This window comes from Devosia sp. MC1541 (genome assembly GCF_012847305.1).
Lineage (GTDB): Bacteria > Pseudomonadota > Alphaproteobacteria > Rhizobiales > Devosiaceae > Devosia.
The window spans coordinates 112,242-169,704 of the sequence record NZ_JABBDZ010000002.1 but is presented as its reverse complement, the minus strand read 5'-3'; the positions used below and the strand labels follow the sequence as shown (position 1 = coordinate 169,704).

The 57,463-nt window shown below is 58.0% G+C and carries 49 protein-coding genes, 2 tRNA genes and 1 pseudogene (2 of these 52 only partly in view); 28 read left to right on the top strand and 24 right to left on the bottom strand.

Going from position 1 to position 57,463, the window contains the following annotated elements; genetic code table 11:
• From pheT to HKD40_RS03530, 6 genes are all read right to left on the bottom strand, one after another.
• Positions 1–2,304, bottom strand: the 5' portion of a protein-coding gene (pheT, locus tag HKD40_RS03555) for a phenylalanine--tRNA ligase subunit beta (RefSeq protein ID WP_169194348.1). 120 nt of this gene lie to the left of the window's left edge; the window shows 2,304 of its 2,424 coding nt (coding positions 1–2,304); its start codon is at positions 2,302–2,304; its stop codon lies beyond the left edge, outside the window.
• Positions 2,305–2,339: 35 nt separating this feature from the next.
• On the bottom strand, positions 2,340–3,470 hold the full coding sequence (pheS, locus tag HKD40_RS03550; RefSeq protein WP_169194347.1) for a phenylalanine--tRNA ligase subunit alpha: 1,131 nt from the start codon (positions 3,468–3,470) through the stop codon (positions 2,340–2,342).
• Positions 3,471–3,578: 108 nt separating this feature from the next.
• Positions 3,579–3,980, bottom strand: a complete 402-nt coding sequence (rplT, locus tag HKD40_RS03545) for a 50S ribosomal protein L20 (protein ID WP_169194346.1) — start codon at positions 3,978–3,980, stop codon at positions 3,579–3,581.
• A gap of 19 nt (positions 3,981–3,999) precedes the next feature.
• The gene (gene rpmI, locus HKD40_RS03540) at positions 4,000–4,200 is read right to left on the bottom strand and encodes a 50S ribosomal protein L35 (RefSeq protein ID WP_046105910.1); all 201 of its coding nucleotides are present in this window, start codon (positions 4,198–4,200) and stop codon (positions 4,000–4,002) included.
• A 131-nt stretch (positions 4,201–4,331) separates the two neighbouring features.
• On the bottom strand, positions 4,332–6,506 hold the full coding sequence (locus tag HKD40_RS03535) for a methyl-accepting chemotaxis protein (RefSeq protein WP_169194345.1): 2,175 nt from the start codon (positions 6,504–6,506) through the stop codon (positions 4,332–4,334).
• 147 nt (positions 6,507–6,653) lie between these two features.
• Positions 6,654–8,162, bottom strand: coding sequence for an MFS transporter (locus HKD40_RS03530; protein WP_248305891.1), 1,509 nt, complete (start codon positions 8,160–8,162; stop codon positions 6,654–6,656).
• A 90-nt stretch (positions 8,163–8,252) separates the two neighbouring features.
• Between HKD40_RS03530 and HKD40_RS03525 the strand changes: the two genes are divergently transcribed.
• Positions 8,253–8,804, top strand: coding sequence for a TetR/AcrR family transcriptional regulator (locus HKD40_RS03525; RefSeq protein ID WP_169194343.1), 552 nt, complete (start codon positions 8,253–8,255; stop codon positions 8,802–8,804).
• Here HKD40_RS03525 and HKD40_RS03520 read toward each other — a convergent pair.
• Positions 8,779–9,630 carry a glycosyltransferase family 2 protein gene (locus HKD40_RS03520; protein ID WP_169194342.1) on the bottom strand — a complete coding sequence of 284 codons (852 nt, stop codon included), beginning with the start codon at positions 9,628–9,630 and terminating at the stop codon, positions 8,779–8,781. The genes HKD40_RS03525 and HKD40_RS03520 overlap by 26 nt on opposite strands.
• A gap of 116 nt (positions 9,631–9,746) precedes the next feature.
• Between HKD40_RS03520 and HKD40_RS03515 the strand changes: the two genes are divergently transcribed.
• Positions 9,747–10,166, top strand: a complete 420-nt coding sequence (locus tag HKD40_RS03515) for an Hsp20 family protein (protein WP_169194341.1) — start codon at positions 9,747–9,749, stop codon at positions 10,164–10,166.
• Positions 10,167–10,241: 75 nt separating this feature from the next.
• Positions 10,242–10,526 carry a DUF1150 family protein gene (locus HKD40_RS03510; protein WP_169194340.1) on the top strand — a complete coding sequence of 95 codons (285 nt, stop codon included), beginning with the start codon at positions 10,242–10,244 and terminating at the stop codon, positions 10,524–10,526.
• 73 nt (positions 10,527–10,599) lie between these two features.
• Here HKD40_RS03510 and HKD40_RS03505 read toward each other — a convergent pair whose 3' ends face one another.
• The 7 genes from HKD40_RS03505 to HKD40_RS03475 form a co-directional block, all read right to left on the bottom strand.
• Positions 10,600–11,064 carry a PTS sugar transporter subunit IIA gene (locus tag HKD40_RS03505; RefSeq protein ID WP_169194339.1) on the bottom strand — a complete coding sequence of 155 codons (465 nt, stop codon included), beginning with the start codon at positions 11,062–11,064 and terminating at the stop codon, positions 10,600–10,602.
• 47 nt (positions 11,065–11,111) lie between these two features.
• The gene (locus HKD40_RS03500) at positions 11,112–11,687 is read right to left on the bottom strand and encodes an HPF/RaiA family ribosome-associated protein (protein WP_169194338.1); all 576 of its coding nucleotides are present in this window, start codon (positions 11,685–11,687) and stop codon (positions 11,112–11,114) included.
• 436 nt (positions 11,688–12,123) lie between these two features.
• Positions 12,124–13,623: an RNA polymerase factor sigma-54 gene (gene rpoN, locus HKD40_RS03495; RefSeq protein WP_169194337.1), complete on the bottom strand. Its 1,500-nt coding sequence runs from the start codon at positions 13,621–13,623 to the stop codon at positions 12,124–12,126.
• A 133-nt stretch (positions 13,624–13,756) separates the two neighbouring features.
• Positions 13,757–14,512 carry an LPS export ABC transporter ATP-binding protein gene (gene lptB, locus HKD40_RS03490; protein WP_169194336.1) on the bottom strand — a complete coding sequence of 252 codons (756 nt, stop codon included), beginning with the start codon at positions 14,510–14,512 and terminating at the stop codon, positions 13,757–13,759.
• Entirely contained in the window at positions 14,509–14,970 is a 462-nt protein-coding gene (locus HKD40_RS03485; RefSeq protein ID WP_169194335.1) for an LptA/OstA family protein, read from the bottom strand. Before HKD40_RS03485 ends, lptB begins: the two co-directional genes overlap by 4 nt.
• Complete coding sequence (locus HKD40_RS03480) at positions 14,967–15,620, bottom strand: hypothetical protein (protein WP_169194334.1); 654 nt, start codon at positions 15,618–15,620, stop codon at positions 14,967–14,969. The genes HKD40_RS03485 and HKD40_RS03480 overlap by 4 nt, the downstream gene beginning before the upstream one ends.
• A 14-nt stretch (positions 15,621–15,634) precedes the next feature.
• On the bottom strand, positions 15,635–16,249 hold the full coding sequence (locus tag HKD40_RS03475; protein ID WP_169194333.1) for a ribonuclease H-like domain-containing protein: 615 nt from the start codon (positions 16,247–16,249) through the stop codon (positions 15,635–15,637).
• Between the two features lie 213 nt (positions 16,250–16,462).
• Between HKD40_RS03475 and metK the strand changes: the two genes are divergently transcribed.
• From metK to HKD40_RS03440, 7 genes are all read left to right on the top strand, one after another.
• Positions 16,463–17,719, top strand: a complete 1,257-nt coding sequence (gene metK / locus HKD40_RS03470; RefSeq protein WP_169194332.1) for a methionine adenosyltransferase — start codon at positions 16,463–16,465, stop codon at positions 17,717–17,719.
• Positions 17,720–17,794: 75 nt separating this feature from the next.
• Complete coding sequence (trmB, locus tag HKD40_RS03465; protein WP_169194331.1) at positions 17,795–18,499, top strand: tRNA (guanosine(46)-N7)-methyltransferase TrmB; 705 nt, start codon at positions 17,795–17,797, stop codon at positions 18,497–18,499.
• Positions 18,500–18,622: 123 nt separating this feature from the next.
• Positions 18,623–19,249 carry a ribosome maturation factor RimP gene (gene rimP, locus HKD40_RS03460; RefSeq protein WP_169194330.1) on the top strand — a complete coding sequence of 209 codons (627 nt, stop codon included), beginning with the start codon at positions 18,623–18,625 and terminating at the stop codon, positions 19,247–19,249.
• A complete protein-coding gene (gene nusA / locus HKD40_RS03455; RefSeq protein ID WP_169194329.1) occupies positions 19,249–20,844 on the top strand; it encodes a transcription termination factor NusA in 1,596 nt (531 codons plus the stop codon). The genes rimP and nusA overlap by 1 nt, the downstream gene beginning before the upstream one ends.
• A gap of 30 nt (positions 20,845–20,874) precedes the next feature.
• Positions 20,875–21,564 (top strand): RNA-binding protein, encoded by a 690-nt coding sequence (locus HKD40_RS03450; RefSeq protein ID WP_282567605.1) that lies wholly within the window; start codon positions 20,875–20,877, stop codon positions 21,562–21,564.
• Positions 21,565–21,569: 5 nt separating this feature from the next.
• Positions 21,570–24,410, top strand: coding sequence for a translation initiation factor IF-2 (infB, locus tag HKD40_RS03445; protein ID WP_169194327.1), 2,841 nt, complete (start codon positions 21,570–21,572; stop codon positions 24,408–24,410).
• 135 nt (positions 24,411–24,545) lie between these two features.
• Complete coding sequence (locus HKD40_RS03440) at positions 24,546–25,109, top strand: DJ-1/PfpI family protein (protein WP_169194326.1); 564 nt, start codon at positions 24,546–24,548, stop codon at positions 25,107–25,109.
• Between the two features lie 100 nt (positions 25,110–25,209).
• Here HKD40_RS03440 and HKD40_RS03435 read toward each other — a convergent pair whose 3' ends face one another.
• The 4 genes and pseudogenes from HKD40_RS03435 to HKD40_RS18160 all read right to left on the bottom strand — a co-directional run bounded on the left by HKD40_RS03435 (position 25,210) and on the right by HKD40_RS18160 (position 30,637).
• On the bottom strand, positions 25,210–25,857 hold the full coding sequence (locus tag HKD40_RS03435; protein ID WP_169194325.1) for a L,D-transpeptidase: 648 nt from the start codon (positions 25,855–25,857) through the stop codon (positions 25,210–25,212).
• A gap of 229 nt (positions 25,858–26,086) precedes the next feature.
• Positions 26,087–28,231 carry a polyribonucleotide nucleotidyltransferase gene (gene pnp, locus HKD40_RS03430; protein ID WP_169194324.1) on the bottom strand — a complete coding sequence of 715 codons (2,145 nt, stop codon included), beginning with the start codon at positions 28,229–28,231 and terminating at the stop codon, positions 26,087–26,089.
• A gap of 308 nt (positions 28,232–28,539) precedes the next feature.
• Positions 28,540–28,847: pseudogene (gene rpsO, locus HKD40_RS03425) on the bottom strand (30S ribosomal protein S15).
• A 104-nt stretch (positions 28,848–28,951) separates the two neighbouring features.
• A complete protein-coding gene (locus HKD40_RS18160; protein ID WP_169194322.1) occupies positions 28,952–30,637 on the bottom strand; it encodes a sensor histidine kinase in 1,686 nt (561 codons plus the stop codon).
• A gap of 277 nt (positions 30,638–30,914) precedes the next feature.
• On the opposite strand from HKD40_RS18160, the gene miaB reads away from it, so the two are divergent.
• The 4 genes from miaB to HKD40_RS03400 all read left to right on the top strand — a co-directional run bounded on the left by miaB (position 30,915) and on the right by HKD40_RS03400 (position 35,178).
• Positions 30,915–32,309 (top strand): tRNA (N6-isopentenyl adenosine(37)-C2)-methylthiotransferase MiaB, encoded by a 1,395-nt coding sequence (gene miaB, locus HKD40_RS03415; protein WP_169194321.1) that lies wholly within the window; start codon positions 30,915–30,917, stop codon positions 32,307–32,309.
• A gap of 251 nt (positions 32,310–32,560) precedes the next feature.
• A complete protein-coding gene (locus tag HKD40_RS03410; RefSeq protein ID WP_248305890.1) occupies positions 32,561–33,595 on the top strand; it encodes a PhoH family protein in 1,035 nt (344 codons plus the stop codon).
• A complete protein-coding gene (gene ybeY, locus HKD40_RS03405; RefSeq protein WP_282567637.1) occupies positions 33,586–34,065 on the top strand; it encodes an rRNA maturation RNase YbeY in 480 nt (159 codons plus the stop codon). Before HKD40_RS03410 ends, ybeY begins: the two co-directional genes overlap by 10 nt.
• Positions 34,066–34,251: 186 nt before the next feature.
• Positions 34,252–35,178, top strand: coding sequence for a hemolysin family protein (locus tag HKD40_RS03400; protein ID WP_169194319.1), 927 nt, complete (start codon positions 34,252–34,254; stop codon positions 35,176–35,178).
• A 254-nt stretch (positions 35,179–35,432) separates the two neighbouring features.
• On the opposite strand, the gene HKD40_RS03395 is transcribed toward HKD40_RS03400, so the two are convergent.
• Together HKD40_RS03395 and HKD40_RS03390 are read right to left on the bottom strand one after the other, a co-directional pair.
• Positions 35,433–38,348, bottom strand: a complete 2,916-nt coding sequence (locus HKD40_RS03395; protein ID WP_169194318.1) for an FAD-binding and (Fe-S)-binding domain-containing protein — start codon at positions 38,346–38,348, stop codon at positions 35,433–35,435.
• Between the two features lie 59 nt (positions 38,349–38,407).
• Positions 38,408–39,340, bottom strand: coding sequence for a LysR family transcriptional regulator (locus HKD40_RS03390; protein WP_169194317.1), 933 nt, complete (start codon positions 39,338–39,340; stop codon positions 38,408–38,410).
• 405 nt (positions 39,341–39,745) lie between these two features.
• On the opposite strand from HKD40_RS03390, the gene HKD40_RS03385 reads away from it, so the two are divergent.
• From HKD40_RS03385 to ugpC, 6 genes are all read left to right on the top strand, one after another.
• A complete protein-coding gene (locus HKD40_RS03385; RefSeq protein WP_169194316.1) occupies positions 39,746–41,041 on the top strand; it encodes an extracellular solute-binding protein in 1,296 nt (431 codons plus the stop codon).
• Between the two features lie 44 nt (positions 41,042–41,085).
• On the top strand, positions 41,086–42,006 hold the full coding sequence (locus HKD40_RS03380) for a sugar ABC transporter permease (RefSeq protein ID WP_169194513.1): 921 nt from the start codon (positions 41,086–41,088) through the stop codon (positions 42,004–42,006).
• Positions 41,996–42,883, top strand: coding sequence for a carbohydrate ABC transporter permease (locus HKD40_RS03375; RefSeq protein ID WP_349236469.1), 888 nt, complete (start codon positions 41,996–41,998; stop codon positions 42,881–42,883). Before HKD40_RS03380 ends, HKD40_RS03375 begins: the two co-directional genes overlap by 11 nt.
• A 77-nt stretch (positions 42,884–42,960) precedes the next feature.
• Positions 42,961–43,977, top strand: coding sequence for a Gfo/Idh/MocA family oxidoreductase (locus HKD40_RS03370; protein ID WP_169194315.1), 1,017 nt, complete (start codon positions 42,961–42,963; stop codon positions 43,975–43,977).
• A complete protein-coding gene (locus tag HKD40_RS03365; RefSeq protein ID WP_169194314.1) occupies positions 43,974–45,053 on the top strand; it encodes a Gfo/Idh/MocA family oxidoreductase in 1,080 nt (359 codons plus the stop codon). Before HKD40_RS03370 ends, HKD40_RS03365 begins: the two co-directional genes overlap by 4 nt.
• A 14-nt stretch (positions 45,054–45,067) precedes the next feature.
• The gene (ugpC, locus tag HKD40_RS03360) at positions 45,068–46,129 is read left to right on the top strand and encodes a sn-glycerol-3-phosphate ABC transporter ATP-binding protein UgpC (RefSeq protein WP_169194313.1); all 1,062 of its coding nucleotides are present in this window, start codon (positions 45,068–45,070) and stop codon (positions 46,127–46,129) included.
• A 72-nt stretch (positions 46,130–46,201) separates the two neighbouring features.
• Here ugpC and HKD40_RS03355 read toward each other — a convergent pair whose 3' ends face one another.
• The 3 genes from HKD40_RS03355 to HKD40_RS03345 form a co-directional block, all read right to left on the bottom strand.
• Positions 46,202–48,343, bottom strand: a complete 2,142-nt coding sequence (locus tag HKD40_RS03355; protein ID WP_169194312.1) for a catalase — start codon at positions 48,341–48,343, stop codon at positions 46,202–46,204.
• A 190-nt stretch (positions 48,344–48,533) separates the two neighbouring features.
• Positions 48,534–48,608 (bottom strand) — tRNA-Gly (locus HKD40_RS03350).
• Positions 48,609–48,681: 73 nt separating this feature from the next.
• Positions 48,682–48,756: transfer RNA gene (locus HKD40_RS03345), tRNA-Gly, on the bottom strand.
• 196 nt (positions 48,757–48,952) lie between these two features.
• Between HKD40_RS03345 and HKD40_RS03340 the strand changes: the two genes are divergently transcribed.
• From HKD40_RS03340 to HKD40_RS03330, 3 genes are read left to right on the top strand one after another with little or no spacing between them, the layout of a single operon-like run.
• Positions 48,953–49,894, top strand: a complete 942-nt coding sequence (locus HKD40_RS03340; RefSeq protein ID WP_169194311.1) for a co-chaperone YbbN — start codon at positions 48,953–48,955, stop codon at positions 49,892–49,894.
• Between the two features lie 7 nt (positions 49,895–49,901).
• The gene (locus HKD40_RS03335; RefSeq protein ID WP_169194310.1) at positions 49,902–50,570 is read left to right on the top strand and encodes an LON peptidase substrate-binding domain-containing protein; all 669 of its coding nucleotides are present in this window, start codon (positions 49,902–49,904) and stop codon (positions 50,568–50,570) included.
• Positions 50,570–50,797: a Trm112 family protein gene (locus tag HKD40_RS03330; protein ID WP_169194309.1), complete on the top strand. Its 228-nt coding sequence runs from the start codon at positions 50,570–50,572 to the stop codon at positions 50,795–50,797. The genes HKD40_RS03335 and HKD40_RS03330 overlap by 1 nt, the downstream gene beginning before the upstream one ends.
• On the opposite strand, the gene HKD40_RS03325 is transcribed toward HKD40_RS03330, so the two are convergent.
• A complete protein-coding gene (locus HKD40_RS03325) occupies positions 50,794–52,014 on the bottom strand; it encodes an FAD-dependent monooxygenase (RefSeq protein WP_169194308.1) in 1,221 nt (406 codons plus the stop codon). The two genes, HKD40_RS03330 and HKD40_RS03325, sit on opposite strands and share 4 nt — an antisense overlap.
• 288 nt (positions 52,015–52,302) lie before the next feature.
• On the opposite strand from HKD40_RS03325, the gene HKD40_RS03320 reads away from it, so the two are divergent.
• The 5 genes from HKD40_RS03320 to HKD40_RS03300 all read left to right on the top strand — a co-directional run.
• On the top strand, positions 52,303–52,641 hold the full coding sequence (locus HKD40_RS03320) for a P-II family nitrogen regulator (protein ID WP_169194307.1): 339 nt from the start codon (positions 52,303–52,305) through the stop codon (positions 52,639–52,641).
• Between the two features lie 25 nt (positions 52,642–52,666).
• Entirely contained in the window at positions 52,667–54,025 is a 1,359-nt protein-coding gene (locus HKD40_RS03315) for an ammonium transporter (protein WP_169194306.1), read from the top strand.
• A gap of 327 nt (positions 54,026–54,352) precedes the next feature.
• Positions 54,353–54,691, top strand: coding sequence for a P-II family nitrogen regulator (locus tag HKD40_RS03310; protein ID WP_169194305.1), 339 nt, complete (start codon positions 54,353–54,355; stop codon positions 54,689–54,691).
• A gap of 18 nt (positions 54,692–54,709) precedes the next feature.
• Complete coding sequence (locus HKD40_RS03305; protein WP_169194304.1) at positions 54,710–56,041, top strand: ammonium transporter; 1,332 nt, start codon at positions 54,710–54,712, stop codon at positions 56,039–56,041.
• 315 nt (positions 56,042–56,356) lie between these two features.
• A protein-coding gene (locus HKD40_RS03300) for a DNA translocase FtsK (protein ID WP_169194303.1) crosses the window boundary here: on the top strand, positions 56,357–57,463 show its beginning. Its footprint extends 1,614 nt past the window's final position; the window shows 1,107 of its 2,721 coding nt (coding positions 1–1,107); the start codon lies at positions 56,357–56,359; the stop codon falls past the right edge of the window.

Here is a 57,463-nt window from a genome sequence, read left to right as displayed (position 1 = left end):
GACCGACTTCTTGCCTTCGCCAACATGGGTGCCTTCAAAGACGTCGAAAATGGTCACGTCTGAGATCAGCACCTTTTCCGCGCCCTTGGCAGCCTTGAGAATGGTCGCAGCCGATACGGCCTTATCCATCACGAAAGCAAAGTCGCGTGACACAGGCTGGAACTGGCTGAGTGCCAGCGCAGGCTTGGTTTTCGTGGCCTTCTTGCGGGCTTCTGGAATGGCATCGAGGTCAATCTCGAACGCCACAACCGGACCTTCAAGGTCAAGCTCAGCAATCAGAGCAGGGTGCAGTTCACCGAACCAACCAAGCGTGACCTTCGGACCAAGGGCGAAGCGACCGCCGCGACCCGGATGGCTCCAGCTTGCAGCTTCTGGCAATACTTGAACCTTGTCGACATCCACGCCAAGAGCATCGAGCACTGCGGCCAAGTCTGCCTTGGCGTCCCAAACGGAAACTGCCGTAGCCTTGCCAGACCAATGACGGCCAGCGCCATTGAGTGTCGCCGTGCCAGTGCGGACGCCCGTTGCATAGGTATGCTGACCGTCTGGATTGCCCGACAGGAACACCTGACCCACTTCAAACAGCGCCACATCGCCAAAGCCACGGTTGGCATTGCGACGCGCACCCGAGAGCAGGCCTGGCAGCAGGGACGGACGCATATCGGTCATGTCCGAGGCAATGGCATTGGCCAGCTGGCGGTCTTCGGTGCCACCACCAAAGCGTGTCGCCAATTCATTGGAAATGAATGACCAAGTGACGGCTTCATCCAGACCACGCGATGCCAGAGCGCGACGCGTAATGCGGCGACGGTTCTGAATGGTGGTTAGAATGCGCGGGGCGACATGGTTGAGGCGCGGCAGTGGTTCGACGGGAACATTGTCCACGCCCACCATGCGCATTACCTCTTCCACGAGGTCGGCATTCATCGTCACGTCTGGGCGCCAGCTTGGCACCTGCACGGTGCGAACATTGCCTTCGCCTTCAACGCCAAAGCCAAGGCGGGTGAGAATGTCTTCGATCTCGCTAGCGGAAACATTGAGGCCGGTGAGGCGCTTGACCTCGGCCAGTGGGAACTCAACGACCGTGTTCGGGAACACGTCTTCACCCGAAATCGCTGGCTCCATGGCGTCGCCGCCGCAGAGTTCGAGAACGAGGCGGGTTGCCAGCTGCAGGCCTGGTTCTGTCAGGGCCGGATCAACATTGCGTTCGAGGCGATAGCGCGCGTCCGAAACAATGCCGGTTTTGCGACCACCCTGAGCAATCAGGTCCGGGTCCCAGCTGGCGCATTCCATGATGATATTGGTGGTGTCTTCGGTCACACCCGAACGGATGCCACCCATAATGCCACCAAGGCACAGCGGGCCCTTGTCGTCGGCGATAACCGTCATGGTTTCGTCGAGCGTGTAAATCTTGTTGTCGAGCGCGTCGAACTCTTCACCACGAGCATTGCGCAGCACCATGGTGCCCTCAACCTTGTCGGCGTCATAGGCGTGCAGCGGACGACCCCAGCCCAGCGAAACAAGGTTGGTGATATCAACAATGGTGTTGATCGGGCGCAGACCAACAGCGCGCAAACGCGCCTGTAGCCACTCTGGCGAGGGGACGTTTTTGACGTTTGCGATGTAGCGGCCAGCAAACTTGCGGATCGCCTTTGGCGCGCCGTCAGCGAAATCATGCGCGAGCGGGGCAATCGGGCTTGGACCCTTGGAAGGGACTGGCGAAAAGTCGGTGGACTTCAATGTCCCCAGACCAAAGGCCGCCAGATCGCGCGCCACGCCATAAACGCCGGTCGCGTCGCCGCGATTTGGCGTGATGGAGATGTCAAAGACAACGCCGTTGATGCCTGCGAAGTCGACGTACTTCTGGCCGATTGGCGCGTCTTCGGGCAGCTCGATTATGCCGTCGTTCTCGTCCGACAGTTCGAGTTCTGCAGCCGAGCACAGCATGCCGTTAGATGGCGCGCCACGGATGACAACGCCGCCCTTGAGCTCAAAATCCTTGCCCGGAATATAGGTGCCCGGTGCTGCAAACACGGTCTTCAAACCGGTGCGGCAGTTTGGAGCGCCACAGACAACGTCGATCAACTCGCCCGTGCCCGCGTCAACTTTACAGATATTGAGGTGGTCCGAGTTCGGGTGCGCTTTGGCTTCCACCACATGCGCGACCACAAACTTTTCGAGCGCCTTACCCTGGCTTTCAATGCCTTCGACCTCGAGACCAATCATGGTCAATGCCTTGCCGATATCTTCCGGCGAAGCATTGGTGTCGAGGTGTTCCTTGAGCCAGTCGAGAGTGAACTTCATTTTGCTATTCTGCTTTCAGGAATCTGGGGTCAGGCTCAGTTGCTCAGGCCGCCGAACAATGTCGGCAGGTCGAGCGGACGGAAGCCATAGTGTTCAATCCAACGCTGGTCAGCGTCGAAGAACGCACGCAGGTCCGGCATGCCGTATTTCAGCATAGCGAGACGGTCGATGCCGACGCCAAAGGCAAAGCCCTGATAGACGCTTGGATCAAGGCCAGCGTGTTCGAGCACGTTCGGGTGAACCATGCCGCAACCCAGAATTTCGAGCCAATCATTGCCTTCGCCGATCTTCACTTCGGCGCCCGAGCGGTCGCACTGCACGTCAACTTCCATCGACGGCTCAGTGAACGGGAAGAAGCTTGGACGGAAGCGCAAGGTGACGTTCGGCACTTCAAAGAAGGCTTTGAGGAATTCTTCGAGCACCCAGCGCAGCTGGCCAATATGGCTCGACTTGTCGATGACGAGACCTTCCACCTGATGGAACATCGGGGTGTGGGTCTGGTCGCTGTCGTTACGATAAGTGCGGCCCGGAATGACCACGCGGATCGGCGGGTCCTGTGGTGGGGTCAGATAGGACGCCGATGGCTTATCATTGGTCTTCTGCATGACGCGAACCTGCACTGGCGAGGTGTGGGTGCGCAGAACCTTTTTTTCCCCGTTCGGGCCGGGCTTCATGAAGAAGGTGTCGTGCATTTCGCGCGCCGGGTGGCCTTCAGGGAAGTTCAGCGCGGTGAAGTTGTAATAATCGGTCTCGATATCGGGACCTTCGGCAACGGAAAAACCCATGTCCGAGAAAATTGCGGTGATTTCGTCAATGGTCTGCGAAATCGGGTGGATGCGGCCCTTGGCGGTTGGGGCAGGCTGCAAGGGCAGGGTGACATCGAGCGTCTCCGCCTTGAGGCGCGCTTCTAGCGCTGCGCTCTTGAGGGAAATGCTGCGCGCGTCGATAAGGCCCGCCACATCATTCTTGAGCCCGTTGATAGCCGGGCCAGCGGCTTTGCGGTCTTCGGGGTCCATCGAGCCGAGAGTGGCGAGTAGGGCCGAAACAGACCCTTTCTTGCCCAGGGCTGCGACGCGCACGGCATCAAGTGCAGTTTCTGTATCCGCGCCGGCAATGGCTGCGGAAATCTCACTGCGCAGGGTTTCGATCTGGGACTGCAGGGACATGAATAATCTCGTTCAACGTACTGGTGGCGGTTAGACCAAAACAAAACGCCCCGCGCCAGCCCTCTCGGGTGGCGCAAGGCGCAATTTTGACCTCAGCTAAGCTGAAGATTAGGCGGTAACGCGAGCGTGGGTGGTTGCATCCACGGTTTCGAGATACGCCAGAGCTGCCTTGGCCTTAGCGACGATAGCCGCAAAAGCTTCTGGCTGAGTGATCGCGAGATCGCTCAGAACCTTACGGTCGACAGCGACTTCAGCTTTGCTGAGGCCGTCGATAAAGCGGTTGTAGGTCAGGCCGTAGTCACGCACTGCTGCGTTGATACGCTGGATCCACAGAGCGCGGAAGTTACGCTTCTTGACGCGACGGTCGCGGTAAGCGTACTGGCCGGCCTTTTCGACCGCCTGCTTGGCGATACGGATCGTAGACTTGCGGCGGCCGTAGTAACCTTCGGCGGCCTTCAAGACCTTCTTGTGACGGGCGTGGGCTGTGACGCCTCTTTTTACGCGTGCCATTCTTTAGTGTCCTTCCAGCTTAGCGGTTGTACGGCATGTACCACTTCACCAGACCCTCGTCGCCCTTGGACAGGATCTTGGTGCCGCGGTTGGTGCGGATGTACTTTGCGTTGTGGCTGATAAGGCGGTGGCGCTTGCCGGCAACGCCGGCCTTCACCTTACCGGTTGCGGTGAAGCTGAAACGCTTCTTTGCACCGGACTTGGTCTTCATCTTTGGCATTTTGCGGGTCCTTTTGAAGGTACTTGGATGGATTTTGGCCCATCGCATTCAAGAACCGCCACGGCATGCCTTTTGGCCGGGCGATCCGGAGATGGGGCTTAATAGGCGTCCTGCGCACGAAACGCAAGGCCTTAAGCCGCCTCCTCCTGGCTATCGTGTTCGCCTTGTGTAAAGCGAGTAACGATTTCGTCGAGCGCTTCGGCCTGCGCACGCGTTTGGTCGATCGAGGCGTGCGATTCTTCAACCAGCGCAGCATTCTGGTGCATGTCGCTATCCATTTCGCGCATGGATTGTGCGATCGAAACAATAGACTGCGATTGGGACTGGGCCGAGGCCGCAATCTGTTCCATTTCAGAGCTTGAGCGACCGACCACGGTGTGGATGGCCGATAGCACTTCTGCTGCTTCCTGCGCGATCTTGGTGCCGCCCGCAACAACGGTTGAGGATTTTGAGGTCAGCGCCTTAATGTCCTGCGAGGCATTGGCTGCCGATTGAGCCAGACGGCGCACTTCTACGGCGACCACAGCAAAACCCTTGCCCGCATCGCCAGCGCGCGCAGCTTCCACCGAAGCGTTGAGCGCCAAGAGATTGGTCTGGAAGGCAATGTCTTCGATCATGCCCGTAATCGAGGAAATCTGATCAGAGGAGCTGCGGATGTCGGTCATTGCCTGCAGCAGGCGCGACATTGCCGAATTGCCATTATAGGCCAATTCGGCCGATTCCTTGGCGCTATTGGCGGCCTTATGGGCCAGTTCGGCGGTTTCATCCAGCTGGCTTGCCAGGTGTTCAACGGCGCGCACGGTGGTTTCCAAAACGCCAGCCTGACGATGAGTGCGTTCAGCCAGATTGTCGGTCCCGCTCAAAATCTCGCGGGTGGCGCGACGGAGGGCCTGGGAAGCGTCAGAGAGCTGTTCCATCGTGCCAGACAGAGACTCTGCCAAAGCATTGGTGTCGTTCTGCAGCTTCTGGAAGACGCCACGGAACTCGCCTTCAACGCGGTGATCCAAACGCGCAGCAGCAAGATTGGCCAGCACATTGGCGTTCGTCTGCACGCCTTGCGCCACCGTTTCCATCAGCGCGTTAACGCTGCGTGCCAAGGCGTCGAGATCATCGCTGCCATAACCATTGCTGAGACGCGCCGAGAAATCCCCATCAAGCGCCGCATCGACAACATAGCCGAGGTCCGCCTTGAGCGTGCTCCAGCGCTGCGCAGCAAGCTGCGCCTCACGTTGCTCTTCCTGCTCGCGCTGGCGCGATGCCTGCAGGGTCTGGCCGTTCTTCCCGAACACTTCGAGCGCGCGGGCGATGCTGCCAAGCGCGTCGGTGCGCTCCGTATTGTCAATCGTGAGGTCAAACTCGCCGCTCGAGAGGCGGTCCATCCGCTCGGCGATGGCCCCGATTTCCTTCGCCAGCCAACGCGCCGTCAGTAGGCTAAAGATCACGCCGATGATCAACGCGAGGCCACCTGCAAGCGAGGCCAAAAGGGTGATCTGACCGCTCTGCTCACCAACCTGCTGTTCGATCCGCGCCTCTTCGGCGGCGCTTTGTTCAAGCGTGGAATTATACGACTGCAACAGCGCTGCGTCGGCAGCAGCGACAGAGCGCTCAAACTCGGCACTGGCTTGTTGGATCTCCGCCATAGTGGTGAGTTCTGAAAGGACTAGGTTGAGTTCACCCAGAATGGTTTTGGCGAGGTCATCCAAAGGCGAGCCATAAATGCTGTAGCGCAGCATGTTGAGCGCTTTGGTGGTTTCGGAGTGCGCGGTCATGGCGTGGTCCAGCGCGCCCGGTTCCCCGCTCAACAGATCTTCTGTTTCAATGCGCAGCATTAGAACACCACGCTGCACCGCTGCGCCGTTTGCCGTTACGGCAACGGACAGCCCATCGAGCTGCGACAAGCCTTTGACCAGCTCTTCGGCCTGATCCATCAGGGTCAGGTTTTGCGCGCGCACCATCTCACTTTGGGAGATGAGGTTCGTATCGAGAGCGATGATGGATTCAACGTTCTCAATGAACACGGCCACGTCTTCTTCGGGCAAGCGCGCCAGCGCTTCGCGCAAAGGCGCCTCAGTCGCGCTCGATGGTCGGACGCGGTATTGGCTAAAGGCAAGGCGCGCATCCGCCAGATGTTCAGATCGCGTGCGAACTTCATCGGTCTGCTGCGCCACCAGGCTACGGTCTGCAAATGCCGCGGTTAATGTCTGGCTGCCAACCAAGCACAGTGCAAGAAGGCCACCCATCAGCACGATCAGGATGCTAAAAGCGAGATAGATACGCGCTGACAGAGATAAGCGGTGCAGATTCATAGACCTAGCCTAGGGAAGTCCCAACGTTAGCGGACTAGGTAGAGCTCATATCTTAATGAATCTTGCATGGTACTGCCATAAATGTGGTTATGGCAGTAGCTTAGCGGCACGCGCGTGCCGCTAAGAGATATGTCAAAGCTGGACTGCCTAGTGCCCGCTCTGCTCAGGCGCGCTGTAGTTCCGCAGGGCGAAGCCCACGCCAATGGCCAAGAGTGCCACGATTGTTGCAGCGCTGAGGAGAACCGTTTGGTGAGCACTGGAAAAAGCCAGACGCGCCGCCTGTTCCAAAAGCCCTGCCTGATCGCCTAGGCCTTGGGCAGCCAACATGGTCTCCCCAATCGAATCCTTGGCATTGGCAGGCACGAGTGCCGCAAGACCCTCAGGCACACGTAGGTTTGTGGCGTAGATATTGGTGAGCAAGACGCCAAAGAGCGAAATGCCCAAGCCTGCGCCCAGCTCATAGCCCGTGCCTTCTAGTGAGCCCGCCGCTCCGGCTTTGTCGGCCGGCGCATTCGACATAATGGCGATCGAGGATGCTGTAAGGCCGATGCTGAGGGCCAGACCGAGCATTGCCATCATCAGGTAAACCGTTACGCCGGGGAGGTGGAAATCGCTGACACCCAAGACGCTCAGCGCCAAGGCTGCAATCAACAACGACGCCGGTGCCAGCCACTTTAGCCCGACGTATTTGACCAGATAACCGGCCACAGGTCCGCCAATCGCCGAGGCGATGACGAGCGGCATCATGAAGAGACCGGCTTGAAGCGGGCTACGGCCAACCACAAACTGCAATTCCTGCGCGATAGTGAGTTCCACTCCAGCCAGCGCGCCGGTCACGACCAGTGCCATGACCACGCCCGCGACAATAGCGGGTGTTTGCAGCAGGCTCATATCGAGCATGGGCGTTGCCGACCGCAATTGCTGGCGCACAAACCACGCGATCAGTGCCAGCCCGATGGCCGCAATGGAGAGGCTGGTGATGACTGAACTGTCGGGCTTAAAGCCAGATTTGAGAGCGTAAACGGTGGCAATCAGGCCAAGAATAAGGGCCAGTGCCTGTCCGAATTTCCACTCAGCCGTGCCTTCCGGCTTGCGCTTCGGGACGACGAAATAAGCGAGCGGCCAGACAATGGCCATTACCGGCACATTGATCAAAAACACCGAGCCCCACCAGAAGTGCTCAAGCAGGAAGCCGCCCACCAGCGGACCGAAAGCCGCGCCTGCCGCGCCGATCGTGCCCCAGAGGCCCAAGGCCATCGCGCGTTCATTCTCATCGTCAAACGTCTGGCGAATAATGGCCAGAATATTGGGCATCACCATTGAGGCCCCGATCGCGAGCACCAGTCGTGCACCGATCAAAACGCTGGCGGTGGGAGCGAAAGCGGCAATCACCGAGGCGACCAAAAATATGGCGAGGCCGGTGAGCAACATCCGCTTATGCCCCACCCTGTCGGCCAGAGTGCCCATAGGCACCAAAAGACCGGCCATGATTAAGGGGTAAATGTCGATGATCCAGAGGATCTCGGTGCCACTCGCGCCCAGTGCCAAGGTCAAAGACGGCACAGCAATGTGCAAGATGGTCATGTCGATGACGATCGGCACAAAGGCAACCAGCACTGCGATCAGCACCAGCCATCTGTTATGAGTCTTCGGCATCGTACACCTCATTTTGAGTCATTGCGGCCTAGCTTCGCCGCCAAAGATTGGCTATTTATATCCGTCCGGACGGATTGAAAAGAGAAAAAAGTGGGTAGAAAACAAACAATTGATCGTGGTGCATTGCTCGATGCCGCCGAGCGCGTGGTGTTTCGCGATGGCGCTGGGCAGCTGACAATCGAAGCGGTTGCCGCTGAAGCAGGCGTCAGCAAAGGCGGGGTGCTTTATGCGTTCACCAATAAGGATGGTCTGATCGACGCCATGTTTACGCGCGTCTTTGCGGCAATGGACGAGATCGCCAACGCGCGCATGGCTGAGATGGAAGATACAAGCGAAAACCGCGTTCGCGCCCATACCATCGCCAGCCGCGACGCCGGCCAGAGCCTGAACGAGCGCTCGGTTGCGCTCGTGACCAATTTCATGCGGTCGCCGCAATATCGGAAAGGGGCACTGGAGTATTACGAGCAACTCCTGCACAAGCTGGACCTCTCAACCCCGTCAGGTCGAAAAGCGCGCCTCGCGCTCTTTGCCAGCGAAGGCGCGCTCCTGCTGCGCGGCATGGATTTTTACCCCATCAGCGAAAGCGACTGGGTCGAGATCCATAATGATATTCTCTCTATTCTGCTTGCTGAGAAGCCTTGAGGCGCGGCTCAAGGTGATCTTCAAAGAGCAGGCCCGGCTGTGCCGCGAGGGCATCGCCGAATTCGGCCTCGGCCGCTATCGAGATGGTTAGGAAAGCAGCGACGCCGTCCACATCGCTTTGCGATAGCCCATAATAGCCACTTTCCAATCTCCTCAGGATTTCGCGCTTGGAGCGGATCATTCCTTCGGTCACATTGGTGGAATTGCTCATCGAGCCTTCGCGCTTGATATAATCATGCAGTGGCTCGCCCAAATGGTAGCTTTGTGGCGCCGTCCGGTAGAGCTGCAGCAAAAACTCCAAATCGGTCATATTGCTCATGCCGGTCTCAAACCGCCCATCAGCTTTGGCTCGGTCCCACACCACCATTGAGTCCATCGAAAGGCCCACCCATTTGTGTTCGCCCGGCGTCAGCGCGCGGTTCTCGCCAACGCCGACAAAGCGCAGGTGGGCAAAGCTCATGTCCATGACATCAAGCGCGGTGGTGACAATGGCAAAATCCTTGAGCGTTGACACAGCTTTCTCAAGTTTTGTGGGCTTTAGCCGATCGTCCGCATCCAAAATTGCGGCATAGGGCGCGGTAATCGTTTCGAGTGCCACATTGCGCGTCACCGAAGCGCCAAGGCCAATGCCGCCGCTGGTGAGAAAACGCTGGCGCGGATCGTTTAGGCCCTGTTCATACATGTAGGAGCGATAATCGAAGCCGTCGTCGGCGATGATCCAGTGTTCCCAGTCGCCGTGTGTTTGGTTCAGTACGCTTGTCGCGGTCGTCGCCAGCGTGCTTTGGGCGTGAAAGGCAGGCGTAATGATGGCGACCGTATGGGGCATGGATGCTCCTTAGCTCTTGAACCCGGCTAGGCCATACCCATATCTTGAGCGCGTTGCAGACGCCATATGTGTTCGGGTCTGCGACAGGACGTTGCTTGATGTTCAAGGACGCTTAAATGTCGCGTATTTCGGTGTTTTCCGCACCTTTCCTCCTCGGGTTTGATAACTTCGAGGAGCGCATTGATCGCCTTCAGCGTGCTGCTGACGGCTATCCGCCCTATAATATCGAGCGCGTTCAGACCGAAGATGGCGCTGAACGATTTTTGATCTCGGTTGCCGTCGCTGGGTTCTCGCAAAATGAACTCGAGGTGCAGGTTGAAGACAATCAGCTGCAGCTACGAGGAAAACAGAAAGACGACCCCGGTCGTGACTATCTGCATCGCGGCATTGCGGCCCGCCAATTCCAACGGAGCTTTCTGCTTGCCGACGGAATGCAAGTCCTCGATGCAACTTTAGGGCATGGTATGCTCGTTATCACTGCTGAGCGTCCTCGCGCTCAGAAGATCGCCCGAATTATCAACATTCGCTCTCTCTAAATGAGCACTCCTCCCCAAGGGCCGAGCCTCCGGCCCGTGCCAGGAGAGAGCCAAGGAAAGGAAAGGGCCGACCCGATGATGGACAAAAGCAATTCCGACCTTCATGCGGATGAACTGAACCCGCTTAAGCATCTCACGCGCGCCCAGTTTGCCGCGCTCGGGGGTGATGCGGTCGCCTATATTAAAGCCGTGCCTGGTTCGCTGCTGACGACGCTCATCGAGGAAGGTCATTTCGACGCCGCTGGTGAATATCACCTGGTGATGTCTGCTGATGGCACCCCGCTCATGGTGGCTGATACCACCGAGGCCGTCGCAGAATGGCTGTCGGACCAGCGGATAGGCGTCGCAACTCTGCATTAGGCGGAGTTGAAAAGCCCAAAGAAAAACCCCCGGAGCGCGTGCTGCGGGGGTTTTTTAATCTTTGCCTAGCGGTTTACGCCGCGTCTTCTTCCAACTGCTCGGTCAGCAGCACGTGCAGACGATCTGCATCGTTTTCGGCTCGGAGTTGGTCGACCACGCTTTCGGTGCGCAGAATGCGCGCTACGCGTGAGAGGGCCTTGAGGTGATCAGCGCCAGCGCCAACAGGGGCGAGCAGCATCACAACAATGTCCACTGGCTGGTCGTCGACAGCGTCGAACTCGATCGCCTCATCAAGGCGAGCGAACACAGCGGTTACGCCTTGGAGTCCGGATACCTTGCCATGCGGGATAGCAATTCCGTTGCCCAAACCTGTCGAACCCAACTCTTCTCGTGCCATCAGCACTTCGAGAATGGTCTCTGCAGGAAATCCGGTAAGCTCGGCGCCCTTTTGGGAAAGGAGCTCAAACAGATGGCGTTTGTCGCGCACACCCGTGCAAGTCAGCACGGCATGTTCTGCCAGAATATCGGCCAATTCCATAAGTCTGCCTTAGGGTCTCATCAGCGAAAACAGTCGGCGGGCGCCCATTAACTGGCGCTCAGGGCTGGGTCAATCCAGCCGATATTGCCGTCCGCGCGGCGGTAGACCACATTCAGACCGCCATGTCCAGCGTGGCGGAACATAACGACTTGTTGACCGGTAAAGTCGAGCTCCATAACGGCCTCGTCTACGCTCATCTGTCTGAGGTTTTTCGTGGTCTCGGCAATCACCGGCGGAGCATAGTCCTCTTCGAGCTCGTCAACACCCTCTGTCCCTCCAAAAACTGTGTATTGCGCGACGAAGTCGTCCTCGGCATTTGCTTCCGCACGACGGTGCGAGCGCAGCTTGCGGTTATAACGGCGGAGTCTTTTTTCGATATTGTTTGCGACGATTTCATAGGTCGCGGTCGGGTCTTGCGCCTTCCCGCTCACCTGCAGCGTAGCCCCTGTATCAAGGTGAACCACGCAGTCGGCATGGAAACCAATGCCATCGGGCGTCAGGGTAAGATGGCCGTCATAGCCGCCGTCGAAGTACTTTCGCACCACGTGAGCGACGTGATCTTGGGCTTTGCCACGCAGGGCATCACCAACGTCCATATTCTTTCCCGAAACACGTAGGGTCATGGCTTTCTTCCTTTCGGTCGTATGGCCAGACGAGATGTTCCGTAAGCCGCTTCCCGGCTTTACGGGATCTGCGTCTGTCAGCACGCGAAACCGCACTGACAAGAGGATGCTAGCCCCGCTCTTAACCCAAGTCCATGACGAACTAGGCTTCCTTAGGAGTTTAGCGAGGTGACAGCACTCCTTTGTCAGACTACGCTTCGCGCTGAAATAACGGGGCGTTTTGCCCTTAGTTCCGAAAAACTTTGCTTAGCGCTCAAGGTTTTTTCTGTGTCAGCGCGACGCGCAGAAATTGCGCCCTGTCAGTCACTTCACCCGGTCTAGTCGGCGGCGGCATCAGCCCCTAACCACCACGGGTCGAGCCAAGCCGAAAGCCGCCAAATCAGACTGAAATCTCGACAGATTTTGGCCGTCAGACGCGCAGGCGCGCGGGACCAGTTTAGTCGGCGAGGTTCTTCTTTTGACGACGGCGAATGACCGAGGAAGGGATATTCATGCCTTCGCGGTATTTGGCCACAGTGCGTCTGGCCAATTCGATACCCTGCTCTTTGCGCAAAATCTCGGCGATGGTGTCGTCAGAGAGAATGGCCTTGGCGTCTTCGGTGTCGATCAAATTTTTGATCCGATGGCGCACGGCTTCCGCCGAATGGTCGGCCCCGCCCTCCGATGAGGCAATGGCGGTGGTGAAGAAATACTTCATCTCATAAAGGCCGCGGGGGGTGGCCATATATTTTTGGGCCGTCACGCGCGACACGGTCGACTCGTGCATTTCAATGGCTTCGGCCACCATTTTCAGCGTCATCGGCTTGAGGTGCGAGACCCCGTGGGTCAGAAATCCATCTTGCTGACGAACGATTTCTGTCGCCACCTTGGTAATGGTTTGCGCCCGCTGATCTAGGCTCTTGGTCAGCCAGTTTGCGGTTTGCAGGCAGTCGATCAGAAAAGTCTTCTCGGCCGTATCGCGGGTCTTCTTGGTCACCGTTGCGTAATAAACGCGGTTGACGAGTACGCGCGGCAAGATTTCGGAATTGAGCTCAATCTGCCACCCGCCATCAGGCCCTGGCCGAACGAACACGTCCGGAACGATAGACTCCACTGGCGCGATATCAAACGCTAGGCCGGGCTTGGGGTCGAGCTGCTTGAGCTCGGCCAACATATCGATCAGATCTTCCTTGTCGCAGCCGATGGTTTTGAGCAGCGCCGACATATTATGGTCGGCCAGCAAATCCAGGTTCTCGATCAGCTTTTGCATCACCGGGTCAAATCTATCCCGCTCGATGAGCTGGAGTGTCAGACACTCGGCCACCGAACGCGCGAACAGTCCCATGGGCTCGCAGGTCTGCAGCACCTGCAATACTGCCTCAACATCTTCGATGTCGGCTCCGAGCAGCTCGGCGATGCTGTCGAGTTCGACGCTGAGATAGCCAGCCTCGTTCAGCCCATCGATGAGATGTTGGGCGATCAGCCGATCGGCTGTCGTGCGCAGCACCATATTGGCTTGCGCTTCCAAATGATCGGACAGGCGCGGCTTAGCGGCGACATATTGGTCGAGGTCCGATGTTTCGCCGCCATCAAACGAGCCGCCACGGTCCGGCCCAGAGGTCTGGCCAATGTCTTGCGGAATGGCATCGGGGAAGACGTTTTCGATCGCAGTGTCATAGCCCTCGGCGATTTGGTCAGCGTCTTGAATACGTTCGCCCTGCGCGACAGTGTCTTCATAGGCGCTCATCTCAACCGGCGTTTCCACCGGCTCGCTATCGGCACTGTCTTCGCTCGGCCCCTCTTCACGCTCCAGCAGCGGATTGCGCAGCAGCTCGGTCTCAACGAAAGCGTTGAGCTCAAGATGGCTAAGCTGCAGCAGTCTGATGGACTGCATCAGCTGCGGCGTCAGCGTTAGCGATTGGGACTGGCGAAATTCCAGCCGTGGCGAAAGCGCCATGCGTGTGAGGTCTCGTGTTGCAATGTCCGGCCGATAAGGCCGCTTCCCGCCGGGACCATGCAACAAAATAAGGCGTCCGGCAAGTTTCGTGCCAGATATTTCAGGCGACGAAATTCAGTTTAACCAGAACGCGCTAGATGGAGAAACCTTCGCCCAGATAGACCCGTCGTGCTTCTGGATCGGCCGAAATCATCTCTGGCTTGCCTTGGATCATCACCTTGCCGCCATGGATAAGATAGGCGCGATCGACGAGGCCAAGGGTCTCACGCACAGCGTGGTCGGTGATCAGCACGCCAATGCCACGTTGGGTGAGCTGGCGCACGAGGCCCTTCACTTCAGCCACGGCAATGGGGTCAACGCCCGCAAACGGCTCGTCGAGCAGCATAAAGGCAGGGTCAGCCGCAAGGGCACGCGCGATCTCGACGCGCCGACGCTCGCCGCCCGAAAGGGCGAGGGCATTAGATTTCGCGAGATGTTCAATAGAAAATTCGCTCAGCAGCGCTTCCAGGCGACGCTTGCGCTCAGCCTTGCCACTGACCGTGTTTTCAAGCACGGCCATGATATTGCCGGTGACGGTCAGCCCGCGAAAAATGCTTGGCTCCTGAGGGAGGTAGCCGATCCCCAGCTGCCCGCGCTGAAAAAGCGGCAGGCGGGTGATGTTTTGACCATCAATAACAATGGTGCCTGCGTCCGGCTTCACCAGGCCCATGATCATAGTGAAAACGGTGGTTTTGCCAGCGCCATTCGGGCCAAGTAGGCCAACGGCTTCGCCGCGCCTCACAGCGAGCGACACATCGCGCACGACGACGCGCTTGCCAAAGCTCTTGGCCAAATTATTGGCGACCAGCCAACCGGTCTGGTCGACACGTGCTGAGGTTTCTGCACTCATTGAGAGGTGAAAACCCCCGTCACGCGGCCGCCGCCAGAACTGGTGAAGGTCGAGACATTGGTTTCAAGGTTCACCACCAATTCGGTCGCATCGACAGTGCCGGATGCGTTCTTCACCTTCACATTGCCGGTGAGGCGCATCAGCTGGTCGGCCGGGGTGAACACGGCGCGGTCGCCGGTTGAATCCTGGTCCTTGGTCAGCAGGCGCACATTGCCCCCGGTGGCCTCAAAGGTTTTGATGTCGCTGGTGCCGCCATCGCCATAGGTCGCCACAACCTTGGGCGCCCAGACGGTTACAACGGGATGCTTGACCACAACATTGCCGGTGAACACTGCTTCCCGGTCGGTTTCGTTCATCACGAACTCATCCGAGGAGATCTCGACAGGGTTTTGGGCCTGCGCGGGGCTAGCTGCTAAAAGCGGTATCAGCACAGCGGGGATCGCTAACCAGCGTTTCATGGTGTTTCGCCTTCTTCAGTCTCAGACTGCCCCTCGCCCGGGGTGGAGGGGATGGTTACGACAGAGCGCGAGAACGTCCACTGTGCCGCTTCCGCATCATAAACAAGACCTTCGGCTCGTACAGAGGAACCGTCGGCGTAATCAATTTCCACACGGCCTTCACTGGTCAGGATTTGGCTGCGCCAGTCAAAGGTCGAATTCACAATCGTCCCGACTGTACCGGTGGAGTCCGAAACCTCGGTTAATCCGCGCGCGATGGTGAGTTCGCGCAGGGTATCGAGTTCGGCGTCATTGGTTTGGGCAATAAACTGCACGCCGTCGGCGCGGTCCATCACGAGGCGAGCATTTTCGAGGTCGACAAAGTCGCGCCGGTCATTGCTCGACCGCGCGCCTTCCGAGGAGACCCGATAGCGCGAGCCGTCCGGCAGGACGCCCACATATTCCGGCGCTTCGACAACCACGGCCTCTGGGGTGACAGTAATATTGCCGACCTCAAACCGCCCGCTGATGCTGGAAATGTAGAGTTGCAGACAGAGGGCTGCAAAGACCACCACGCCCAAAATCGGCACGAAAACACGCAAGAGGCCGACGAAGCGATTGCGCCGCGCCAGCCTTCTAAATGCTCTCGAACTCGCCGTCGTGTCGCTCATCGAGCGGGGTACTCTTAGCTATGAGCAAAAATGTCGGTTTCTTCCCAACCCAAGAGATCGAGCTCGCAGCGGGTCTTGAGGAAGTCAAAGCATTGCTGCGCCAACTCGGTGCGGCCTTCGCGGGCCAGCATTCGGTCTAGGTGGCGCTTGAGGTCGTGCAGGTGCAAAACGTCAGAAGCTGCATATTCAAGCTGCGCGTCGGTCAGCTTGGTATTGCCCCAGTCCGAGCTTTGCTGCTGCTTGCTCATGTCGACACCGAGCAATTCACGCGAAAGATCCTTCAGACCGTGGCGGTCAGTATAGGTGCGCACGAGCTTAGAGGCGATCTTGGTGCAGTAAATCGGACCTGTGACCACGCCAAACCGGTTTTTCAGCACTGCGACGTCAAAGCGCGCATAGTGGAAAATCTTGGTCACATTGGCGTCGCCAAGCAGCTTGACGAGGTTCGGTGCCTCAGTTGCGTCTTGCGGGATTTGCACCACGTCAGCGCTGCCATCCCCCGGCGAAAGCTGCACCACGCAAAGGCGGTCGCGACTGGGGTTGAGCCCCATTGTTTCAGTGTCGATCGCAACTTCGCGGCCGTAGTTGTTCAGATTTGGCAGGTCGCCGCGGTGTACTCGGATGGCCATGAATGATGTCCAGCAATTCAATTTCACCTGTCTTGGCACAGAGCTGTGTCGATGGAAAGGCGAAGCGGACAATTGCGAGATGAAATGCGCTGCATTGGGATATAACCATATCAAGATTTCTTTATATCCTCCTTGACCAGCCCCCTCGCCAGTGTCACAAAACGCTCAATATGTGTGCGCCCTCGGGCGCCTGGAACTTTAGGGGACTTTAGCGTGGCACGCTCGTCTTACCTCTTCACCTCCGAATCCGTTTCTGAAGGTCACCCCGATAAGGTCTGTGACCGCATCTCGGACGAGATTGTGGATCTGGTGTTCAAGGAAGCTAAAAAGACCGGCATGGATCCGGCGCAGGTGCGCATCGCGTGTGAAACGCTCGCGACCACCAATCGCGTCGTCATTGCTGGCGAAGTGCGCGTTCCCGATTCGCTTTTGAAGAAGGACAAGCAGGGCAATATCGTTCACGATGCTGCCGGTGCGCCGATGGTGAACCCGTCCAAGTTCAAATCTGCTGCTCGCAAGGCGATCCGCGCCATTGGCTATGAGCAGGACGGCTTCCATTGGAAGACCTGCCGTATCGATGTGCTGCTGCATGGTCAGTCCGCTGACATTGCGCAGGGCGTGGACGAAAGCGGCAATAAGGATGTTGGCGCTGGCGATCAGGGCATCATGTTCGGCTATGCCGCGCGCGAAACCCCTGAATTGCTACCGGCGCCGATCTATTACGCCCACAAGATTCTTGAGACCCTAACCGAAGCGCGCAAGTCCGGCACCGGTCCTGCTGCGGTTCTGGGGCCAGATGCTAAGAGCCAGGTGACTGTCCGTTACGAAAACGGCCTGCCAGTTGGCGTGACGCAGATCGTCCTTTCGACCCAGCATCTGGATGAAACGCTCTCCTCCGCCGACGTCCGTAAGATCGTCGAGCCATACATTCGCGAAGCCCTGCCGGAAGGCTGGATTTCGGCGGACACGGTTTGGCACGTCAACCCAACGGGCAAGTTCGTCGTTGGCGGTCCAGATGGCGACGCGGGCCTGACCGGTCGCAAGATCATTGTCGACACTTATGGTGGTGCAGCGCCTCACGGCGGTGGCGCGTTTTCTGGCAAAGATCCGACCAAGGTCGATCGCTCTGCCGCTTATGCTGCGCGCTATCTCGCCAAGAACGTGGTTGCAGCCGGTCTTGCCGACCGCGCTACCATTCAGCTCTCCTATGCCATTGGCGTTGCCAAGCCGCTCTCGATCTATGTCGATCTGCATGGCACCGGTAAGGTCGATGAATCAAAGCTCGAAGCCGCTTTGGCTGAGGTGATGGATCTGACTCCGCGGGGCATTCGCACCCATCTCGATCTCAATAAGCCCATTTATGCGCGCACTGCTGCTTACGGCCATTTTGGTCGCAAGGCGGGCCGCGATGGGTCTTTCTCTTGGGAAAAAACCGATCTGGTGAAGGCGCTCAAAGCCGCAGTCGCCTGATCTTTACGCGCATAACCTTGACCAAGGGCCTCTTTTGCACCAAGCGAAGGGGCCCTTCATTTATTCTAGATGACCATGACCGAACACGAGCTACCCAAAACCCGCACCGGCGAGCCGCGCGCCTTCTTTGGTCGCCGTTCTGGCAAGAAATTGCATGGTGGGCAGCTTGAGCTGGTCGATGATCTGCTGCCGCAGGTTGAGATCAAACTCCAAGAGCAATTTGATCCGCGCTCGATCTATCCCGATGCCAAGCGCATTGTGGTCGAGATCGGCTATGGTGGTGGCGAACATCTGGCGCGCAAGGCCGCCGAAGAGCCAGAAACCGGCTTTATTGGCTGCGAAGTTTTTACCGGCGGTATCGGTAAGATGGTTCAGGCCATTGCTGCTGCTGAGCTGCAAAACATACGCCTCTTCACCGATGACGCGCTCAAGTTTTTGATGAGCCTGCCCGACGCCTCCGTCGATGCGATTTATCTGCTCTATCCCGATCCGTGGCCGAAGAGCCGTCACCACAAGCGCCGCTTTGTGTCGCCGACCACCTTGGCGCAGCTCTCCCGCGTCATTCGTCCGGGGGGCAATTTCTTCTTTGCCTCAGACATTGAAGATTATGCCGATTGGACGCAGGCGCATCTAGTGCGCTGCCCTGAGTTCCGCTTTGAAACCAGCGCGCCCGGTGATTGGCACATTCCTTATGCGGGTTGGAAGCCGACTCGCTATGAACAGAAAGCGCGTCGCGAAGGTCGGATGATTTCCTGGTATTTCACCTATACCCGCGTGTGATGAGAAGCCTCTCGCTTGGCTTGCCATTGGCGGGTTGAGGGTCTATATAGAGACCAACATCGTTGCTCTCTTCTGAGAGTGGGTGCCGGAAGGCCCCCGCTCTTTTTGTTATCTTGGGATCCAATGGCTTTCGATCTGACCGAAAAGCGCTACATTAAAGAGACCGGGCTTGAAGCTCGCATCTCGCGCATCGTTGAGCCGGTGGCTAATGGCCTCGGCTACTCGCTGGTTCGTGTGAAAATCACGCAGGAAAACGGCTGCACCCTTCAGATTATGGCTGAAGATGCCAATGGCCGCTTCAACATTACCGATTGTGAAAATCTGTCCAAGGACCTGTCTCCGGTTCTCGACGTAGAAGATCCAATCGAACGCGAATATCATCTGGAAGTGTCCTCGCCGGGCATCGACCGGGCCCTCGTTCGTAAGCGCGATTATGAGCGCTTCCTTGGCCATGAAGCCAAGATCGAGCTGATGGACATGGTCAATGGCCGCAAGCGCTTCCGTGGCGACATCACTGCGGTGGATGCGGATGGCGTGACCATCACTCTTCCTGATGCGCCGGGCGGTACTGATCCAAATCACAAGCTCGCCTTCTCAACCATTGGGGAAGCCAAGCTGGTCATGACCGACAAGCTCATGGATATGGCTCGCGCTGAGCAAGAGCTGCATCCAATCGACGACGACGAAACCGAAACGGTTGAATACGCCGACGCCGATAATGACGACGATATGTCTGAGGAGTCCAAATAATGGCTGTTAGTGCGAATCGCCTTGAGCTGTTGCAGATCGCCGACGCTGTAGCGCGTGAAAAGTCGATCGACCGTATGGTCGTCATCGAAGCCATGCAGGACGCCATGGAAAAGGCGGCCAAGGGCCGTTATGGCGCTGAAACCGAAATCAAGGTTGAGATCAACCCACGCTCGGGCGAAACCCGTATGTGGCGTCTGCTGGAGATCGTTGAGTTCGTTGAAGAACCAGCGCGCCAGGTTGATCTCAAGTTTGCCAAGACCAAGTCGCCTGAGGCGCGCATCGGTGACTTCCTCACCGAGCCGCTGCCGCCAATGGAATTTGGCCGTATCGCCGCTCAGTCGGCTAAGCAGGTTATCGTTCAGAAGGTCCGCGACGCTGAGCGCGACCGTATGTTCGAAGAATTCCAGGGCCGTATTGGCGAAATCGTCAACGGTTCGGTTAAGCGCGTTGAATATGGCAATGTGATCGTCGACCTCGGTCGTGGCGAAGCCATCATTCGTCGTGACGAACTGATCCCGCGCGAAATGTTCCGCTACGGCGATCGCGTCCGCGCTTATGTTTATGACGTGCGTCGTGAACAGCGTGGTCCGCAGATTTTCCTCTCGCGCACCCATCCGCAGTTCATGGCCAAGCTCTTCATGCAAGAAGTGCCGGAAATCTATGATGGCGTGATCACCATTCGCTCCATCGCTCGTGACCCAGGGTCGCGCGCTAAGATCGCCGTTACCTCGAACGACAGCTCGATCGATCCGGTCGGCGCTTGCGTTGGTATGCGTGGCTCGCGTGTTCAGGCTGTCGTGGCCGAACTGCAGGGCGAAAAGATCGACATTATTCCGTGGACCGACGGCATTGCCGATCTCGTCGTTTCCGCGCTTCAGCCTGCTGACGTTGCCAAAGTTGTTCTCGATGAACAGGCCGAGCGCATCGAAGTTGTGGTTCCTGATGAGCAGCTTTCGCTCGCCATCGGTCGCCGTGGTCAGAACGTGCGTCTGGCCAGCCAGCTCATTGGTTGGGATATCGACATCCTGACCGAGCAGGAAGAAAGCGAACGTCGCCAGAAGGAATTCACCGAACGCTCGACCCTGTTCATGCAGGCGCTGGACGTTGACGAAATGGTTGCCCAGCTTCTGGCTTCGGAAGGCTTCTCTTCGGTTGAAGAACTGGCCTATATCGAGCCGGGCGAAATCGCCACCATTGAAGGTTTCGATGAAGAAACCGCTGGTGAAATTCAGGCCCGCGCTGCTGACTTCCTCGCTGAAATCGATCGCAAGTTCGATGAAGAGCGTAAGGAGCTTGGCGTCGATGACGAGCTTTACGAAATTGCTGGCCTGAACGCTGCCATGTTGGTGGCTCTGGGCAAGGAAGACATTAAGACGGTCGAAGACTTCGCTGGTTGTGCAGCGGATGATCTTATCGGCTGGACCGAACGCAAGGATGGCGAAACGAAGCGCTTCGAAGGTACTTTCAAGGACTTCCCGGTTTCTCGCGAAGAAGCCGAAGACATGATTATGCAGGCTCGTATCCGTGCTGGTTGGATCAGTGCAGACGAAATTCCTGCAGACGAAGACGATCAGTCTGTGGAGGAGGCGGTCTAACGACCGCCCTCCTCTTGGGAGCACCTGGCAGTGGCCCGGCGCGTAGAAACAACTAGAACTTGTGCCTTGACCCGCGAGGAATTGCCGGTCGAGGCGCTGGTGCGTTTCGTGGTTGGCCCCGATGAGGTGCTAGTCCCCGATGTCGAGGCACGCGCTGAAGGGCGCGGGGTCTGGATCTCGCTCAATCACGAAGCTGTGTCAGAAGCTGTCCGGAAAAAGGCGTTTGCACGGAGCCTAAAGGCCCCTGTAACCGTTCCGGATGATCTGGCACAACTCACCAGACTGCGTCTTGAGCAGCGCTATCTTTCGGCACTGGGCATGGCGAAAAAGGCCGGTCAATTTGTGACCGGAGCGACTAAAGTCAAAGGCGTTCTTGACAATGGAACGGCCTTGGCGCTCATCACCGCGACTGACGCGGCGCCCGATGGGCGGAACAAGATGACGGGGTCCTTGCGGGCTCTCAATTATGCGCGGCGCGACGAGGGCATCTCTGGCCCAGATGTGCCGCACTTCGAATTGCTCTCAAGTGATCAAATGGGTTTGGCACTTGGGTTGGAAAATGTGATACATGCTGCCCTGACGACAGGGGCAGCTGCGCAATCGGCGCTTGCAAAGGCGAGACGTCTCGCCATTTACAACGCCCAACCGACGCAAGAAGACACCGGCAGTGCATCTGCCATTGGTGAGCTTTTGCCCGCGGACCAGGACGAAAGACGATAGGAAGTATGGCTGATAACGACGACAAGCGTTCCGACGACACCGGCGCCAAAAAGACTCTGACCCTCAAGGGCGGCGCCGGGCTGGGCAATCGCCCCGGCGGGATGTCGCGCGCGCCCACGCGCTCGACCGTAGTCGTGGAAAAGCGCACTCGCGTGGTTCCCAAGCCCGCCGGACAGACCGGCACGGGTAGCGGCGGTGGCCGTCCCCAGGGTTCGGGCCGACCACAGGGTGGCCGCCCCCAGCAGCAGAACCGCGCACCGCTAGGCCTTTCGGCAGCGGAAGCAGAAGCACGCCGTAAGGCGCTTGCTCTCGCTGGCGCGCGTCAGGCTGAAGATAGTGAGCGTTTTGCAGCAGAAGAAGCGCGCCGCATTGAAGATGACAACCGTCGTCGTCAGATCCGCGAAGAAGCTGCACGCCAGGAAGAAGAACGCCGTCAGGCTGACGAAGCTCGTCGCGCTGAAGAAGCTGCATCCGTAGCTGCTGCAGAACGTCCGGTCGTCGAAGAAAAGCCAGCCCGCGAAGACTTCGTTCCAGCGAGCCAGCGCAATCCAGGCCCACGCGACGTTCGCGTCGTTGCTGGTCGTCCGGGTCAGTCCGCGCGTCCTACACGCAACGAACGTCCAGAAGGTGGTGCTCGTCCAACCGGCGACAACCGCCGTCCAGAAGGCACAGGCACCCGTCCTGCCGGTGGCAACACCCGTCCAGCTGGTACGAACACCCGCCCAACAGGTGCGAACACCCGTCCTGCCGGCACCGGTGCTCGTCCAACGAGCGCGCGTCCGTCCCCAGGCATGGCCCCAATCGGTAACGTCCCACCAGCGCCGCCAAGCGAAGCTGATGGTCGTCGTACCCGCGCTGGTGCGCCTCAGGCTCGTCCGACCACTGAAGCAGAACTCGAGAACGCACGTCGCGCCTCGCGCGCTCAGCCAGAACGTCCAACCCGTAAGGCGGACAATGGCGCCTCGCGTGGCCGTCTGACTGTTTCGACTGCAACCACCGAAAGCGATCGTGATCGTGGCCCGTCTTTGGCCGCTATGAAGCGTCGTCGCGACAAGAAGATGGGCCGCAACCAGCAGGATGCGCCAAAGCTTCAGCGTGAAGTGGTTATTCCAGAAGTCATCACGGTTGCAGAACTTGCAAACCGTATGGCCGAACGTTCGGTCACCGTGATCAAGATGCTCATGCAGCAGGGTCAGATGGTCAAGATCACCGACGTGATCGACGCCGACACTGCAGAACTGATCGCAACTGAACTCGGCCACACCGTTAAGCGCGTTTCGGACGCCGACGTTGAAGAAGGCCTGTTCGACATCGCTTCGGACGACAAGGCAGAAGATCTGACGGATCGTGCGCCGGTTGTGACCATCATGGGTCACGTCGACCACGGTAAGACTTCACTTCTCGATGCGATCCGCAATGCCAATGTTGTGTCTGGTGAAGCCGGTGGCATCACCCAGCACATCGGTGCGTATCAGGTTGAACGGAACGGTGCGAAAATCACCTTCCTCGACACCCCAGGCCACGAAGCGTTCACCGCTATGCGTGCTCGTGGTGCTCAGGCAACCGACATCGCCATCCTCGTGGTTGCAGCAGACGACTCCGTCATGCCGCAGACCATCGAATCCATCAAGCACGCCAAGGCGGCTGGTGTTCCGATCATCGTTGCGATCACCAAGATGGATAAGCCTTCGGCTGATCCGCAGAAGGTTCGCACCGAACTCTTGCAGCACGAAGTCTTCGTCGAAACCATGGGCGGCGACGTCCTCGACGTAGAACTCTCGGCCAAGACTGGTCTGGGCCTCGACAAGCTCCTCGAAACCATCCTCCTGCAGGCTGAAGTTCTCGAGCTCAAGGTTGCTCGTGATGGCCGTGCTGAAGGCCAGGTTATCGAAGCCAAGCTCGATCGCGGTCGCGGTCCAGTGGCTACGGTTCTCGTGCAGCGTGGCACGCTCAAGGTTGGCGACATTGTTGTTGCTGGCACCGAGTTCGCCCGTGTTCGCGCCCTGATTAACGACAAGGGTGAGCAGGTTAAGGAAGCCGGTCCTTCGGTTCCAGTTGAAGTCCTCGGCTTCAATGGCGTTCCGTCCGCTGGCGATCGCTTCTCGGTTGTTGAAACCGATGCGCGTGCTCGTGAAGTCACCGAATACCGTCAGCGCGCAATCCGCGAAAAGACAGCCGGTGGTGGTGCAACCAGCCTCGAGCAGATGATGAATCAGCTCAAGGCGAACGGCATCTCCAAGTTCCCGCTGATCATCAAGGGCGACGTGCAGGGTTCGGTCGAAGCGATCGTTGCTTCGCTCAACAAGCTCTCGACCGACGAAGTTTCGGCTCAGATCATCTACTCGGGCGTTGGTGGTATCACCGAGTCCGACGTGACCCTGGCTCAGGCTTCGAACGCGATTGTCATGGGCTTTAACGTCCGTGCCAATAAGCAGGCGAACGAACTCGCCAACCGCGACGCGATCGAAATCCGCTACTACAACATCATTTACAACCTCATCGAGGATGTGAAGGGTGCGATGAGCGGCCTCCTGGCTCCAGAACGTCGCGAAACCTTCATCGGCTACGCTTCGATCAAGGAAGTGTTCCAGATCACCAAGGTCGGCAAGGTTGCTGGCTGTCAGGTCACCGAAGGCTTCATCGAACGTGGTGCTGGCGTCCGTCTGCTGCGCGACAACGTGGTTATCCACGAAGGCAAGCTCAAGACCCTCAAGCGCTTCAAGGACGAAGTCAAGGAAGTGCAAGTCGGTCAGGAATGCGGTATGGCCTTCGAAAACTACGAAGACATTCGTGCCAACGACGTTATCGAATGCTTCCGCGTCGAAACCGTCCAGCGTTCGCTCTAAGCGCGTTGAAAACAAATTGAGAAAAGGGCGTGGCTTCGGTCACGCCCTTTTTTTTATGGGTGGAGAAAAGGGTTTACTACTGACATTCCCTGTCACTGTTCTGGCATCAAGCTCCTGAATAATCAGGAGAAATCAATGCACCCCATCACCATCATCCTCACCGAAGGTTTTTCGGATTGGGAGATTGCGCTCATCAGTGGGGCAGGGCGTCTCTTTTTCGCGGCAGACATCCGCTTTGTATCGCCAAATGGTGGCAATCTGACCTCGGCGGGCGGAATGCTTGTCGCCGATACCGGCAAGCTCGACGTTTGCTCCGAGGGCGTTTTGGTCGTCTGCGGCGGGACAATTTGGGATGCGCCTGATGCGCCTGACATCTCCCCAGTTCTGCTGGCCAGCAAAGCGGCGGGCGCCACCATTGCCGCCATTTGTGGCGGTACGCTCCCTGCGGCCCGTGCAGGCTTGCTGAACGCTATCCCACACACCTCCAATGGCGACGGCTATCTCGCGGCTCTGGTGCCGGCCTATGCCGGTGCGCAGCACTATATTGCCCAGACCAAGGCTATCGCTGCTGATGGTGTCATCACCGCAGCTGGAACGGCACCCGTGAGCTTTGCCGCTGAAGTCTTTGCGGCGGCCGGCTTGCCGCCAGAAGCCGTTGCGCAGTTCTTGGCCATGCTGGGCGCCGAACATCACGCCTAACGCATAAAAAAAAGCCCGCTTCGGGAGGCGAAGCGGGCCCTATTTTTGCCGGCGACAGTGACTACGGTAAGGGCGCCACCAGCAAATCTACATAGGACGGTTAGTTGACAACCGTCACACGCGCACCGACCGGCACGCGCGAATACAAGTCGATAATGTCTTGGTTCATCAGGCGGATACAGCCCGAAGAGACATTGGTACCAATGGTATAGGGCTCGGTCGTCCCGTGAATACGGAACAGCGTGTCCGCCCCATTGCGATAGAGATAAAGCGCACGCGGACCAAGCGGATTGGTCGGGCCCGGAGGCATGCCACCGGCGTATGGACCATAACGATCAGGTTCACGACGGATCATGGATTGAGTGGGTGTCCAACGGGGCCAAGCAGCCTTGCGGCCGATCGTGGCATTGCCGCGGAACACCAAGGCTTCGTCCTTGCCGACGCCGATGCCGTAACGCAGGGCGCGGTTGTTTTCCATGACGAGGTAGAGGTAATGCGCTGGCGTGTCGATAACGATCGTGCCCGGACGCTCGGAGGTGAAATACTCCACTTCCTGGCGCCACCACTTGGGGTCGACGCGACGCAGGTCCATGGCTTCCACCGGATGTGGCTCGTCATAGAGAGGGCCGTACATGCGGACATAATAGGGGTCGAAAGTGGGCTCAACCACCTTAGGCTGACGTGTTGTTGTACACGCTGTCAGCGCAGTGGCGGAAATCCCGATCAGGAACAGACGGCGAGAAAGCAACTCGGAACCTCAATCAAAACGGGGGGTGTTGAGAATGTGGCGAGGGATCCCGCCTTCGACACTACCCATACCTTTGCTTACCTTAACATGGCACCAATGCGGCGGTTCCGTGTCGCAAAAATCCCAATCCTGCAAATGTTGCTCAAAAAGCACATGCGTACTGAGGCTAAAAGAAAAAGGCCAGCAGAGCCGGCCTTCTTCAAATTGGTGATGGAAAATTTAGCTGAAATTATTCAGCCGAATCATCCCTGGCAGCGGCCACGATTTCCTGACCTGTTGCCTGATCGACAACCTTCATGGAGAGGCGAACCTTACCGCGTTCGTCAAAGCCCAGAAGCTTGACCCAAACCTTGTCGCCTTCCTTGACCACATCGGTGGTCTTGGCAACGCGCTGGTCGGCCAGCTGGGAGATGTGCACGAGGCCATCCTTGGCGCCGAAGAAGTTCACGAATGCACCAAAGTCAGCGGTCTTAACGACAGTACCCTGGTAGATTGCGTTCACTTCTGGCTCGTCGGTGATCGAGCGGATCCACTTGATCGCAGCGTCGATCTGCGAACCTTCCGAAGACGAAACCTTTACGGTGCCGTCGTCTTCGATGTTGATCTTCGCGCCGGTCTTTTCCACGATTTCGCGGATAACCTTGCCACCGGTGCCGATCACTTCACGGATCTTGTCGGTTGGGATCTTGAGGGTTTCAATGCGCGGAGCAAATTCACCGACTTCACCACGGCTCTGGCTCAGGGCCTTGCCCATTTCGCCCAGAATGTGGATGCGGCCGTCCTTAGCCTGCGCCAGAGCGGTCTTCATGATCTCTTCGGTGATACCGGCGATCTTGATGTCCATCTGCAGCGAGGTGATGCCTTCTTCGGTCCCTGCGACCTTGAAGTCCATGTCGCCGAGGTGATCTTCGTCACCCAGAATGTCCGAAAGAACGGCGTACTTGTCGCCTTCCAGGATCAGCCCCATGGCGATACCGGCCACTGGACGCTTCATTGGAACGCCAGCGTCCATCAGTGCGAGCGAGGTGCCGCAAACGGTTGCCATCGAGGACGAGCCGTTCGATTCGGTGATCTCGGACACGATACGGATGGTGTATGGGAATTCTTCCAGCGATGGGCGGATCGGGTTGATCGCGCGCCAAGCCAGCTTGCCGTGACCGATTTCGCGACGGCCTGGGGAACCCATACGACCAGCTTCACCTACCGAATATGGAGGGAAGTTGTAGTGCAGGAGGAAGTTTTCCTTGCGGGTGCCTTCGAGGCTGTCGATGAACTGTTCGTCATCGGCAGTACCGAGGGTCGCAACAACCAGCGCCTGAGTTTCACCGCGGGTGAACACAGCCGAACCGTGGGTGCGTGGCAGGATACCAACTTCAGAAACGATCGAGCGAACGGTCTTGGTGTCACGGCCGTCGATACGGCTGCCGGTGTCCAGAATGTTCCAGCGAACGATCTTGGCCTGCAGGTTGTGAACGACTTCGCCGAGCGCTTCCTTGGACACTTCGCCAGCTTCGATCTTGGCAGCAAAAGCTTCCTTGACCTTGGTGTTGGCAGCGGCAACCGCAGCGTAGCGTGCAGCCTTTTCAGTGATCTGGTAAGCAGCGCGCAGGTCAGCTTCAGCAATCGTCAGGACTTCAGCTTCGAGAGCCGAGAAGTCTGGCGGAGTGAATTCGCGTGGTTCCTTGGCAGCAAGTTCAGCCAGCTTGATGATCGCTTCGATCACCTGAGCCGATGCCTTGTGACCGAACATCACTGCGCCGAGCATGATTTCTTCCGAAAGCTCCTGAGCTTCCGATTCAACCATCAGAACGGCGTCCTGCGTGCCAGCCATGACGAGGTCAAGCTTGCTGTCAGCACGACGATCAACTGGCAGGTTCAGAACGTATTCGCCATCGACATAACCAACGCGCGCAGCGCCGATTGGGCCCATGAACGGAACGCCGGAGATGGTCAGAGCAGCAGAAGCTGCGACCATGGCGAGCACGTCTGGGTTGTTTTCCATGTCGTGCTGGAGAACGGTGATGACGACCTGAGTTTCGAACTTGTAGCCATCTGGGAACAGTGGGCGGATCGGACGGTCGATGAGGCGCGAAACCAAAGTTTCGTTCTCGCTCGGACGGCCTTCACGCTTGAAGTAACCGCCTGGGATTTTGCCCGCGGCGAAGTACTTTTCCTGGTAGTTGACGGTCAGAGGGAAGAAGTCCTGGCCGGGCTTTGCGGTCTTAGCGCTTACCACGGTCGCGAGAACAACGGTTTCGCCCAGCGAGGCAATGACTGCACCGTCAGCCTGGCGAGCCATCTTACCGGTCTCGAGCGTAAGCGGCTGGCCGCCCCAGTTCAGCTCGACCTTGTGGTGGTCAAAATTGATCGACATGACTTGTCTTTCTGTTTTGCGGCAGAGCGGGAACGCGCGTGAGGCCTTCACGAGCGAACTCTACCGATGTGCCCGCACTGATGATGCACCCCATGTGCATGTCAGCTCAAAATCAGGCACTGGTTCTGTTGGCGGGTCAGAACATGGACAAGACAACGAGCAACTCCTCAGCGGAAGTGGCTGGTAATCCTGCCATGCTCCGGCATCGCCGGCCTAAAAGCACTTTCCGCCATATTGCGGGAGTTTGCTCTAAACTGCCCCGGAAAAGGGCAACCGGCGCGAGAGTTGCCTCACGCGCCGGAAGTTTTTTAGCGACGCAGGCCGAGCTTTTCGATCAGCGACTGGTAGCGCGCGCCGTCAACCTTCTTGAGGTAGTCGAGCAGGCTACGACGGGTCGAAACGAGCTTGAGAAGACCACGACGGGAGTGGTTGTCCTTCTTGTGGCCCTTGAAGTGTTCGGTGAGGTTCGCAATGCGTTCAGACAGAATCGCAACCTGCACTTCCGGCGAACCGGTGTCGTTTGCAGTGGTTGCGTATTCCTTGATGAGTTCTGCCTTGCGTTCTGCAGTAATCGACATCAGCTGTTCCTTTTCAGTTAGGAAAGTGGACGCCCCAACCAGGATGTCGTCCAGGTAGGGCCATGAAGGCAGGCCGTCTTGTCATGCAACAAGCCGCCAGCTGGGCGGACCTATAGGGCAAATAGGCCCAAAACACCAGAATTTATTGGGCTGCCAGCTGCTCCTCGGGTCGCGCCGCCGCAAAGGACGGGTCGAGTGCGGTGAGGGGGACGTGAAATTGCCACTCAACCCCATCGGGATGCGCGATTCTTTCCACTTTTGCCCCTAGGGCTCCACCCACCATGGTGCGCAACACAATCGTGCCAAAGCCAGATCGGTCGGTCATCACCAGTTCCGAGCGCAGATACTCACGCCAGCGGATAAACAGCATGGAGTCTTTAATATCCCAGCTCAGCTTTAGTCGCCCACTTGGCTCATAAAACGCGCCATAGCGCGTGGCATTGGTCGACAGCTCATGCAGCGCCATGCCCAAAATCTGTGCTCCTTGCGGGTTGATGCGCACCTCAGGTCCGTCAATGGTCACCCGGTCTGCATCGGGTGGCAGGAAAGGCCCCAATTGCTGGTCGACCAGTTCACTTAACATCACCCCAGCCCGACCATTGGCCAAGAGCAGGTCGGTCGAGCGCGCCAGACCCAAAATGCGTTTCTCAAGGGTCTGCACATAGGTGGGCAGATCGGTAGAACCCCGCGCCGTTTGCTTGGCCATAGCGGCGATAACGGCCATTTGGTTCTTTGAGCGATGTGCCAACTCCCGCATCAGGAAACGAATGTCGCGCTCGGCGGTTTGCCGTTGCTCAGAGGCGACGGCCAGCGTTTTTGACACCTCGGCAATTTCGGCAACCGGATAAGAGCGCGGATAGACCGTTTCGCCATGCCCAAGGCGTCTCGCGTCAACGCTGAGCCCCTTGACCGAATGACGAATACGGCCAGCGATCAAAAAGGCGACCCCAGTCGAGGTCGCGGCAATGACAAGCGCCCAAATGGCCAATTGTTGCAGCGAGTCGGCCAGTGGCTTTTGCACATTGGCAGCGGACGCCCAAGCGACGATACGCCAGCCCGTGAGAGGCGAGCGCCAGAGCACACTCACCACATCTTCGCCGTCATAGACCTCGCGTGAAAACCGCTCGTCGGGCAAATTGGATTGGTCTTGGCGCAGTGGCAGCGTCTCTGCGACCTCAAGTCCCGCGTCCAAAGTTGACGCCATCACCGCGTTGTTGAGATCAATGAGGGCCGCGTGCCAGCCCTCGGGCAATTGGCGTGATTGCAGTGCTGGCGCAAGATCATCTGAATTTTGCGCCAGTCCCAAAAGCGCAACGCTTTCAGTCGTCTGGACCGGGAGCCACACACTGAACACATGTCGCCGCGAGGCGGCGCCCATGAAGAGGTTGGATATCGCGGGGCGCCCAGTTTCGAGCGCCAAGGCCGCCGTCACCGGGTCGGCGGTTTTCGGCAGCTTGGTGCCAAAGGGCATGCGCGTGTTCAAAATCTGGTTGAACTCGTCATCCGTGGCCAGCAGATAGGTGCTCGTTCCCTGCAGCGCTTGGGTGGCGCGGGCGTGGAAGTTGATCAGGTCTTCGTCCTGCATGGCCTGTGTAGCGGCTAGAACGCGCAAAGTGGTCGCCATGCCAGCAACTTCACGGTCCACCGAATAGCCCATGGCCTGCACAGTGGCATTGATCAGTGTGTTGACGACGGCTTGTTGGGTGTCGTTGCCGCGATTGATCAGCACGACCGAGACAGCAAAGGCGGGAATGAGGATCACAAGCACCAGTGCATAGAGATAGGTGGCGATCGAGTGACCGCGATGGAATTTACCGAGCTTGGGCACTTTGTGTACCCCGGCGATTGCCATCCGATTATAGCCCCTGCATCAACTTAGTGTACGACGATCTGAACGCCTGCGCGCCAGCCTTGTTCCAAAACCACGCTTCGGATTACTCGCCTAACGCTATTGTCGTCGACCCATCGGCTAACCAACACTTAGTGCGAAGTGCAGACTGTGCCTGCTTGCAATAATCAGTACTTCTATAACCGAGATAACCCGCAACTCGGCGTTCGGTTGCAGAGGCATGGCATGAATTGTTTGGCTCTGCTAAAGAGCCACCATGACCCAGACTATGATCCCGAGCGCACCCAAGCGGGTGTTCATCAAGACTTATGGCTGTCAGATGAATGTCTATGACAGCGACCGCATGGCCGACGCCTTGGCGCCGCACGGTTATACGCCGACGCAAGAGCTTGCTGAGGCCGATCTGGTCCTGCTCAACACTTGTCACATCCGCGAAAAAGCCTCGGAAAAGGTCTTCTCCGAACTGGGTCGCCTGCGTGAATTGCAGGATGAAAAGCGCGCCGCTGGCAGCGATATGATGATCGGTGTTGCCGGTTGCGTGGCGCAGGCCGAGGGCGAAGAAATTGCCCGCCGCGCGCCCGTGGTCGATCTGGTTTTTGGTCCGCAGGCTTACCACCGCCTGCCTGAAATGCTCTCGCAGGTCGAATCGCGCAAGCATCTGCACCCCTCGCTCAAGCGCGCCGTTATCGACACTGACTTCCCCGAAGAAGATAAGTTCGCTCATCTTCCTGCTGCCAAAAAAGAAGTGATGGTTGCGCGCGGCCTCACCGCTTTCCTTACTGTGCAGGAAGGCTGCGATAAGTTCTGCTCCTTCTGCGTTGTGCCCTATACGCGTGGCGCTGAAGTGTCCCGTCCGGTCTCCCAGGTGCTCGACGAAGCCCGTCGTCTGGTCGACGCCGGCGTCAAGGAAATCACCCTGCTGGGCCAGAACGTTAACGCCTACCACGGCACCGATGCCGCCGGGCGCGATGTCGGCCTTGGCGCGCTGGTTTATCTCCTCGCCGAAATTTCTGGCCTTGAGCGCCTGCGCTACACAACCAGCCATCCCCGCGACATGGACGATGCGCTGATCAATGCGCACCGTGATCTGCCGCTTCTCATGCCTTACTTGCACCTGCCGGTTCAGTCCGGTTCGGATCGCATTTTGAAGGCCATGAACCGCAAGCACACGCGCGCTGAATATCTCGCGCTCATCGAGCGCATCAAAACCGCGCGTCCAGACATGGCCATGTCCGGCGACTTTATCGTCGGCTTCCCCGGCGAAACCGATCAGGATTTCGAGGACACTCTCGATATCATCCGCCAGACCAATTACGCCTCGGCCTATTCGTTCAAATACTCGACCCGTCCCGGCACGCCGGGCGCAAATCTGGGCGATCAAATCGCCGAAGAGGTCAAAACCGAGCGCCTCCATCGCCTGCAAGAGCTGGTCAATCAGCAGACCACGGACTTCCACGCCTCCATGATCGGCAAAACTCTGCCGGTTCTTATCGAGCGCGTTGGTCGTCAGGCCGGTCAGATTGGCGGTCGCTCGCCTTACCTGCAAGCGGTTCACCTCGATGGCAGCCCAGATCTCATCGGCAATATCCATCAGGTCGAGATCATTGGCACCATGACCAATTCGCTTGTCGGGCGTTTGGCCCAAAGCTAGTCGTCTAATCTCTCCCCGCTAGCGGGGGGCTCATACCTCTCCCCGGGGGGAGAGGTCGGCCATCGGCCGGTTGAGAGGGGCTTAGGCGCGCCGCGCAAACGCAAGTCTCGCCAAATGTCAGCCCTTGCTTTGAGATAAAACTGTCACCAAATACTTGAAGACAGCGAACGCAAATTCACCTAGCGTCGTTATGTGTTGGCGACGCAGCCCGCGGCGCCTCCTTTGGGAGCCGAGAAAGTTTGAGCAGGCATTTGTCACCATCAGCAGATAACGCCCTCGCATCACAACTCGAACTCGCCTTTGACGATAATCGCCTAGCTTCACAGCTCTATGGTGATTTCGACCAAAACCTCGCCCTCGTTGAACAACGTCTTGCCGTCACGGCCACGCCGCGCGGCAATCATGTGTTGCTCAAGGGCGCAGCGTCCAAGGTTGATCAGGCGCGTCGCGTGTTGGAATCTCTTTACGCCGGTCTTGAAGAAGGTCGCCGCGCCGATATTGGCGATGTCGATGCGGTCATTCGCATGATCGAGACCGAAGACAGCCAGCTCACGCTGCCGTCCTTGGAAAAGAAGGGCAAGGTGCGCATGGCCCAGATTGCCACGCGCAAATCCACCATCGTTGCCCGAACCCCTGCCCAAGACGCCTATATGCGCGCCATGGAGCGCAGCGAATTGGTTTTTGGTGTCGGCCCTGCAGGTACCGGTAAAACCTATCTCGCCGTCGCCCATGCTGCCTCGCTTCTTGAGCGCGGCGACATCAATCGTATCATCCTCTCGCGCCCGGCGGTGGAAGCGGGCGAACGCCTCGGCTTCTTGCCCGGCGATATGAAGGATAAGGTCGATCCGTATCTGCGCCCGCTCTACGACGCGCTGCACGATATGATGAAGCCTGAAAATGTCGAGCGCTGCATTGCCTCGGGCATTATTGAAGTCGCGCCGCTCGCCTTCATGCGCGGTCGCACGCTCTCCAATGCCGTCGTCATTCTCGACGAAGCGCAAAACACCACATCGATGCAGATGAAGATGTTCCTCACCCGTTTGGGTGAGAACTCTAAGATGATCGTCACTGGCGATCCGACACAGGTCGATCTACCGCGTGGTGAAAAATCGGGCCTCGTGGAAGCAGTTCACCTCCTCGACGGTGTGGAAGGCGTTCACATTTCCCGCTTTGGTGACAAGGATGTGGTTCGCCACGCGCTTGTCGGCCGCATCGTCCGGGCCTATGAGGCTGATACTGCGCGCCGTCTGGCCAAGCAGAATGCTGCCGAAGGACAATCGAACTGACTACTCTGCCTCTTGAAGTGGCCATCATCCGCAACGCGGATGGTTGGCCAGACCATTTTGACGAACTCGCTGAAAAGGCGGTGTTTGCGGCCCTCGCTGGCGCCAAAGCGCGCCTCAAAGGGCCTGCCGAAATATCTGTTGTTTTCACCGATGATGAAGAACAACGAGAATTAAACGCCGAGTGGCGTGGCAAAGACTCCTCGACAAATGTTCTCAGTTTTCCGCAAATCGAGCCTTTTGGGCCTGTCTTCGGTATTTTGGGTGACATTACGCTGGCGCGAGAAACTCTTGAGCTAGAAGCAAAAGATCTGGGCAAGAGCCTCGAAGATCATTTCACCCACCTAATGGTGCATGGATTTCTGCATATTTTGGGGTATGATCACATCGAGGAAGAGGAAGCTCTTCAAATGGAAGGGTTGGAAACCCAGATATTGGCCGGGCTCGGTATTGCCGATCCTTACGCCGATTAAAGGTGATGCAACCCATTTTTGGATGGGCCATTTCGTCCGAAGGTAACAGAAGCCGCATATGCGGCAGGCATGATGAACGACAGCGACAGTAAAAACGCCTCGCGGGTGGCAGATAACCCTGAACCTCCTTCTAGTACCGCCTCCGCTTCACGGGGGCCTAACTTGTGGAGCCGCCTTAAGGGCCTTATGCCCCTGAAGTCGGTCTCGCTGCGCGACGACTTACAAGTCGCGTTAGAGGAGCCGAGAACCGCCGACGCTGGCGATTTCTCGGATAGTGAGCGCGTCATTCTTCAGAACGTGCTCAAGCTTTCTAAAGTCTCCGTGGACGACGTCATGGTCGAACGCTCGGATATCCATGCGGTATCGGGCGATATCAACCTGGGCACGCTCTTGGCTAAGTTCCGCCAAGTGGGTCACTCCCGTCTGCCGGTCTACGAAGAAGGCTTGGACGATATTAAGGGCTTCATCCATATCAAGGACGCTCTGGCCAAAATCACCGAGCCAGTGAGCGATCCGGAAAAAGATGTCCCGGTTAAGCTTTTGTCGGCAGCGCTCAAAACGCGCATCGACAAGCTCGGCATTATGCGCTCGGCCATGTTTGTGCCGACCTTTATGCCGGCAGCCGATCTCTTGCAGTCCATGCGCGCCAGCCGCACCCACATGGCCATCGTGGTCGATGAATACGGCGGCACCGATGGTCTGGTGACCATTGAAGATCTGCTCGAAGCCGTCGTTGGCGAGATCGAAGACGAACACGACGTTGCCGAGGCCGCTTTGATTCGTCGCGTCGGTGATGATCTCTTCATCGCCAACGCACGTGCCGAATTGGAAGATGTGCGTAAGCTCATTGGTCCCGATTTCGACCCCGTCGAATATGCCGAAGCGGTGGACACCATTGGTGGCCTCGTTTTCGATATTGCCGGTCACGTTCCCAAGCGTGGCGAACGCGTGTCGGGTAATGGTCCGCTCGAAGGCTTTGAGTTTGAAATTCTGGCGGCCGACAGCCGTCGTATCAAACGCCTACGCATTCGCCGCAAGCGCGCCGATGATGCGCCAGAACCTCTGGCCATCACCGACCAGCGCCCCGCCGAAGAAAAAATGGCAGCGGAATAGTTTTAAGGCAGCCCCCGGGCTGCCTTTTCTTTTGGTTCTGTACCGAGGGCTCTTTACCTCTCCCTTTGGGGGAGAGGTCGGCGCGAAATGCAGGGTGAGGGGCCCTATGCCCCTTGCCGTATTCCAACCTCACCCACCAGCCCAATCCCTCTCCCGCTCGCGGGGGAGGTTAGGTGGGTGCCATTCCCCAAAAACAAAAAAGGGGCAGCTAAGCCGCCCCCTTTCAAAACCCCAAAATCCAAAAGCCAAAAGCCTTATCGCGTCGCCCATTCCAATAAGCTCGCGAGCCCCACAAACGGCACGCCCGCCCGCTCGGAAAGCCCCGAAGCACAGGTGGACACTGTCGACACGCCGACGGTGCAATTGGCGGGCACATCGTTCTTCACCCGACGGGTTGCGTGTTCATTCAATTCAGGAATGAACAGCCCCTTGTCGCCCGCATACCCACAGCAGGTGATCGAGCTGAGCACCGCCAGCTTTTCCGAACACGCCTGCGCCACCGCTTCCGTCGCCGGTTGCTCTGCCAAGCGCTGTGCCGAGCAATTGTGGTGCACAGCCACCACGGGCAGACGCTGGGTGATGGTCAGGCGGGGCAAGACATGACTGAGCAAATACTGCGCGCTATCCGCGACCGCGGCCTCGCCCGGAAACTCCTTGAGATGCTTGGCGCAGGTTGATGCGTCCGTGACCACATTGAGCGCGCCGCCATGCGATAGGCGCGACAGCTCATCGTTGAGGGCGCCCCCCACACGTTTTGCCTCCTCAGGGAAACCCTTGGATTGGAACGGCTGACCACAGCATTGGCCGGTGAGCTTTTCGGGGATGATCACCTCATAGCCCGCCCGTTCGAGGAGGACCACCATGGCGTCCTGCGTCGACAGAAAACCTTCGTCCGTCTTTGGCGCGCCGAACATGCGGCTCGGGCAAGCGGGGAAATAGACAATCTTTTCCCGCGCTGGCTGCGAGATCGGTACGGGGAAGCCCGTTGTGCGCGGGTCTTGACGATTGTCGCGTGCCTTTGGTGTTCCGGTGCCGTGGTGCAACGCCCGCGAGACGCGTGGAATGCGGTTCCCGGTCAGCTTGCGTGCCGTATCTGTCAGTGCTTCCACAGCGCCACCGGGGATGATCGTCCTGGCCCCATCGGCCACGGCCAGACCAATTCGCATTCCCGTTTCAATCGTCGCGAGGTTTCCAGCGACAAGTTTGGCAATCGAATGCCCGGTGTCGCCGCGGCGTCGGGCCCTTTCGCCCATCACCATGGTGCCGGTCTCAATCCCAACCGGGCAGCGTAGCGCACATAGATTGCACGCCGCGCAAGTGTCGAGCCCGGCATATTGGAAATCGGCTTCAAACTTTTCCAACCGTGCCGGATCTTCGCTCGAAGCTCGCATGCGGGCGCGTTCGCGCGTCACGGCAATGCGTTGACGAGGCGTCAGCGTCATATGATGGCTGGGGCAGGCGGGTTCACAGAAGCCGCATTCAATGCACATGTCCACGAGGCCATCGGCCTGCGGCATGAGCTTGAGATGGCGCACATGCGCCTTGGGGTCGGCGTTCAAAATCACGCCCGGATTGAGTATGGTTTCGGGATCAAAGATCGCCTTGATCTCTTCCATCAAGCCATAGGCTTTTTTGCCCCACGCAATTTCAACGAATGGCGCAATCGCCCGGCCCGTGCCGTGCTCGGCCTTGAGCGAGCCATTGTAGCGCACCGAGACGAGGTCCGAGAGCGCTTGGTTGAAGAGGTCGAACTTTTCCGCGGCGCCCGGCTTGGCAAAGTCGTCGCCCATCAAAAAGTGCAAATTCCCCGCCAGCGCATGGCCAAAGATGATCGCGTCTTCATAGCCATGCTCATCGAGCATCGCGCGCACATCGGTCACAAAATCGGCGAGCATTTCAATCGGCGCGGCAATGTCTTCGGTCATCAGGGTGGTGCCCTGCGGACGCGTTGCCCCGGCGGTGGTGAAAAAGCCTTTGCGGATATCCCAGAACGCGTGGCTCAAATGCTCGTCGGTCGAGAAGTTGAGATGGGTCGCCCCGTGTCGCGCCAGCAAGTCCTCTGTCTTTTGCACCTCGGCAATCAGCGTTGCTTCGTCAGGCGCAGTCACGTCGATCAAAACCGCAGGTGAGTGCGCGGTCAGCCAAGGCAAAATGCTCGCCATGGCGGGCACATGCTCAACCGTCGCCAGCGCCCGGCGCTCGATATATTCGGCGGCATTGACGCCGACCGTCAGTTGCACCCCGCCATTGGCCATTTCGATAATGGCCCGCCCTGCCGATTGCGCGTCAGGGAAGGGGATCATCCCCGTCGATTTATACGGGTGCTCCGGCACGGTGTTGTAGGTCACTTCCGAGACAAAGCCGAGCGTGCCTTCAGAGCCCACCATAAGATGGATCAAAATGTCGAGCGGGTCGTGATAGTCGACCAGCGCATTGAGCGAATAGCCGACCGTGTTCTTGATCCGATATTTTTCCCGGATCAGCGCCACAAGCTCGGCGTCTTCCATCACCACATGATGCAGCTGGTGAATTTTCTCGAGCATAGACGCGTGGGTCTTGCGGAAGGCGGCGCAGCTCTCTGCATCGCCGGAGTCCAGCATGGTCCCGTCGGTCAGCACAATGCGCAGCCGGTCCATGGTGTAATAGGTGTTCTGCGCCACCCCGCAGCACATGCCTGAAGAATTATTGCTCACCACGCCGCCGATCTTGGCGGTGGCCTGGCTCGCCGGATCAGGCCCGATCTTTTTGTTAAAGGGCTTTAGCGCTTTGTTGGCTTCCGCCACGATCACCGCTGGCCCGAGCGTGATTTTCTCCGCGCCGGGGTGAATGGAGAGTTTTCGCCACCCGTCGCCCAAAACCGCCAGCACACCATCGGTGATGGCCTGGCCGGAGAGCGATGTTCCCGCCGCGCGGAAGGTCACGGGCAGGCCTTCAGCCCGCGCCGCTTTGTAGACCGCGCGCACATCATCTTCCGAATTGACGAAAACCACGACAGCCGGGATCAGGCGATAGCTGCTCGCGTCCCCGCTCCAAGCGTAGGTCATCAACGGGTCGGTGAAAATATTGCCCCGCACCTCGGATTTGAGACGCTGAGCCACCCGCTCGCCGGCGGCAAGGCGCTCGGGCGTGGGGGCTTGGGGTTGGGTGGAGTAGTTTGGGGCCTGGTACATAATTATAGCGCTAACATGTCAGAAGCACCCTGTGGAGGGTTTTCAATATTACCTTTGGTTTACGCCTCGCCGGTCCATGCGGGAAGTACGGCGTGGCACGCTTTGGTGATGCGTTCTATGAGTTCTTCTATGCGCTCTTCGCCGCGTCTCTCCCGCAGCACATAAATGCCGCTGATCGCGCGTCGCGGCTCGTCCGCCTGGTCCACCTCAAATAGCCCTTTGGCCTTGAGATCGTCGCACAGCACATTGGTGTGCAGCAATACGGCATCGGTCGCCAAGGCGTAGTCAATGCAGGCCGCCAGTGAGTTCGATCGAAACGCAAACCGGGCGCGATCAAAGATCGTCTCCACCCGCGTGCGCCGCAGTGTTGGGTCGAGAAATCGCTCGTGCCGGCTTTCGGCAATGGCGGTCGTGACCAGAGCGAATTGATCGATCTCGCTGGCCGATCGTGCCTGTCCCAAAAGCGGATGCCCTTCATGGGCGAAGAAGGCGTTGTAAACCTTGGCGAGGGGAATGAAATCTGTGCCCACTGATGGGCTCAACCCATCGATTTCATGGGCCAGAAACATCGAAATATCGCCTGAAAGCATTTGGTCGAGCAGCCGCAGCTGATTGCCTAAGCTCACCTGCACGGGCGATCGCGGAAACTCTTTTTCATAGTCGAGCACCATGTCGCGTAAAAACAGGGACCACCACGAATAGCCCGACCCGATCGACACCCCGCGCTGCACGCCCCGTTGCTGATCGCTGATCACCTTGAGAGTATTATCGTAGATGCGGCTCATCATCCGCGCGTTTTCATAAAGCGTTTCCCCGTAGCGGGTGAGCCTTACCCCGCGTGAGCTCCGCTCAAACAGCGCCGCGCCGATAGTCTCTTCAAGCTTGCGCATGTTGAAGGTCAATGTCGGTTGTGTAATCAGCAGGTTTTGTGCCGCTCCAGACAGTGAACCGGCATCCGCAACTGCCATGAATTGGGTGAGTAGCTTATCCATCGCCTCCTCCGGCTATAGACTGTTTCTATAATACGCAGGAAATTTCGTAGTTTTCCTAGCGATTTTTTTGGGTCACTGTCTCCTTAATCTGACGCGGTCGAAGAGCCGCGCATGAGGGAGAGGAATTTCACCAATTCGTTCACATGGCCTGTCTGTGGAATTTCGCGCCTAGCGCGATTCTTCCATACAAGAGATTGCCCAGCCGGATTTGGACGTGTAACGTTCGTAAATAGCTGGCAAGGCGCACAAAGCTTGCCCGATTATACCTCGGGCGGTGGCGAGCAAGGCAGAAACGGAAATGGGTTCGTTCTTCTTCATCTTGTAACCAGTTAGTGATTTAGCGACGGGAGGTCGCTGGTCATTCGCCAATCCCACTCCGGGATTGTGCACTTTGGGAGGATAAATATGACTATTCGTCTCGATAGACGTCAGTTTCTTATGGGCTCGTCCGCTCTCGCCGCTGCTGGCGCTCTGGGCCTAAGCCCAGCCTTCGCACAAAGCGCGGGCCTGCGTCAGTTCTTCTGGGGCGGTCAGGCGCGCGCCGACCGAACCTATGGCGTCAACGACCTGTTCAAGGCCGCCAATGGCGCAGAGGTTGATTCCAGCTTCCTCGGCTGGGGCGACTACTGGCCAAAGCTGGCCACTGAAACCGCAGGCGGCAATTCGCCAGACATCGTCCAGATGGACTATCGCTTCATCGTTGAATACGCCAAGCGCGGCGCCATTGCTCCGCTCGACGAATATGTCGGCAATCAGCTCAAGCTCGACGGCTTTGATGCCGACCAGCTCGAAGGCGGCAAGGTTGACGGCAAGCTCTACGGTATTTCGCTGGGCGCCAACTCGGTGGCCCAGCTGGTCAACGTCGCAGCTTTTGAAGAAGCCGGTATCGATCTGCCGAACCGCGACACCACCTATGATGACATCCGCGCCATGGGCGAGGCATTCCTCTCCAAGAATATCCGCGGTGGCATTCGCGTTATCGCTGACGGTTCGGGCTCCGAGCCAATGCTCGACAACTGGCTCCGCCAGAAGGGCCTCGCGCTCTACACCGCTGATGGCAAGCTCGGCTTTGATGCCGACGCAGCGATCGAATGGTTCACCTTCTGGAACCAGATGCGCGCCGACAAGATCTGCGTTGACGCCGAAACTCAGGCGCTCGACACCAATGGTCCGCTCGAAACAACCATGGTCGTGATGGGCAAGTCGGCCATGATGCCGTCGAACTCTAACCAGCTCGTGGGCTTCCAGGCGCTGATGACCGACAAGGTCACCATCACCAGCTATCCGCGTATTGCAGCGGGTGTTGGCGGCGGTCACTACCGCAAGCCATCCATGTTCTTCTCCATCGGCGGCTCGTCCAAGAACAAGGAACTGGCAGCTGAGTATCTCTCCTACTTCATCAACGATCCTGAAGCAGGCAAGATTCTCGGCGTCGAACGCGGCATTCCGTGCATTCCGGGCGTCCGCGAAGCCATCGCGCCGACCCTGAATGAACAGGATCAGATCGCGCTCGATTTCGTTGCCAACCTTGGCGATCTCTTGGGCGCTCTGCCTCCTCCTCCACCAGCCGCTGCTGGCGAAATCGACATCTCCGTGCTGCGTACGCTCAGCCAGGAAGTCGCTTTCGGCGCACGCACGCCAGAAGACGCCGGCCAGTATTTCGTCACTGAAGCAAGTGCCGTTCTGGCGCGTCAGGCCTAAAACCTAGGGGACCGTATATGGCCACGCAGGTTGATACGAAACATATGACTTCGGCAGCCCGCGTGGCCGCCCCATCGGTGTGGCGGGGGATATGGGAAAACCATGCCCCCGGCTACCTCTTCCTTTTGCCTTGGTTCATCGGCTTTTTGGGCCTGACCATCGGGCCGATTCTGACGTCTCTCTATCTCAGCTTTACCCATTTCGATCTGCTCACCGCCCCACGCTGGGCTGGGCTCGATAACTACACGCGCATGTTCACCAACGATCCGAAGTTTGCCGCCTCTATGCGCGTCACCTTCGTCTTCGTTATCTTCTCGGTGCCGCTCAAGCTCGCCTTTGCGCTCGGCGTCGCGCTGCTGCTCAATCGCGGCATGAAGGGGCTCTCGATCTATCGCGCGCTGTTTTATCTCCCGAGCCTTTTGGGTGCCTCCGTTGCGATCGCCATTCTTTGGCGTCAGATTTTTGCCGGCAATGGTTTGGTCAATCAGGTCCTCGCCAATTTCGGCATTGAAGGCCCAAGCTGGATTTCCAATCCGAACACCTCGCTGTGGACGCTGATTATTCTGGCCGTCTGGCAGTTTGGCTCGCCCATGATCATCTTCCTCGCTGGGCTTCGTCAGATCCCGCAGGATATGTATGAGGCGGCAAGCCTTGATGGTGCGTCGCGCTGGCGTCAGTTCTGGAAGATCACCCTTCCCATGCTGACCCCGGTGGTGTTCTTCAACGCCATTATCCAGACCATTGAAGCCTTCAAGAGCTTCACCCCGTCCTTCATCATCTCGGGCGGCACAGGCGGTCCGATCAACTCGACCCTGTTCTATACGCTCTATCTTTACAACGAGGCCTTTGGCTTCTTCCGCATGGGCTATGCCTCGGCGCTCGCTTGGGTGCTGCTGATCATCGTCGCTGCGTTTACCGCCTTCTCGTTCCTCACCTCAAAGTTCTGGGTGCACTATGACGACTGATGCAGACCGTCTCACCGTCGTGACCTCGACGTCACCGACCCGCAAACGCATCATGTCGGTTGTGGCGCATGGCTTGCTGATCACTGCGTCGATCATCATGCTCTACCCCTTGCTATGGCTTCTTGCGGCGTCGTTCCGCCCTGAGAACGAGATCTTCACCTCGGGCATTTCGGTGCTGCCGAGTCTGAATTGGAGCATTGATAGCTACTTCCGTGGCTGGAATGGGTTGCGCGTTGGCTTTGGCCAGCTCTTCCTCAATTCCTTTGTCATCTCCGGCCTGTCGGTGATCGGCAATGTCATGGCCTGCTCGCTGGCCGCCTTTGCCTTTGCGCGCCTCGAGTTCTTTGGCCGCAACTTCTGGTTCGCCATGATGCTGATGACGCTCATGCTGCCCTATCAGGTCACCCTGATCCCGCAGTATGTGATGTTCCTCAACATGGGCTGGGTGAACAGCTTCCTTCCCCTCGTCGTGCCAAAGTTCTTGGCCGCCGACGCCTTCTTCATCTTCCTGATGGTGCAGTTCTTCCGTGGCATCCCCAAGGAGCTTGATGAAGCCGCGCGTATGGACGGGGCAGGGCCGTGGCGCATCTATTGGAAGATTCTTCTTCCCTTGAGCACGCCGGTTCTGGCGACCGCCGCGATCTTCACCTTCATCTGGACCTGGGACGATTTCTTTGGCCCGCTGATCTATCTTTCCGATCTGCGCCAATACACCGTCATGCTCGGTCTGCGCACCTTCGTCGATAGCACCGGCCAGTCCGACTACGGCGGCATGTTCGCCATGAGCGTCCTCGCTCTGGTGCCGATCTTCGTCTTCTTCCTCGCCTTCCAGCGCCTCCTCATCGAGGGCATTGCCACCACCGGCATGAAGCGCTGATCGCGGACCTAAATTGCACAGGAGCGGCCACACCCGCCGCTCCTTCCAGACCAAATTGAATTGAGGGTTCTCCTCCAATGACGATTAAGTTTGCAGCCATCGGCGTCAACCACGCCCATATTTACGGGCAGGTCGATTGCCTCAAGCGCGCTGGTGCGCAGTTTGTTGGCTTCTATTCGGCTGAAGACGACCTCGCCGCCACTTTTGGCGCGAAATATCCCGAAGCGCCGCGCGTGTCCGATCCGGCCGTCCTGCTCGAAGACCCGTCCATTCAGATCATCACAACCGCCGCAATTCCCGGCGATCGCGCCGAGATCTGCCTCGCCGCCATGCGCCACGGCAAAGACGTGCTCACTGACAAGCCGGGCATGATTTCCTTTGCCCAGTTTGACGAGATCCGCCGCGTCCAAAAGGAAACCGGCCGCATCTTCTCCGTGCTTTACTCCGAGCACTTTGAAGTTCCGGCTGCGGTCGAAGCAGGCAATCTCATTGCGTCTGGCGCCATCGGCAAGGTGGTCAACACCATCGGCATGGGCCCGCATTCTTTGCGCCTCAACAATCGCCCCGATTGGTTCTTCACCCGCAATCGCTACGGCGGCATTTTGTGCGACATCGCCAGCCACCAGTTCGAGCAGTTCCTGTTCTTCTCGGATGCCATGGATGGCGAAGTGGTGTCTGCTTCCGTTGCCAACCGCAATAACCTACACCGTCCGGGCCTTCAGGATGTTGGCGATGCTCACGTCCGCACGCAAAACACCACCGGCTATGTCCGCGTCGATTGGTACACCCCCGAAGGTCTCCCCACTTGGGGCGATGGACGCCTGACCATTTTGGGCACTGAGGGCTATATCGAGTTGAGGAAATACGTCGATATCGACGGCAAGCCCGGCGATAACCACCTCTTCCTCGTCGATAAAAAGGGCGTCCACTACAAGGATTGCTCTGGCGTCGAGCTGCCCTTTGGCCGCCAGTTCCTCGACGACGTGCGCAATCGCACCGAAACTGCCATGCCACAAGAGCGCTGCTTTAATGCCATGAAAATGGCCCTCAATGCTCAAAATCTGGCCGAGCAAGGCACGGAGTGGGCCCAATGAGCCGCGTCTATAACGTTGCTGTCGTCGGCATGGGCATTGGCCGCAGCCACATTGTCGAAGGCTATCTGACCAATCCCGACAAGTTCAAAGTTTTGGCGCTATGCGACCTTAACGTCGAGCGCATGAATGCGGTGGGCGACGAGTTCGGCATCGAACGTCGCATCACCAATTTCGATGATCTGCTCACCATGGCCGACGTTGATATTATCGACGTCTGCACCCCGCCCATGCTGCACCACCCGATGACGCTGGCCGCCCTCAAGGCGAACAAGCACGTCATCTGCGAAAAGCCGCTGGTTGGTTCTCTGGCGCAGGTCGATGAAGTCATCGCCGCCGAGGCCCAGTCAAAAGGCCGCCTCATGCCGGTCTTCCAATATCGATTTGGCGATGGCGTCGAACAGGCAAAAACCATCATCGACGCTGGCATTGCCGGAAAGCCTTATGTCGGCACCGTCGAAACCCTCTGGCGTCGTGGCCCCGATTATTACGCCGTGCCGTGGCGCGGTAAGTGGGCTACCGAGCTCGGTGGGGTGCTCATGACCCACGCCATTCACCCCCATGACATGTTCACCTATCTCATGGGCGACGTATCCCGCCTCTTTGGTCGCGTCGCCACTCGCGTCAACGACATTGAAGTCGAAGATTGCGTCTCCGCTTCCGTCGAAATGGCGAGCGGCGCTCTGGGTAGCTTCACGGCAACCCTTGGCTCCTCCACCGACATTTCGCGTATTCGTCTGGCGTTTGAAAACGTCACCTTCGAAAGCGATCACGCGCCTTACAATCCCGGCGACAAGCCGTGGAAGATCGAGCCGCGCAATCCAGAAACGGCGGCCAAGATCGAAGCTCTACTAAAAGATTGGAAGCACGTCCCGTCGCGTTTCCAAACGCAGATGGCGCGCTTTTACGATGCGCTAGAAGCCAATGGCCCGCTGCCCGTCACTAGTGCCGACTCTCGTCGCGCGCTGGAACTGGTCACGGCCTTTTACCACTCGTCTTCAACCCACACTGAGGTTGAACTTCCCCTCCGCCCCGATCACCCGCTCTATCAGAGCTGGGTTCCGGCCGCATTCCGCTAACAGGGAGATCCACTATGGCAACCAGCATCGAACTGCGGCAGATTAAAAAGGCCTATGGCGAAGTCCCGGTCATTCACGGCGTTGATCTCACCATCGAGCCGGGGCAATTCACCGTCTTCGTTGGCCCCTCCGGCTGCGGCAAGTCCACCCTCCTGCGCATGATCGCGGGTCTTGAGCCGATCACTGGCGGGGACCTCATCATTGATGGTCAGCGCATGAACGATGTGCCCGCTGCCAAGCGCGGCATCGCCATGGTGTTCCAGTCCTATGCGCTTTATCCGCATATGTCGGTCTATCAGAACCTGGCCTTTGGCCTTGAGACCGCACGCATGCCCAAGGCCGAGATCGAAAAACGGGTGCAGCAGGCCGCGGCGATCCTCAAGATCGAGCCGCTCCTCAAGCGCAAGCCAAAGCAGCTCTCAGGCGGTCAGCGCCAACGCGTCGCCATTGGCCGGGCTATCGTACGCGAGCCAAAGATCTTCCTCTTTGACGAACCGCTGTCCAACCTCGACGCCGAACTGCGCGTTGCCATGCGCGTGGAGATTGCAAAACTCCACAACGACCTTGGCAACACCATGATCTACGTGACCCACGATCAGGTCGAAGCCATGACCATGGCCGACAAGATCGTGGTTCTGCGCGCGGGTATTCTGGAACAGGCCGGCGCGCCGCTCGATCTTTATAACAATCCGCGAAACCTCTTTGTGGCCGGGTTCATCGGTTCGCCGAAAATGAACTTCCTCACCGCCACAGTTGAGAACGGTGCCGTCAAAGCTGCGGGGTCCTCCCTGCTCCTCGGCCGCGACGTCACCGGAACCAAAACTCTGGGCATCCGCCCGGAGCACATCACCATCTCGGAAGGCAGCGGCATCAAGTTCGCCGACGTGCGCGTCGACCTGATCGAGAACCTCGGCGGCCAAACTGTGGTCTATGCCACCACCTCTGATGGTGAAGCGCTCACAGTCGTTCTTGAAGGCCAGCGCGCGGTCGCAATGGGCGCAACGATCACCCTCTATCTCGATCCGAGCAAGGTTCACGTCTTCGACGAAGCTGGAAACGCCATAAGCCAATCCTAGGCCCCTCTACAGGCCCAAAAGTGCCAGCCAAAAGCCCCGTGTATGCCCATCCACGGGGCTTTCTTTTTGGTGTTAGGGCAGGTCACGGACCTTGGGTTCGCGCGCCCAATGACGCACCGGCCCAACCGAGATCAGCTCCTCAATCGGCACAACGCCCTCGTCTTTTTCAACGCGAGCGGCATCGAGCAAGATTTGTGTCCCCTTGCAATGGGCAATGGTTTTGCAATGCGCGAACGCGTCCATAAACCATTGAATTGCGGCACCATTTTTGAGCAGCTTTTCGGCAGCGTCTGGCATGAGGATTGACGCCACAGCATCAAAAATCACCGCAGGCGAACCCTCAAGTTTTCCATCAGCCTTGAGCGTTCCACCCTTAACTGGAATACCGCCAACCTTAGGCGCGACCAAAAACGCTGTCCCGCCAGCGCCTTCGATCTCGCTTTTCAGCTGATCAATACTGGCCTTATCCGACCCTTCGGCGAACAAAATGCCAATCTTACGCCCCTCAAAAGTCTTCTTCGCCTGCTTCTGGATAGAGAGCGCATCGGATGTGCCAAGGTCCACAGGCTCTCTCGCGGCCTTGGATTTTGCGGGCAAATCCATCGCGAGGCCCGCGGCGACACGTTTGGCTAACCCCTCGTCAATATTGCGCAAATTGCTCATGACGCGGACACGCACATGCTCCAGCGTCACCTTCGAGAGCTCGAACACAATCGCGTCGATGAGATGGGCCTGCTCATTCCCGGTCTGGCTTTTGAAGAACAGGCGCGCCTGCGAATAATGATCCGCAAACAAATCCGCGCGCATGCGAAGCTTCTCGGTCGGATCGTTGCGCTCGCCATTCTCGGCGAGCGTTGTAAAACCGCTGTCGAGAGAAGCCCTTGGCCCGGAGTTCTCCCCGGCCTCGTAAAGGCTGTTAGGTTCATAATTCGCGCGACCCTTAGGTACGAGCGTTTGCATCATGCCGTCGCGTTGGAAATTATGGAAAGGGCACTTTGGAGCATTGATCGGGATCTGGTGGAAATTCGTCGTGCCCAAACGCGATTTTTGCGTGTCGAGATAGGAGAACAACCGGCCCTGGAGCAGCGGGTCGTTTGAGAAATCAATGCCGGTAATTAGATTGGATGGCAAAAAAGCCACCTGCTCCGTTTCGGCAAAGAAATTGTCGACGTTCCGATTGAGCGTCATACGGCCAATGATCTCGACCGGAATCTCTTCCTCCGGAATAAGCTTGGTGGCGTCGAGCACGTCATAAGGCTGTTTGGCGGCCCATGCTTCGTCAAAAACCTGCACACCCAAATCCCATTGCGGGAAGTCGCCACCGTCTATTGCTTCAAACAAGTCCCGGCGATGGAAGTCTGGGTCAGCCCCAGCCAGTTTCACCGCTTCATCCCAAGTCGTTGATTCAATTCCTAAAACTGGTTTCCAGTGGAATTTAACAAACGTGCCTTCACCCTTTGCATTGACGAAGCGGAAGGTGTGGACGCCAAAGCCTTCGATCATGCGCAAGGACCGTGGAATGCCGCGATCCGACATGGCCCACATGATCATATGGCTGGTTTCTGGCATCAGGCTCACCCAGTCCCAGAACGTGTCATGGGCCGAAGCGGCCTGCGGATAGCCGCGATCGGCTTCCATCTTAACGCTATGAACCAAATCAGGAAATTTCATTGCATCCTGGATAAAGAACACCGGAATGTCGTTGCCGACGAGGTCCCAATTGCCCTCTTCCGTATAGAGTTTGACGGCAAAGCCGCGTACATCGCGCGGCGTGTCGACCGAACCAGCGCCACCAGCCACGGTCGAAAACCGCACGAACACCGGGCAGCTCGTGCCAGCCTTTTGAAAGAGCTGCGCTTTTGTGAGTTGGGGAATCGCTTTGGTGACTTCAAACACCCCATGCGCGCCGGACCCACGAGCATGCACAATGCGTTCGGGGATGCGCTCATGGTCAAAGTGGAAGATTTTTTCGCGCAGCACGAAATCTTCGAGCAGCGTCGGACCGCGCGATCCGGCCTTGAGACTGTTCTGATTGTCGGAAATGCGATGACCGTGGTTGTCGGTCAGAAAAGCGCTGGGGTCCGCCCCCATGGGAGCCTGCTGCTGTAACTCGCCAGAGTTGCCGCGCTTCTCGTCGGGCGTGAATTGTACTTCGCCGGGTGCGTGCTCATGTAAGCTATTGGAATTAGAAGGAGAGTTTTTCTCGTCTGGCATGGGGTTCTCCGCAGAACAAGGTCTGTCGGGGGCCGCACCGGAATGGTCTCAACAGCGGCACCCTAATCCAAGAGAACTCTTGGGGAGCAGTGCCGTTCCGCCAAAGCCAGGTTCTGGTCAGGAAGTGAACGCCAAACAACAAAAAGGCCCCCGAAGGAGCCGATTTGTTTTGCCAACTATTTCACCGAATTGGAGCGGGCGATGGGATTCGAACCCACGACCCTAACCTTGGCAAGGTTATGCTCTACCCCTGAGCTACACCCGCATTCCGTATCGGTATAGAAGATTTCCTCGCGGAAGGTTATCTTCTGGTCAAAGCCCTAAGGCCTTGAAGTATTTGGAGCGGGCGATGGGATTCGAACCCACGACCCTAACCTTGGCAAGGTTATGCTCTACCCCTGAGCTACACCCGCGCTCCGTTTTTGTTGCCGCGCCTTGTCGTTGCGCCAACGAGGGCTTATATGCCCAATCGCCCGGCTGATTGCAACCCGATATTTTCCGGAGACCCAACTTGTTCAAAGGGCTGTGGGAAACGCTCTTGAAACGCTAGGCGGAACAAGGGAAAAAGGGGTCCAAGGCTTTGTAGCAAAAGCAGAAGAGCAGATTGCCATGACCATGTCGTTTGATGCAGCACCCAGTGCTTCTCGTCCTCCTGCAGAGCTAATCCGCGATGGTAGTGACGCCGGTTTTAAAGCGGATGTGATCGACGCATCCCTAGAGACTCCAGTCCTTGTGGACTTCTGGGCCCCTTGGTGCGGCCCTTGCCGCCAGCTTGGCCCAGCCATTGAAAAAGTGGTTGCCGAAAAGGCCGGAGCCATCCGTCTCGTCAAAATTAATATCGACGAACATCCTCATTTTGCTGGCCAACTTGGCGTCCAGTCCATTCCGGCGGTCTTCGCATTTGCTGGCGGTCGCCCGGTCGATGGCTTTATGGGCGCTATGCCAGAAGGCGAAGTGCGCCGTTTTGCCGAGCGCGTTATTTCGGCTGCGCCTGCAGGACAACCGGCTGCCGATACGCTCGAAAGCCAAATCGCGGATGCTCTCAACATCGCGCAGCAGGCAATTGCCGCTGGCGATCTCCCGCAAGCCGTTGAAATCTTTGGCATGGTTCTCCAGCACGTCCCTGATCACGCTCAGGCGCTGATCGGATTGGCCGGTGTCTATTTGGCCGCCGATGAGCTTGAAGAAGCACGCGCAACCTTGGATGCTGTTCCCGAAGCTGGCCGCACCGGCGACGCTTACAATGCCTTGGTCAATGCCATTCGCCTCAAGGACGAGGCCGCAGGCCTATCCGAATCTGCGGCGCTAGAAGCCACAGTGGCTGCCGAGCCCGACAATCATCAGGCACGCTTTGATCTCGCCATGGTGCTCAATGCTGAAGGCAAGCGCGTCGAAGCAGCGGAAGCTTTGGTCACGATTTTCAAGCGCGATCGCACTTGGAATGAAGATGCGGCCCGCAAGAAACTGCTCGAGTTCTTCGAGGCTTGGGGCTTTAAAGACCCGGCAACCGTTAAGGGTCGCCGTCTCCTCTCTGCAGCGCTGTTTTCCTAAGGATACTATGCCTACGCGCCCCACAAGCATTGCTGAGCTGCCGCAATCGGTTGCCATCTTCCCGCTGAGTGGGGCGCTGCTGCTGCCCTTTTCTCATCGGCCTCTCAATATTTTTGAGCCGCGCTATATCGAGATGATCGATAAGGCCTTGGGGGGCGATCGCCTGATCGGGCTCATCCAACCAGAAGATATGAGCGAGGAAAGTCCAAAGGGCGAAGTGCCCTTGCAGCAGATCGGCTGCCTTGGTCGCCTCACGCATTTTGAAGACAATGCCGATGGTCGCTATTTCGTTGTTTTGGAAGGGATTTGCCGTTTCCGCCTTGAACGGGAGCTAACGGTCGATACGCCTTTCCGTCAGGCTGAAATTTCTGCTCTCGGCTATGATGCAGATTTCGAGCGCACCTATGGTGAGGGCGCGGTTGATCGCCAGCGCTTCCTCAAAATGATGCGGGACTATGCTGAATTCGCCAATTTTGAACTCAATTGGGAAGAGATTGAGAGCACAGGCACAGCTGACCTTGTCAATTTCTGCTGTATGGTGTCGCCCTATGGGGCCGCTGAAAAGCAGGTCTTGCTTGAAGCGCAAACCCTTCACGATCGTGCGGAGACCCTGATTGCCATGACAGAATACGAAATGGCACGCGGCTCTAGCGATGGCACTGTCTCGGTGAACTAATGGTCAAGGGCGACATCGTTCCGCGCTATGTATTGCATCCGCAAACCCTCGAAATGCTGGTTTGTCCGATGACGAAGACGCGGCTGACCCTGTCGCCCGACAAGTCCGAACTAATTTCGGTCGCCGCGCGATTGGCCTTCCCTATTGTCAAAGGGGTGCCGCTTCTGAGTCTCGACGACGCACGCGCCGTCGAGCTCGAAGAAATTCAGAAACTGCGGTTGGTCTAAAGCGGTATCCCGCTCAAGAGCTTAGGGCCATTGCCGGCAGATGCCGCTCGGATCAAAGCGGATTTCACCGGACCCGCACGGTCGACCAGGCCCAGCCCGAAATCGCGCACCGCTCGAATGGGAGCAATCTCATTGGAAAACAGCCTATTCATGCCATCGGTCACCACGGCCATGGAGGTCGTGTCAAACCGCCGCCAGCTCTGGTAGCGCTCCAGCACGTCTTGTGTTCCGTGGTCGAGGCCGAGGCGCATGGCGTCCACAATGACTTCGGCCAGCGCCGCAACGTCCTTCAGCCCGAGATTAAGCCCTTGCCCAGCAATTGGGTGCACGACATGGGCGGCATCCCCCACAAGCGCGAGGCGTGGCCCGATAAAGCTTTTTGCGAGCTGCAATCGCAGGGGAAAGCCTGCGAGCTTGTCCTCAAGCGTCACCTTGCCCAGCATTGAACCCATAACGGCTTCAATCTCCTCTGCCAGTTGCTCCGGCGTCATGGCGAGAAAGCGCTTCGCCGCTTCAGACGTCTCAGTCCACACCAGTGAAGAGCGGTTGCCCGGCAAGGGGAGGCTGGCAAAAGGCCCCGCAGGCCTAAAATGCTCATATGCGACGCCATCATGAGCCAATTCATGGCTGATCGTCGCCACTAGCCCCGTTTGATTGTAATCGGCCCCCATCGTGTCGATACCGGCTTGCTTGCGCAGCCAAGACTGCGCGCCGTCGGCTGCCACGATCAGCGGCGCGATGAGTTCACGACCATCCTCAAGCGTAATGGTGCTGAGCGATGCGCCTGCATCCCAAGATTGGATTGCGGCCGGTGCAATGACCGAGATGTTCGGCGCAGTTGCCTCGAGCAAGGCGCCGACACTCGCTTGGTTCGGCACCATATGCGCAAAGGGTTCGCCGGGTCCAACTTCGCCATCAAACTGTAGAAACATGGGGCGAGCCAAATCCCCTGTTCCGGAATCCGTAATGCGCATGGCAGTCATGGCCTGCGCATGCGGGGCCATGTCATCCCAGACGCCCAAGACCTCGAAAATGCGACGCACTCCAGCAGCAATGGCCGAAGCGCGGTTGTCTTGCGGAACAGAGAGTGGGCGGCGATCAACGAGGCCAACACGAATTCCTGCAGCTGAGCGCACCAGCGCTAAAGCCAGCGTAAGGCCCACGGGCCCCGCGCCCACGATCAGCACATCAAAACGCTCACAGCTGGACTTTGTCATGAACCACTCCACTTCTGTTCTCGGTTCTGGCCTGCATGTGTGATCGGGGCAAGCCCCCAGCAAGCCCCGGGCCCAAAAAGGGGGCCAAAACACGCGCCTAAATATTAACCGCCATGCCGCGTCGATGCTCAAAAACTAGACGCATGTTAGTCGCCTGGGTCGCCTTAAAATTAGGCGACGTGGTAACACGCTGATTTAAAACGATTTTCTTGCGACGCTCATAGTTGGCATGGCGCTTGAGTCTGAGTTGGCATTCCACACTGCGCCAGATGGCGCCAAGGGGGTAAGATGAAACTCGTTGTTGCCATCATTAAGCCGTCGCGCTTGGAAGAAGTCCGTCAGGCACTGAATTCGCTCGACGTCCACGGCATGACTGTCACTGAAGTCAAAGGCTATGGCCGCCAGAAGGGCCATTCGGAAATCTATCGCGGCACCGAATATGCCGTGCATTTCCTTCCCAAGCTGAAAGTCGAAATCGCTGTCGAAAGTGATCAGGCCGACGCTGTTGTTGTCGCCATCCGCGACGCCGCCCAGACCGGCCGCATCGGCGACGGCAAGATTTTCGTCCTCGATCTGCTTGCAGCGACCCGGATTCGCACCGGTGAAACCGGCGCGTCCGCGCTCTGATCCGCCCTTTCAGGAGAATTATTGTATGATTGCGTTGAACGCTCCTCTTAAGATTGCAGGCGGTGTCGCGCTCGCGACAGCTTTGCTGGCGCTGCCCGCCGCAGCCCAAGATGCAGTTCCAGAAGCCGTTGCAGCCATTTTTGGTGAAGCGACGCTTCACACCCAGTTTATTCTGAACAGTTTCCTGATGTTGTTCGGTGGCATCCTTGTTTTCTGGATGGCTGCTGGTTTTGCCATGCTCGAAGCGGGCATGGTCCGTAAGAAAAACGTCTCCATGCAGCTGCTCAAGAACATCTTGATGTACTCGCTCGCATGTCTTGCTTACTACGTCATCGGCTACAAGTTGATGTACCCCGGCGATGCGTGGATCATCCCGAACGTCTTGGGCGCGCTTGGCATTGCTGTTCTTGAGCCTGTTGGTCTCACTGCAGACGCAGCCGATCTGACCTACGCAACCACCAGCTCGGACTTCTTCTTCCAGGTGATGTTCTGCGCCACTGCAGCTTCGATCGTATCGGGCACTGTTGCCGAGCGCATCAAGCTGGTTCCGTTCATGATCTTTGTCGCGATCCTGACCGCGCTGGTTTACCCAATCCAGGCATCCTGGAAGTGGGGCGGCGGCTTCCTCGACACCAACTTCGGTTTCCTCGACTTCGCCGGGTCCACAGTTGTTCACTCCGTTGGCGGCTGGGCTGCTCTCGCAGGTGCGATTGTTCTGGGTGCTCGTAAGGGCAAGTACAATGCCGATGGTTCAGTGAACCCGATCCCGGGCTCCAACATGCCGCTTGTTGTTCTGGGCATGTTCATCCTCTGGATGGGTTGGTACGGCTTTAACGGTGCGTCGCAGCTGGCAATGGGCACCATTGGCGATATCGCTGACGTTGGTCGCGTTATGGCAAACACCAATGCCGGTGCACTTGGTGGCGCGCTTGCCGCCGCTCTGCTGGCTGGCGTGATGTATAAAAAGGTCGACCTGACCTTTGTGGTCAATGGTGCTCTCGCAGGCCTCGTCTCGATCACTGCTGAACCACTCACCCCAGGCCTTGGCACCGCATCGCTGATCGGTGCTGTCGGTGGCGTTATCGTTGTTCTCTCGGTGCCACTGCTCGACAAGTTCAAGATCGACGACGTTGTCGGTGCGATCCCAGTTCACCTATTTGCAGGCATGTGGGGCACCATCGCCGTCGTCTTCACTAATGCTGACGCCACCCTTGGCGGCCAGTTGATCTCGATCCTTGTTGTTGGTGTGTTCACCTTCGTCATCAGCTTTGCTGCCTGGACCATCCTCAAGGCGGTGATGGGCCTGCGCCCAAGCGCCGACGATGAAGAAGTTGGTCTCGACGTTGCTGAAGTTGGCGTCGAAGCCTACCCGCAATTCAAGTAATTGCCGCGAACGCCGGGCGTGTCTCACGCCCGGCGTTCCCCCCTCTTATTAGCGGCGTGCAGCTCGCGTCCCTCTTGGCCCGCCACAGAGGCTTCCCACTCGCACTGCGCGTGCTGCACACCCCTAATAAGCCCTGCACAAATAATAAGCGCCAAAAGAATATTTCGCTCAGTAATTGTGCAAATTAGATCTCCGTTTTCAGCGGGCGAATTCCCTAACTTCCTAAGTATTTGCTGTTTCTGCAAGATTCTTGTTTCGCTCAATTGGCACGCGACTTGAGTCTCATCTTGTATTCGACACTGCGTCCTGTGACGCGAAGGGGGTCAGATGAAACTTGTTGTTGCCATCATCAAGCCATCGCGGCTGGAAGAGGTCCGGCAGGCGCTCAATTCACTGGATATTCACGGCATGACCGTGACCGAGGTGAAAGGCTATGGGCGCCAGAAAGGGCACTCGGAAATCTACCGTGGCACTGAATATGCCGTGAATTTCCTGCCCAAGCTCAAAATCGAAATCGCCGTTGAAGACGATCAGGCGGACACCGTCGGCGCGACCATCCGCGATGCCGCCCAAACCGGCCGTATCGGCGACGGTAAAATCTTCATTCTCGACCTGCTCGCTGTCACCCGTATTCGCACCGGCGAAACCGGCGCATCCGCGCTTTAATCACTCCTGGAGACCAAGATGAAATCATCAAAACTTTTTGGGAGTGCGGCGTTAGCCTCCCTCTTTTTAGCCTTGCCGGCCCTCGGGCAGGATGCCGCCCCCGCTGAAATGGTGGAAGTCGCAACCATCGACTCTGGCGATACCGCATGGATGATTGTTTCGACCCTGTTGGTCATCCTGATGACCATCCCGGGCGTGGCCCTGTTTTACGGCGGGCTGGTGCGTTCGAAGAACATTCTCTCGGTGATCACCCAAGTCTTCGGCGCCTTCTCGATGATCGCGCTGCTGTGGGTCGCTTTCGGCTATTCCCTAGCCTTCTCGGGTCCCAGCGAAGGTGGATTGTCGGCGTACATCGGCGATCTCTCCAATCTCTTCCTCGCCAACGTCACACCCGACTCGGTGTCAGGATCAATTCCAGAACTCGTCTTCGTTGTCTTCCAGCTGACGTTCGCTTGTATCACCGCGACGCTGGTTGTCGGCGGTATTGCTGAACGCATGAAGTTCGGTGCTGTGATGGCGTTTCTCGCCATCTGGTTTGTCTTCTCCTACCTGCCGATTGCACACATGGTGTGGTCTGGGGCCGGCCTGTTCTTCAACATGGGCGCGCTCGATTTTGCTGGTGGCACGGTCGTCCACATCAACTCCGGCGTTGCTGCACTGGTCGCGGCCATCGTACTTGGGCCGCGCCTTGGCTACATGAAAGAGCCAATCGCTCCACATAACCTCGTCTTCACCTATGTCGGTGCTTGCCTTCTCTGGGTTGGTTGGTTCGGCTTTAATGCTGGTTCGGCTCTGGGTGCGAACGGGCTGGCCGCTCAAGCCTTCCTCAACACCATCACGGCTCCTGCTGCGGCTGGCATTGCCTGGGCTGTCGGCGAAAAAATCACCCGTGGTCATGCCTCGTCGCTGGGCTTTGTTTCGGGCGCCGTTGCGGGCTTGGTTGCCATCACTCCGGCAGCGGGTTTTGCCGGTACCTTCGGCGCGATCGTACTCGGCGCTGTCACCGGCTTTATCTGCCTGTGGGCCGTTGTGACCCTCAAGCCATTGCTCAAATACGACGATAGCCTTGACGTCTTCGGCATTCACGGGGTCGGCGGCATCGTTGGCGCTATCGGCACAGCCATTGTCGCAGCACCCTCCCTCGGCGGGTTTGGTGCGGAAGGCTATGACATGTTTGCGCAACTCGGAACGCAAACGCTGGCCGTGCTTGTGGCAATTGTATGGTCCGGCGTGGTGGCCTTTGTCGCAATCCTGATCGTGAAAGCGATATTCGGCGGCATCCGCGCTTCGGAAGCTGCAGAAATCGATGGTCTCGATCTCTCGAGCCATGGCGAACGCGCTTACAACTAAGCTCTTGGTGGCCGGAGTGATCCGGCCACCGAGACTTGTCAGTGGCGTGCAGCTCGCGTCCCTCTTGGCATCAAGAGAAGCTTCCCACTCGCAATGGTCGAGCTGCACACCACTAACAAGTCCCTCGCTCTAGCCGAAATGCGTAGCACTTGTCGCGGCCAAATTGATTCTCGTCTTTATCGCCGCCAAGCCCCGCTAAACGCTTCAGGTCCTATCATTTTAGATGGTTAGCACCCGATTAACCCCACATGGTTAGCATAGGGCGCAAACGGCCCAGTCCGATGGTTTGAGGGCCGGCAACGAGTACGCGTATCCATGCCCAGCCATCCTCTTCCCTATGTCGAAGACACCAGACCCGTACCGCCACGCGGCAAAAGCGCAGGCAAGGTGCCAACGCCGCCGCCCGCGATAGCCATTCGCATCCCGCTTCGGGTTGCGGGCGCGATCCTGCTGGTTCTGTCAGCCATCATTCTGGCGTCGATGGCCTCATGGTCGGTCGATGATCCAAGCTTTTCGCTGGCGACGGCGAAATCGGCTGAGAATTGGTTGGGCTATCCCGGTGCGGTGATTGCTGACCTCGTGTTCCAGTTTCTGGGGCTGGGCGGCATTGTCATGGTTGTGCCGCTTGCTCTGTGGGGCTGGGCTATGGCGCGACGTCACTCGCTAACGCGAACCGGCTTGCGGGTGCTGTGCTGGTTGGGCGCAACTGTTTTGTCGACTGGCGTTTTCTCATTCGTGGCGATGCCACAAAGCTGGCCGCTGCCGACAGGCTTGGGTGGTCTCAGCGGCATGATGTTCAGCAATCTGGCGAGCACCATCGTGGGCGACGAGCCGCAGGCTATCACCTCGACTTTGTTCGCGATTATTTTGGCTGCACCAGCATTTGCACTCCTTTGGGTAGCCATGGGCCTCGGCACGACCGTCCCCGTTAAGCCCCAAAAGGGCAAAGCTGGTAGCAAATCGGCTCGCGACGAGGACTACGACGAGCCAGAAAACAGCCCGTTCCTTGATGTTGCTATGGGTGCAGTGGTCCATGCCGGCTATTCGATCCGCACCGCTTTCCGCCGGGCGCGGCAAAGCTATGCCGATCGTCAACGCGCCGACGACCATGATGCGGTTTACGATCACGACGAAGAGCCCTCCATGGAGCCCGCGCGCGCGGCTCAGCCTGCCTCGGCGCGCGAAGTCTTCCGTGAGCCCATGCAGCGCCGTATTCACGCGCCAGTTGATCACGATATCGAGCCTGCCTTCGGTGATGAACCGGCGGTGGCCGCGAGCCCGCGTGTCAATATGGGCCCGTCCTATGACGAGACCGCGATCGATTATCCAGATGATCTGGAAGATGGCGACGCGGGCTATGTACCGGACGCACCCGTTCCAGCGCATACCCAGCGCGGTGATTCTCGTTTCCAGGCCGTCGAT

What these genes read in the sequence shown, in the direction of transcription:
- HKD40_RS03385 (WP_169194316.1), top strand. Translation starts at nt 39,746, where the DNA reads ATGACTATTCGTCTCGATAGACGTCAGTTTCTTATGGGCTCGTCCGCT.
- rimP (WP_169194330.1), top strand. Translation starts at nt 18,623, where the DNA reads ATGGCTTTCGATCTGACCGAAAAGCGCTACATTAAAGAGACCGGGCTT.
- HKD40_RS03520 (WP_169194342.1), bottom strand. Translation starts at nt 9,630, where the DNA reads ATGCCCCATACGGTCGCCATCATTACGCCTGCCTTTCACGCCCAAAGC.
- HKD40_RS03315 (WP_169194306.1), top strand. Translation starts at nt 52,667, where the DNA reads ATGATTGCGTTGAACGCTCCTCTTAAGATTGCAGGCGGTGTCGCGCTC.
- HKD40_RS03305 (WP_169194304.1), top strand. Translation starts at nt 54,710, where the DNA reads ATGAAATCATCAAAACTTTTTGGGAGTGCGGCGTTAGCCTCCCTCTTT.
- HKD40_RS03355 (WP_169194312.1), bottom strand. Translation starts at nt 48,343, where the DNA reads ATGCCAGACGAGAAAAACTCTCCTTCTAATTCCAATAGCTTACATGAG.
- HKD40_RS03390 (WP_169194317.1), bottom strand. Translation starts at nt 39,340, where the DNA reads ATGGATAAGCTACTCACCCAATTCATGGCAGTTGCGGATGCCGGTTCA.
- HKD40_RS03335 (WP_169194310.1), top strand. Translation starts at nt 49,902, where the DNA reads ATGCCTACGCGCCCCACAAGCATTGCTGAGCTGCCGCAATCGGTTGCC.
- HKD40_RS03500 (WP_169194338.1), bottom strand. Translation starts at nt 11,687, where the DNA reads ATGACCCTACGTGTTTCGGGAAAGAATATGGACGTTGGTGATGCCCTG.
- HKD40_RS03310 (WP_169194305.1), top strand. Translation starts at nt 54,353, where the DNA reads ATGAAACTTGTTGTTGCCATCATCAAGCCATCGCGGCTGGAAGAGGTC.
- HKD40_RS03440 (WP_169194326.1), top strand. Translation starts at nt 24,546, where the DNA reads ATGCACCCCATCACCATCATCCTCACCGAAGGTTTTTCGGATTGGGAG.
- HKD40_RS03340 (WP_169194311.1), top strand. Translation starts at nt 48,953, where the DNA reads ATGACCATGTCGTTTGATGCAGCACCCAGTGCTTCTCGTCCTCCTGCA.
- HKD40_RS03330 (WP_169194309.1), top strand. Translation starts at nt 50,570, where the DNA reads ATGGTCAAGGGCGACATCGTTCCGCGCTATGTATTGCATCCGCAAACC.
- HKD40_RS03370 (WP_169194315.1), top strand. Translation starts at nt 42,961, where the DNA reads ATGACGATTAAGTTTGCAGCCATCGGCGTCAACCACGCCCATATTTAC.
- pnp (WP_169194324.1), bottom strand. Translation starts at nt 28,231, where the DNA reads ATGTCGATCAATTTTGACCACCACAAGGTCGAGCTGAACTGGGGCGGC.
- HKD40_RS03395 (WP_169194318.1), bottom strand. Translation starts at nt 38,348, where the DNA reads ATGTACCAGGCCCCAAACTACTCCACCCAACCCCAAGCCCCCACGCCC.
- miaB (WP_169194321.1), top strand. Translation starts at nt 30,915, where the DNA reads ATGACCCAGACTATGATCCCGAGCGCACCCAAGCGGGTGTTCATCAAG.
- HKD40_RS03535 (WP_169194345.1), bottom strand. Translation starts at nt 6,506, where the DNA reads ATGAATCTGCACCGCTTATCTCTGTCAGCGCGTATCTATCTCGCTTTT.
- HKD40_RS03325 (WP_169194308.1), bottom strand. Translation starts at nt 52,014, where the DNA reads ATGACAAAGTCCAGCTGTGAGCGTTTTGATGTGCTGATCGTGGGCGCG.
- infB (WP_169194327.1), top strand. Translation starts at nt 21,570, where the DNA reads ATGGCTGATAACGACGACAAGCGTTCCGACGACACCGGCGCCAAAAAG.
- lptB (WP_169194336.1), bottom strand. Translation starts at nt 14,512, where the DNA reads ATGAGTGCAGAAACCTCAGCACGTGTCGACCAGACCGGTTGGCTGGTC.
- HKD40_RS03400 (WP_169194319.1), top strand. Translation starts at nt 34,252, where the DNA reads ATGCCCCTGAAGTCGGTCTCGCTGCGCGACGACTTACAAGTCGCGTTA.
- HKD40_RS03530 (WP_248305891.1), bottom strand. Translation starts at nt 8,162, where the DNA reads ATGCCGAAGACTCATAACAGATGGCTGGTGCTGATCGCAGTGCTGGTT.
- HKD40_RS03380 (WP_169194513.1), top strand. Translation starts at nt 41,086, where the DNA reads ATGACTTCGGCAGCCCGCGTGGCCGCCCCATCGGTGTGGCGGGGGATA.
- ugpC (WP_169194313.1), top strand. Translation starts at nt 45,068, where the DNA reads ATGGCAACCAGCATCGAACTGCGGCAGATTAAAAAGGCCTATGGCGAA.
- HKD40_RS03480 (WP_169194334.1), bottom strand. Translation starts at nt 15,620, where the DNA reads ATGAGCGACACGACGGCGAGTTCGAGAGCATTTAGAAGGCTGGCGCGG.
- trmB (WP_169194331.1), top strand. Translation starts at nt 17,795, where the DNA reads ATGACCGAACACGAGCTACCCAAAACCCGCACCGGCGAGCCGCGCGCC.
- HKD40_RS03375 (WP_349236469.1), top strand. Translation starts at nt 41,996, where the DNA reads ATGACGACTGATGCAGACCGTCTCACCGTCGTGACCTCGACGTCACCG.
- HKD40_RS03365 (WP_169194314.1), top strand. Translation starts at nt 43,974, where the DNA reads ATGAGCCGCGTCTATAACGTTGCTGTCGTCGGCATGGGCATTGGCCGC.
- HKD40_RS03510 (WP_169194340.1), top strand. Translation starts at nt 10,242, where the DNA reads ATGATGGACAAAAGCAATTCCGACCTTCATGCGGATGAACTGAACCCG.
- rpmI (WP_046105910.1), bottom strand. Translation starts at nt 4,200, where the DNA reads ATGCCAAAGATGAAGACCAAGTCCGGTGCAAAGAAGCGTTTCAGCTTC.
- rpoN (WP_169194337.1), bottom strand. Translation starts at nt 13,623, where the DNA reads ATGGCGCTTTCGCCACGGCTGGAATTTCGCCAGTCCCAATCGCTAACG.
- HKD40_RS03505 (WP_169194339.1), bottom strand. Translation starts at nt 11,064, where the DNA reads ATGGAATTGGCCGATATTCTGGCAGAACATGCCGTGCTGACTTGCACG.
- HKD40_RS03320 (WP_169194307.1), top strand. Translation starts at nt 52,303, where the DNA reads ATGAAACTCGTTGTTGCCATCATTAAGCCGTCGCGCTTGGAAGAAGTC.
- nusA (WP_169194329.1), top strand. Translation starts at nt 19,249, where the DNA reads ATGGCTGTTAGTGCGAATCGCCTTGAGCTGTTGCAGATCGCCGACGCT.
- HKD40_RS03515 (WP_169194341.1), top strand. Translation starts at nt 9,747, where the DNA reads ATGTCGCGTATTTCGGTGTTTTCCGCACCTTTCCTCCTCGGGTTTGAT.
- rplT (WP_169194346.1), bottom strand. Translation starts at nt 3,980, where the DNA reads ATGGCACGCGTAAAAAGAGGCGTCACAGCCCACGCCCGTCACAAGAAG.
- HKD40_RS03475 (WP_169194333.1), bottom strand. Translation starts at nt 16,249, where the DNA reads ATGGCCATCCGAGTACACCGCGGCGACCTGCCAAATCTGAACAACTAC.
- pheS (WP_169194347.1), bottom strand. Translation starts at nt 3,470, where the DNA reads ATGTCCCTGCAGTCCCAGATCGAAACCCTGCGCAGTGAGATTTCCGCA.
- HKD40_RS03485 (WP_169194335.1), bottom strand. Translation starts at nt 14,970, where the DNA reads ATGAAACGCTGGTTAGCGATCCCCGCTGTGCTGATACCGCTTTTAGCA.